Here is a 57,671-nt window from a genome sequence, read left to right as displayed (position 1 = left end):
GACGGAGTTAGATTCTAATGTTAGTATTTTAATAAAAGAAGATGATATATTTAAAGATGCTATTGGAACTGGCGTTGTTGTTGAGGCAAAAGATGTTAGCGTGAAAGGAAATATTGGTTCTAACGCATCCGTGATTGCAGATAACGTTAAGATAGGTGGTCAAACTCATGCAAAAGCAAAAGTAAAAGCTAAAAAGGCGGATATACATGTTCATATTGGATTTGTTGAAGCCGATGAGGTTTATATTGATAGGCTTGAAGGCGGAACTGTTGTAGCTAAAAAAGCTATTATAAGAAGCGTAATAGGCGGAAATATAACAGCCGATGAGGTGATAATTGAAACATTAGTGTCAAATTGTACGATAACTGGCCTTAGTTTAATAGATATTAAATATTTACGAGGAAATAATAATAAGCTTATTATAGATGCAACTAAAATAAAAGATAGGAGTTATGATATAGAGGGTCAAGTTGAAAAAATTAATGACTTAAAAAAAGATATTAAAAAAATACCAAAAATATTAGAATCAAAAAAAATAATTATAGATACAAATAAATCTTCTATACATACAATAAAATCTAAAGTTGAAGAATTACAGAAATCTAAGGTTGTTCCACCTGTTACTTTTATAAAAAAACTTAAAGAGTATCAGCAGTTAGTTGGTGAGTATAATATGCTTTTAAAAGAATATAATACAAAAAAAGATAATTTAAAAGAGTTAAAAAATGAGCTTGATTTTATGCAAAATGAGATTTTTGCTTCTAAAATTGTAAATAGAAGTAATTGGCTTGAATTAAATGAGATTAAGTTTATAATAGTTAATCCTGCTACGGAAGTTGTTTATCATACAAGGCAAAATGAGATATCGAGAGTTGTTATGGTAACAAAAATAGAAGAAGGTGATGATATTAAATTTGAGATTAAAAAATCAAATGATCTTGAATTACTGCCAAAATTAAAGGAAAAACAGTGATAAAAGCTATTGAAGGCGTTATAACAAAAAAAGATCCTGCATTTGTTATATTAAAAACAGTTAGCGGTGTTAGCTATGGTATTTTTATATCTCTTTTTTGTTCTGCAAAGCTTGAAAGCGGATCAAAAATAGAGCTTAATATAACTCAAATAATAAGAGAAGATGCAAATTTGTTTTATGGTTTTTTAGATTTGAGTGAGCAAAAAATGTTTGAAATGCTTGTAAAATTAAATGGAATAGGTGCAAGTACAGCTATGGCAATATGTTCATCACTAAATCCAAATTCTTTTACAAATGCCATACTGAATGGAGATTTAGATACTTTAAAAAAAGTTCCAGGAATTGGGTTAAAAACAGCAAGAAGAATAATCGCTGAATTAAGTGATGCTAATCTTATAAGTGGAGAAAACATCTCTGCACATAAAAATGAAGCAATTATGGCTCTTGAGGCACTTGGATTTAAAAAAGATAAAATTTATAAAGTTCTTGCTGGTATTGATGCCGAGTCTATGGAAACTGGTGAAATCATAAAACAAGCTTTAAAAAAATTAGGATAGGAAAGAATATAATGAAATTAGGTATTGTATTTGGTGCTAAAAGTTTTGAGCATGAGATAAGCGTAGTAAGCGCTATTGTTTTAAAAAATGTTTTAAACCAAGAGTGTGTTTTTGTGTTTTGTGATAGGCTGAGAGAATTTTATCTCATAGAATCAAAAAACATGAAAGCTAATTTTTTTAGCAAAGGTCTTTATAAAAAGTCAAAAAAACTAACTTTAAAGCAAGGTGGCTTTTATACTAATTCTATATTTGGTGAGAGCAAAATCAATGCTGATGTTTTTATAAATTTAATACACGGCATGGATGGAGAAGATGGCAAGTTAGCCTCATTGTTTGATTTTTTTGGTGTGGATTATATAGGCCCTAGACTTGAAGCTAGTGTGTTAAGTTTTAACAAAGAATTAACTAAACTTTTTGCTAAAAAAGTTGGTGTAAAGACACTTGATTATGAGGTTATAAGACGTGAAGATAATCCAAAAACTTCGTATCCATTTATACTAAAACCACTAAGACTTGGTAGCTCCATAGGCGTTAGCGTAGTAAAAACTCAAGATGAGTTTGATTATGCTAAAGATATAGCTTTTGAGTTTGATTGCGATGTTTTAGTTGAGCCATTTATCGAAAATGTAAAAGAGTATAATTTAGCCGGTTGTATTATAGATGATGAGTTTAAATTTTCTATAATAGAAGAGCCAAAAAAGAGTGATTTTTTAGATTTTGAACAAAAATATCTATCTTTTTCAAACGAACAAAAAGTAAAAAGCGCAGATATATCAAAAGAACTTGAAGATGGATTAAAAAATGCATTTATGAAAATTTATAAAAACACATTTGAAGGTGCCTTGATTAGATGTGATTTTTTTGTAATAGATAATGAAATTTATCTTAATGAAATAAATCCAAATCCAGGAAGCCTTGCTCATTATTTGTTTGATGATTTTAAAAGTATTATAAGGTCTCTTTCAAATTCGCTACCTGATAAGCAAAATATAAATATTGATTATAAATTTTTAAGCTCCATAATTAGCTCAAAAGGGAATAAAATATAATTTATAAAATATTTAATTTCCTTGTAATATTAAATATGCTAGATTATATGTAAAATTATATGTAAAAAGAGTTTTTATGTTAGCATTTAAGAAAGATGAAATTTATACTGCAACTGAAGTCGTTAGAAATTTTAGTTCAGTTTTAAATAAAATAAGTAGTGGAGATACAAAAAGAGCAGTTGTGGTAAAAAACAATAAATTTGAAGCAGTTATTTTAAATATGGATGAGTATGAGCGTCTTGAAAAGGCAGTAGAAATACTTGAAAGTATATATAATTCTAGTAAAAAAGATAAATAATGGCTAGTAAAACTATAAAATATTCATCAAAAAAATATTTGATTTCTTATGAAATGCTAAATCCAGAAAATGAAAAAATTATACTTTTTTTGCATGGCTGGGGTGCCAGTAAAGAGATTATGAAAAAGGCTTTTAAAGATACTTTTTGTGATTATAAACATATATATGTTGATATGCCAGGTTTTGGAAATAGTAATATTTTTAGTCCTTTAAAAACATCTGATTATTCAAACATTATCAGAGAGTTTGTAAACTCATTACCACAAAAACCAGATATTATCCTTGGACATAGTTTTGGTGGCAAGGTTGCTACTTTATTGAATCCAAAAAATTTAGTTTTGCTTAGTTCAGCAGGAATTATTAGCAAAAAACCTTTTCTTGTAAGAGCTAAAATTAGAATTTTTAAAATTTTAAAATTTTTCGGATTTGGTAGATTTTATAGACTGTTTGCTACAAAAGATATAAGTGGAATGAGTGTTGTGATGTATGAAACTTTAAAAAATGTAGTTGATGAAGATTTTTCACGAAAGTTTAAAAAATTCTCAAATAAAGCTGTTATATTTTGGGGTGAAAATGATAGAGCCACACCATTAAAGAATGGCGAGTTTATACATTCAATAATAAAAGATAGTAGTTTTTATCCTTTAAGTGGGGATCATTTTTTCTTTTTGTTGCATTCTAAATTTATACAAGATAGAGTTATATCTGATATAAACAGTTCTTCAAATATCGAAGATGAAAGTTGTATAGAGGTTGTTAATAAACAATGATTGAAATTAAAGATATTTTTTTTGGTATTTCAAATATATTTTTTGCTTTATTGGTTTCTTATTATTTAATGACATGTTTTCAATGGTTTTCATATAAGACAAAAAGAGTAATATTTCATTTTACAAGACCACTTTGGCATGTATTTTTCTTTATAGCTCCTATTATGCTTTATTATACTACTGGTAATTTGTTTTTTATATATTTTTATTTTGCTTTTATTCCTAGTTTATTTTTATGGAATAAAAAACTAGATAAAAAATTAGTATTTACAAATAGAGTAAAACGCTTTTTTGTTATTCTTTGCTTGGCTTTGATTATTCAAAATTTATTTTATATACTAAATAATGGAAATTTTTCAAAAGATATTATTTTTCCTATCTTTATAGGTTTTGTTTTTAGCCATTTTTTTGAAAAAGCGAATGCTATTTATTATAAGAAAAAAGCGTTAGATAAAATACAAAGCAATAAAAATTTAAAAATAATTTTAATAACAGCAAGTTATGGCAAAACAAGTATTAAAAACTTTCTTTTTGAAATTTTAAAAAATGATTTTAATTGCCACAAAACACCAAGAAGCGTAAATACATTAGTGGGAATTATTAAGGATATAAACGAAAATATTACTAATCAAACTCAGATATACATAGCTGAAGCTGGCGCTAGGCTAAAGGGTGATATATATGAAATTTCTACGTATTTAAACCCTGAAGTTGTTGTTGTAGGAGAGATAGGAAAGCAGCATATAGAGTATTTTAAAAGCATTGAAAATATAAGAAATACAAAACTTGAAGCTTTACAAAGCAATAAGTTAAAAAAAGCTTTTTTACATAGTTCTACCTTGAAAAATGATGAAAAAAATATTGAAATTTACAATAAAAATATAAAAGATATTAAATCAGATTTAGATGGAATAAACTTTGTTTTAGATGATAATTCTTTCTCTTCTTCATTGATAGGTAAGTTTAATGTAGAAAATTTATGTGCTTGTATAAAGGTTGCTAAATTTTTTGGTCTAGATAGTGATAAAATACAAAATAAAATTAAAAATTTAAAAAATATTGAACATAGGCTTGAAAAAATTAATGCTAATGGCAAGGTTATCATCGATGATAGCTTTAATGGAAATTTTATAGGCATGAGTTCTAGTTATGAACTAGTAAGGACTTATAGTGGAAGAAAAATTCTTATAACTCCTGGAATAATGGAAAGTAACAAGGATGAAAATGAAAAACTTTCGCGTATTATAAATGATATTTTTGATGTTGTAATTATTTCTAGTCCTTTGAACGCACAAGCCTTGTTAAAATTTCTTAGCAAGCCACAAATAGTTATCTTAAAAGATAAAAATAAAATGCAAGAAACACTGACAGAACATACAAAAATAGGTGATTTAATCTTGTTTTCTAATGATGCTCCGAGTTTTATGTGATGAAAAAAATTATTTTAATTTTAATGGTGATTTATAGCTCTTTTGGTTTTGATATAGATGATTTTGATAAGGGTGTTTTATATCTAAATAATGGAAATTTTAAAGATGCTTACGACATATTTTATGAAGGCTGTGAGCTTAATGATGAGATGTCTTGTAACGAACTTGGTTTTATGTATATAAACAAACAAGTTACAAAAGAAATAGATAATACAGTAAATGATAAAGATAATATTAAAATAGGTATATCTTATATCTTTAAAAGTTGTGAACTTGGAAATATAAATGCTTGTTCTGATATTATTGATTTAAAAAACAGATTTAAGATAGATAATGAAGTCTATAATAAATCAAATAAAAAATATGAAGAGCTAGAACAACAATATCTGATCCAAGATGATCTAAATGCGACTAATTATTAAACTTGGTTCTATTCAAAACTTATAGCAAAAGGTTCTGGTTTATTTAGTTTTTTGATCTCTTCTTTTGCCATCATTAGATTTTTTGAACCAAAAATTCTAAGTGTTTGATTTTCAAATTTAAAGCATAATTTTTTAGATGAACAATTTATATCTAGTGTTTTTGCTAATGCTAATATAAAGCTTAACCATCTTATATGTGATTGCTTTGGAAGCAGAGGCTTAAATTTTTCATATTCATATACATTTTTTTTGCCATTTGTGCTTATTATTGCAGATATAAGTGCTTTTTCTTCGTGCTTAAAACCAAAATTTAAAGCATTTTGTATAATGTATGCTGAGCTGATATGATCATTATAAAACCCTATGTCTTGACCAGCATTGTATAATTTGGAAGCTATAGTTAGTTCATATAAGTATTTTTCATTTAGGTTGTGAAGAGGTGATAACTCTTTAAAGATCTCTTTTGAATAAAATGCTATATTTTTATTGTTTGTTAAGATAAATCTATCTTGTAGACTTTTTAAACTTGGGTTTAAATTGCTTGGAAATTTTAAAGATGGTCTTAAAAAATTAGATAAAAATATACCCTCTCTTATACCAACACAGCTTGTATATACACTTTTTATATTTAAATGTTTGATTATATTTAAAAAAATTAAAGCACCTTCTCTTATTGTGTCAAACCTATCTTTTTTAATATTAAATTGTTCTAGCTCTTCTTTTTTTGATGTTGAAATATTGCTTATAAATTTATGGTATTTTTCAATCTCGTAACAAAACCCATGTATGCTTGGCAATGGATAGTTTATCTTTTTCATTATAGCTGTTGATAACGCTCTTAAAGAACCACCTATTACAACAATATTTTCTGATTTAAACTCACTAGGTATTTTCTCAGTAATTTTTTTGATAAAAATATCAAGTTCTTCTTTGTTATCTGTGTTATTAAAAAGCTCTTTTAATCTTACAGTTCCTATATCTAGTGATATGGTTTTTACAATTTTTAAATCTTTTATTAAAGCAAGTTCGCTAGAACCGCCTCCTATATCCAATGTAACACAATGATTTGGAATGCATAATAAATTTATAGCTGCTAATGCGCCAAATTTAGCCTCATCGTCTCCATTTATGATTTTTAGGTTTATTTTTAGCTTATTTTTTATCAAATTTATAAATGTTTTTGAATTTGGAGCATCTCTTAATGCTGATGTTCCAACGGCTAAAATTTTATTACATTTATAGCTAGTTGCTATATTTTTAAACTCGCTAAAGGCTTCAAAAGCCGTATCCATTGATTCTTGTGAGATATTTCCATTATTTGCATATCCACCTTCGCCTAAACGAACTTTCATCTTATATTCGCCAAGAGTAAAAAATGCCCATCTTGAAGTTCTTTCAAAAATAACCATTCTGGTTGAATTTGAGCCAAGATCTATTACAGCTGTTCGTTTTGCCATTATTTGCCTTTTTTGTTTTTTACAATCGGCAAAGTGAAAGTTGCTATAACTCCATTTTGCTCTTGTCTATTTTTTATAGTTATTGTGCCTCCTAGTGCTTGTGCTGCACCTTTGGCTAAAAATAAGCCAAGTCCAACACCGCTTTTGTTGCCAAATCTTTTAAATGGTGCAAATAGATCTTTATTTTCATCTATCCCTATCCCCTCATCTGTGACTTCTATGATAAATTTTTTGTCTACTATTTGTGTTTTGAGTGTTATTTTGGAGTTTTCAGGCGAGAATTTAATGGCATTTTGAACAAAATTTTGAACTATGTGTATTAATAAATTTTGTTGTATTTTTAGATTTAAAATTTTTGGATTTAGATCTAAAATCAGCTCTTTTTTTTCTTGACGAGCTAATATTGCTAGATTGTTTCCCATTTTGTTTAAAAATCCTATAACATCTACCATTACCGGTTCTTCAAATTGTGCGCCTTCTTGACGACCTATTTCAAGGATTGAACCTATCATTGAATTCATTGAGTTTATTATTTCGTTGTTTGATTTTAATGTTTCTATATATTTTTCATTTTCTCTAGGCTTTAGCAGAGTAACTTCATTTTTTGTTTTTATTACAGCTATTGGCGTTTTTAGTTCGTGTGCTAGTCCTATAAATAACTCTTTTTGATATTCTACAAAAGTTTGTATTCTATTTATAAGGCTATTTATTACATTTCCAAGCGGTTCAAATTCAATCGGCAATGAGTTTGTATTTATCTCTTTTAGAAATCTTTCGTTTAGTTTACCTAGCTTTGATGCAAGAGTCTTGATTGGAACTAATAGCATTCTTGATAAAAATAGAGCATAAAAAATAACAAGGCATATAGATGTAGCATTGACAATTATTATATCTATTAAAATTTGTTTTATTATATTACTTTGTGTTGTAGTTTCTTTTGTAAGTTTCATATATGAGTTGTCATTATAATTGTATATAAGTTGCATAAATGTTTGCAATTCATCTTCATAGTGTGAAAAATAGGGTTTTTTTATCTTGTCTTTGTATTCTAAAATTTCAACATTTGTTACTGTTTTATTTGGAAGTTGTATTTTAAATTTATACTCATTTTTTGGATTCAATTCCAAAGGTTTTTCTATTATTAACTTTGCTTCATAAGTTAGCTCTGCTACTACAGTTTCTAGTATGGTAACTCTTATATAGTAGTATAACATAATAGAAACTATAGCAATCAGCACCATAGATGCTGATGCTAATTGTAAAATAAATCTAGTTCTTAAGCTTTTTTCGGAAAACAAAATCTATATCCGCGTCTTCTAACGGTTTCAATTGTTGAAATATTTAAAGGTTTGTCCATTTTTTGACGAATTTGATTTATTGCTACTTCTATTACGTTCGGAGTAACAAGCTCAGGCTCTTCCCATATAGCGTCTAGTAGTTGCTCTTTACTTACTATCTGATCTGAATGGCGAGCCAAATGAGTTAAAACTTCAAAAGGCTTACCTTTTAGCTCTATGTCTTTGCCAAGATATGTTATTTTTTCTTCATCAGGATTGATTATTAAATCATCTATTTTGATGATATTTGTTCCGCCAAATCTAAGTCTAGCCTCTAGTCTAGCAACCAAAACATCAAAATCAAATGGCTTTCTTATATAATCATCAGCACCAGCTTTAAGAGCTTTTATCTCACTTTCTTTATCATCTTTTGCTGACAAAACAACTACTGAAGTTCTTGGTGATTTCTGCTTTATGACATGTATTAAATCAATACCATCTCCATCAGGAAGCATCCAATCGGTCAAAACTAAATCATAGTTTCTTATACCAATATAATACTCTGCATCTTTGAAGTTTTCAGAGCTATCTGTTTGGTATCCAAACTCTCCAAGACCTTCTACAATAGTTCTATTAAGTGTTATTTCATCTTCTACTACCAATATTCTCATTATTGATTCCTTGTATATTATAATTTTGGAGGAAATTGTATCATAAATTAAGCAAATTTTCAAGATAGTTTAAAAAAAAATTAATAAACAACCTCTATCTTTGCTCCAACTATTGCATTTTTTATGATTTCTAGTTTGAAAATTTCTATTTTAATTGATGTTAAATTTTCAAAATTTTCTTTTAATTTTTCTGAAATTATTTTAAGAGAGTCTTCAAGTTTTTCAAATTTATAGTCATCATAGGTATATTTTATAAAATTAATAACTTCTACATAATCAATAAAATCATTTGATTGATACTCTACGTTTATTTTTATTTTTTGTGGTGTTACTCTTTCAAAATCGCACATTCCTATTATAGTTTTAAACTCAAAATCTTTTATATAAGTTGTTAGCGTTTGTTTCATATTACCTTTGCTTCTTCTTTTAAAATTATTCTTTTTATGTTTGGGATATGCTTATAAATTATTATGTAAGCAATAATTAATATTGGCACATGTGTATTTATAGGCTCGATAATTGGATGAATTATAAAACTAGAAGTGATAAAAGCTATTAGTGCTAGTATTGAAGCAAGTGAGCTTATTTTTAGAACCTTCCCTACTATAAACCAAACAAATAATGCTATCAAAAGTTCAAACGGAAGAAAAAATGATAATACTCCAGCACCGGTAGCAACGCCTTTTCCTCCTTCAAATTTTAAAAATGGAGAAAAACAATGTCCAATAACAGCAAGCACAGCCATAGCCCAAAGAGTATTATCATTTATTCCATATAATTTTGCTACAAAGATTGGCAATAGCCCTTTAAGAGCATCAAAGCATATTGTTAAAATGGCTAATTTTTTTGCTAATTTCGGGTTTGTTGTTTTAATAACTCTTAGGACATTTGTTGCGCCTATACTACAACTTCCTTGCTTTGTTATGTCAGTATTTGCAAAAATTTTGCAAAATAAAAGCCCAAAAGGTATAGCACCAAGCAAATAAGCAACTATGTATGATATGATGTTTTCCATTCTTTATCCTATAGTATAATTTTATCTTGTGATGATAGTTTATTTTTGCTGATATTAAGATAAAAATTGTAATTAATAATACCCTAGACATAGTGTGTCTGTAAGTTTTATTTTTTTTTCAAAAGGCGTTGGAGAAAAAAATTTGCATTTTTCTATATATAGATTTAAATTATAATCAAGACTTAAATCATCATAAAATTTCTTTAAATTTACAAATTTAATTCCAGAAATTTCTTTTATTTCAACTAAATCATAAAATTTTGATTTATTTGATTTTACTAGATGTGAATTTGATATCCCTGTAAAAGAGCAAAATGCATTGCTTAAAACAAGTCCATTTAGCTCTGTGCATTGTTTTAATGCTTGGTTAAATTTGCTTGGTATGGTTTTTTTATTTATAAATACAGTTCTTGAGTTTTGAAATTTTGCGGATATTGTATTTTTCCAAAAAAGATATGCATTGGATGATATATTTGCATTTTTTGATAGCTCAGTTCCCAAAACATAGTCATCTAAAAAATTATTTGGAGCCAATATGATTTTCATTGAAATTTACACCAAGATATTATTTGTAAAAAGCACAGCGATAAGCCGAGTTCTGTCGTGAGTGGTCATTTATCTAAATTTGCATTTACATACAAATTTTAGCGAATGGTTTAATTATAAGACTAAAACCGCCCATTCTTACTACGAGTTGGGTTTATCTAGCCACTCTAGTTTCCAAGAGTGCTGGTGGGCTCTTACCCCACCGTTTCACCTTTACCTTTGAAATAAGGTAGTTTGCTTTCTGTTACACTTTCCCTTAGGTCACCCTAGCCATCCGTTAGATGGAACTCTGTCTTATTGTAGCTCGGACTTTCCTCTTTTTCAAGCGACCACTTACTGTGCTTTTTGTAATTGTAACTAAAAAAACTTAAAAAAATACTTTTTAACCCTCTATATAGTTTTTGAGTTTTCTTCCAACTTTAGGATGTTTTAGTTTTTTTATAGCTGAGCTTTCTATTTGGCGAACTCTCTCTCTTGTTACATTTAAGGCTTTTCCTATCTCTTCAAGTGTTCTATCGCTTTCATCATCTAAAAGTCCAAATCTCATACAAATAACAGCTTTTTCTCTATCGTTAAGTTGAGATAAAACATCATCTATTTGTTCTCTAAGGTCATTTTTAAGGATATGTTCCATTGGGCTTAATGAGTTTTTATCTTCAACAAAATCTCCAAATTTGCCATCATCTTCATTTGCAATAGGCGCCTCAAGACTGATAGGCTCTTTTGTTATTTTTATAACTTGTTTCACTTTATCTACACTAAGTCCTACCTCTTTTGCGATAACGCTTACATCAGGTTCTTTGCCTTCTTCTTGTAGGTATTTTCTGTTAATTTTATTTATACGATTTATAGTTTCTATCATGTGGATAGGTATTCTTATTGTTCTTGCTTGATCGGCTATTGCTCTACTTATAGCCTGTCTTATCCACCAAGTTGCGTATGTTGAAAACTTATAACCTTTTCTATATTCAAACTTATCAACAGCTTTCATAAGACCTATATTTCCCTCTTGGATTAAATCCAAAAATGGCAATCCACGATTTGTATATCTTTTTGCAATACTTACAACAAGTCTTAAGTTTGATTTGGCCATTCTCGTTTTTGCTTCATCAGATATCTTTTTACCACGCTTTATTTGCTCTAAGACTGATTTTAATTTTGCTGGCTCTAGGTTAAACCCTTGTTTGCTGGCTTCTTTTGTTTGGAAAAGTTTTTTGATTTCAACATAAGCAGAAACCATAGTAGCTTCAGGAACTCTTGCTATTATGTCATCTTTGCTTAGTTTTAGGATATCTTTTAAAATTCCTTTGTGATTTTTCTTAAGCTCATCGCTAAACATAGGAAGACGATATTCTAAACGTTTAAGCTCTCTATCAAATTCGTCATCGCTTTTTAGAGCAGTTTCCATTGATTTTACTATTTCGCTTATAAGTTTGCTTGTTGGACCTAAGTCCATAAGTTTATCTTTTAAAATTTTCTTTTTAAAAGCTATATTTATATTTGCAAATATATCATCTTTGTCTATTTCACCTTGTTTATTTGCAGTTTTTAACCACTCTTTTTTTGCTTTTTCTAATGCCTTAAAGCTTTCTATTACTTTTAATGCTCTTTTGTCGTTTTTTGCAACTTTTTTAGATGCCGGAGTTTCGCTATTGTTATCATATAAATCACTCGAATCATCATCGCTATCTTCATCGTTGTCATTATCACTATCACTATCTTCTTCAAAGCTTTTAAATAACTCTTTTACGCGACGTTCTCTATTTATAAGTGGCTCTTTATAATCAAGTATAAAATCAATCAAAAACGGGACAGAACAAAAAGCATCTATAATAATATCTTCTCCAAGTTCTATCTTTTTGCTTATTTCTATCTCTTCATCTTTGGTTAAAAGAGATATTTGACCCATCTCTCTAAGATACATTCTTACAGGGCTATCAGATCTTGACCATTCAAGATAGTCTGACTCATTAGCTAGATCAAAATCATCATCTATATTTTCTTCTTGGGCTTCTTCAGCCTCTTTTTTTCTCTTTTTAGCATCTGCTAAATTTTTCATTTTAGCAACTTCAGCTGCAGTTAAAAGTTGAGTTTTATTTTTGTTCATTAAAGCTTCTATTTTCTTAACTATAGTAGCTGTTGGTGCTTTGTCAAATAATTTTACAAGTTTTTCATAAGTTATAAAACCTTTTGCGTTTTCGGCAAAAAGCTCTTCTATTTGTGAAAATGCCTCTTTTGCAGAACTCATTAAATTCCTTTCTAGTATTTCACTGGTTGAATATCATTAATTTAATATGATAAAAAGTTATGGATTATACCGAAATTTTATTAAAAATATATAAATTTAAATGTGGAACGCTATTTGCTTTAGCTAATTTTTAAATATTATTTTGGATTTAGGACAAATATGCAAAATGGTTATTATCAAGCAACCGGAGCGATGGTTGCACAATTTAATAGATTAAATGTAATATCAAATAATCTAGCAAATGTAAATACAATAGGCTTTAAAAGAGATGATGTTGTTATAGGTGATTTTGAAAGAATTTTTAAACAAACTCAAGATGAATTACCACTAAAAAATCATACAAGAGATGGTGCAAAATATCTAAACCGCACTATTGATAGAGTTCCTCAGGTGAGTGAACAATATACTGATTTTAGCGCTGGTGGATTAAAACATAGCCTAAATACATTAGATTTTGCTTTAAAAAGAGAGGATTTGTTTTTTTTAGTTCAAACTCCAAATGGTGCTAAATTGACAAAAAATGGAGCCTTTACACTAGATAGCGAGGGTTTTATAGTAAATAAAGATGGTTTTCGTGTTTTACCTAGTAACTATCAAGAACAAAATGAAAGAGGTATTCAAACACCTCAGGGGACACACATAACATCTGATAAAAATGGAAATTTATACTCAAACAATAAGGCTTTTGCTAAGTTTTTTATCGCACAACCAAAAGAGATTAGAAACTTAGAAAAAATTGGGGCTAATTTGTTTGAACTGAAAAATTTAGATGAGTTAAGAGACGCAGATGATACCGGTAGTCTCTTGCAAGGATATACTCAGATGTCGAATGTAAATCCAGTCACAGAGATGGTAGGGCTTATAGAAACTCAAAGAATGGTTGATATGTATCAAAAGGTTATGAATACCCATATGAACGATCTGAATCAAGATGCTGTCACAAAACTTGGTGCAGTAAAAGCTTAAATAACAAAAGGATAAAACTATGATGAGATCTCTTTATACTGCAGCTACAGGAATGATAGCTCAGCAAACTCAAATAGATGTTACTTCGCATAACATCGCAAATGTTAATACTTACGGATACAAGAAAAACAGAGCCGAATTTGCTGATTTGATGTATCAAACTATGGAATATGCTGGAACAGCTACAAGCCAGACAACAACAAGTCCTACTGGCATAGAGGTTGGTCTTGGTGTTAGACCTACTGCTATAAATAAAATTTTCTCTCAGGGTTATTTTAAAGAGACAGGGAATAATCTTGACATGGTTATTGCTGGTGATGGATTTTTTCAAGTTCAGCTACCTGATGGAACTACTGCTTATACTAGAAATGGCGCTTTTAAACTTGATGCTAATGGAACTGTTGTAAACTCAGATGGATATCAACTAATACCACAAATCACAATACCAGCTAATGCTACTCAAATTTCAATAGGCACCGATGGAACGATATCTGTTTTACAAGCTGGGGAACAAGAAACAAATCAGATAGGACAAATAGAACTCGCAAATTTTATAAATCCGGCAGGGCTTCATTCAATGGGAGACAATAACTATCTTCAAACTAGTGCTAGTGGTAATGTTGTTGTAGGTATTGCTGGACTTGACGGGCTTGGAACAATAAGACAAGGTTTTGTTGAGATGAGCAACGTTCAGCTTGTTGAGGAGATGACTGACCTTATAACAGGACAGCGTGCTTATGAGGCAAACTCCAAGGCAATTACAACAAGTGACTCTATGCTTGAAATCGTAAATGGACTTAAAAGGTAGATAAAATGATATATTTTTTTGTTATTATTAGTTTTATAGTTGTCCTTTGGATAGTTGATATATTTTATTTTTATGAAAATAATTCAGATAATAAAGTTGATACGAGAAATATAAGAAATGAAAATCTTAAAAGGCTAAAAGATAGTTATGGGTTTAAATGATTTAATTTTTTATTGAAATACCAAATACTAAATAAGCATTTGGTATTTGATTTGATAATGTTAAATTATCAATTTTTAGATGTTTTTGTTTGCTTCATCCGTCTAATTTTCATTTTTTTATAATTATATATTATATCTGCAATTATTTTATAATTTAAACTTTCTTATATTTCTTTTGCAAAATCACCATCTATTTTTTTATTAATATCAAAGTATTTTAAATTTAACAACCAATTAGTAGCTCTTTCTTTGTTTCTTAAAAAAGAAATTTTTTACAATCAACTATTTTACTAATTCCATAATACGCTGAATTATCAGCATAAAGTTCTAGCGTAAATTCAAAACGATGTTCTTTGTTCTCAAGTTATTTTTTTATAGATAGTTGATAATTGTTAATATATACGTTTATTTGTTAATTCTTGTATTTTTATTTGTATGCGTTTTCAAACTCTTCTTTTTTGAAGTTATTTTACGATTGTATTTATAAAATCATTAATAATTTTATGTTTTGCATCGATAAAATTTCATTTATTTCTTTAACTAGTTTATAACTTTTTCTTATTGTCTATAATTATTTATTTCTTTTTTGGATTTATCAACTCGTTTAAGGCATTCTTGTAATGCTTTATAAAGACATATAAGTCAGTTATGTTTTTAATATCATTAAGCCAATTTGTTATTTCTTTATTATAAATTATATGTTTGTAGATATTTATTGTCTTGAACTAATCTATAATCATCTTTGCTATAATCAGATAGTTTTCCGTGTCCTTTAAGTGTTAGATATATAACATAGACATTATTTCAATTTTCTAACCCATAATCTTTTTTATGCTTTCAATATATCACTGTATTTGTATTTTTTGTCTTGTATGTAAATTTTATTTTCTATTGTTATATGTTTATAATTATCAGTGACAAAAATATTTATAATATTATATTCTTTATAGACTTTTATGCTTTTACAATCAATCCTAAAATCTTGCATGCATAAGGCTTTTATAAATTTAGATAAAAACAACTCATCTTGATAATATTCTGATTGCGGGTTTATTGATAAATATATAAAATTAAAATACAATCTTACCTAATCGTGTCCTTTTAGAAATATTGTAGAGATGTTATAATAGTGCAAGCCGCACTTTTATCTTTTGCTTTCTTCTTTGTATTTTTAAAAGGCTTGTTTAAATTTATTAAAATACATACATACATACATACAATAACATAAAAGAATAAAAAATACATTTAAATTTATTAAATAAAAAAAATAAAACAGAATAAGAAATAAAGATATACAATAAATAAAGATATATGAATAAAGAGAAACTAATTGGATTTATAAAAAGAAAGAATAAACAAAGCTCGCAGCGACTTACTTTCCCGACATCCCAGTAAGAGAGAGTATCATCAGCCAGGACGAGCTTAGCTTCTTGGTTCGAGATGGAGCAAGGCGTTTCCTCGTCTGTATAGCCACGAGCAGTGTTAAATAAAAGATTTAAATATAATCTCTTATTTAACACTGTTTGTGTTAAATTATATCGTTAAGAGTAAAGCTTGTTTTATCAAACAATCTTTTCTTGTATAAGGTTTTACCCTTAACAAGGAAGTGATGCTTAAAAAGATAAGCAAACGAGCTATTAGTACTGGTCAGCTAAATGACTTTCATCAATTACACACCCAGCCTATCAAACTAGTAGTCTACTAGAGCTCTTAAAAGAAGATTCATCTTGGAGTTGGCTTCGAGCTTAGATGCTTTCAGCTCTTATCACATCCGAACGTAGCTACCGAGCGATGCCCTTGGCAGGACAACTCGTACACCAGTGGTTCGTTCAACCCGGTCCTCTCGTACTAGGGTCAACTCTCCTCAATCTTCTTACGCCCACGGCAGATAGGGACCGAACTGTCTCACGACGTTCTGAACCCAGCTCGCGTACCGCTTTAAATGGCGAACAGCCATACCCTTGGGACCTGCTCCAGCCCCAGGATGCGATGAGCCGACATCGAGGTGCCAAACCTCCCCGTCGATGTGAGCTCTTGGGGGAGATCAGCCTGTTATCCCCGGGGTACCTTTTATCCTTTGAGCGATGGCCCTTCCACACAGAACCACCGGATCACTAAGACCGACTTTCGTCCCTGCTTGACATGTACGTCTTGCAGTTAAGCTGGCTTATACCTTTATACTCTACGAACGATTTCCAACCGTTCTGAGCCAACCTTTGTAAGCCTCCGTTACATTTTGGGAGGCGACCGCCCCAGTCAAACTACCCACCAGACATTGTCCTGCATGAGGATAACTCATGCCAGTTAGCTATCAGAATAAAGAAGAGTGGTATCTCAACAATGGCTCATATACAACTGGCGTCATATACTCAAAGCCTCCCACCTATCCTGCACATCTTTATCCCAATAGCAGTGTCAAGCTGTAGTAAAGGTCCACGGGGTCTTTCCGTCTTGCCGCGGGTAGGAGGAATTTTCACCTCCACTACAATTTCACTGGATCCCTCTTCGAGACAGCTCCCATCTCGTTACGCCATTCATGCAGGTCGGTATTTAACCGACAAGGAATTTCGCTACCTTAGGACCGTTATAGTTACGGCCGCCGTTTACTCGGGCTTCGATCAAATGCTTCGCAGAGCTAACATCATCAATTAACCTTCGAGCACCGGGCAGGCGTCACACCCTATACATCCTCTTACGAGTTAGCAGAGTGCTGTGTTTTTGGTAAACAGTCGGGAGGGACTCTTTGTTGTAACCTTCAATGCTTACGGAGTAAATCCTTAACAAAGTTAGGCACACCTTATACCGAAGATACGGTGCTATTTTGCAGAGTTCCTTGAAGAGAGTTCTTCCACGCGCCTTAGAATACTCATCCCACCCACCTGTGTCGGTTTACGGTACGGGCAACATTATCTAAACTTAGAAACTTTTCTTGGCTCGACAGTATCAAGGATTCAGACTCGATTCCGAAGAATGTTGTCTGCCTGTGGGGTCTCGGCTTAAAAAGAACCGGATTTGCCTGATTCTTAACCTACACCTTTCGACCAGCACTTCCATCCGCTGGCTCCTTTAACTCTAAGCGTCCTTCCATCGCACAATAATGTTGGCATTGGAATATTAACCAATTTTCCATCGCATACCCCTTTCGGACTTTGCTTAGGACCCGGCTAACCCTACGATGACGAGCATCGCGTAGGAAACCTTGGGTTTACGGCGTTGGGGATTCTCACCCCAATTATCGCTACTCATGCCTGCATGCTCACTTCTATCCGCTCCAGCGCTCCTTACCGGTACACCTTCAACGCTGAATAGAACGCTCTCCTACCACTTAGTAAAACTAAGTCTAAAGCTTCGGTACTCATTTTAGCCCCGTTATATTTTCCGCGCAAAATCACTAGACCAGTGAGCTATTACGCTTTCTTTAAAGGATGGCTGCTTCTAAGCCAACCTCCTGGTTGTTACAGTAACTTCACATCGTTTTCCACTTAAATGAGATTTAGGGACCTTAGCTGTTAGTCTGGGTTGTTCCCCTCTCGACGACGGATTTTATCACTCGCCGCCTGACTGCTGTGATTACACACTAGGTATTCGGAGTTTGATAGGGTTTGGTACATTGGTGTATGCCCTAGCCCATTCAGTGCTCTACCCCCTAGTGTTACGACACAACGCTATACCTAAATATATTTCGGAGAGAACCAGCTATCACGATGTTTGATTGGCCTTTCACCCCTATCCACAAGTCATCCCATAGCTTTTCAACGCTAGCGGGTTCGGTCCTCCACTGGCTCTTACACCAGTTTCAACCTGCTCATGGATAGATCACATCGTTTCGGGTCTGCAACATCTGACTAATCGCCCTATTAAGACTTGCTTTCGCTACGGCTCCGGGTTTCCTTAACCTCGCCAGACATCACAACTCGCAGGCTCATTATGCAAAAGGCAGTCCATCACCCTGATAAATCATAGGGCTCTGAATGATTGTAAGTAAATGGTTTCAGGTTCTATTTCACTCTGATCACCTCAGTTCTTTTCACCTTTCCCTCACGGTACTTGTTCGCTATCGGTCTAGTAGTAGTATTTAGGGTTGGATAGTGGTCTACCCAGCTTCAGACAGAATATCACGTGTTCCGCCCTACTCAGGATACTGCTAAGTAAAACATCGCTTTCATATACGGGAGTATCACCCTCTACGCTTAACCTTTCCAGGTTATTCTATTAGCTTTGTTTAGTCTATGTTGCAGTCCTACAACCCCACTAGTAAACTAGTGGTTTGCCCTCTTACGCGTTCGCTCGCCGCTACTAGCGTAATCTCTTTTGATTTCTCTTCCTGTTGGTACTAAGATGTTTCAATTCCCAACGTTTGCTCCATTATATGGTAACTGACATCGCTATCAGTTGGGTTGCCCCATTCGGAAATACCCGGATCAAAGCCCCTTGACGGCTCCCCGAGTCTTATCGCAGCCTGGCACGTCCTTCATCGCCTCTACTAGCCAAGGCATCCACCATTTACTCTTAGTAGCTTACCTTTTTTACCTATTAATACATAATAAGTTGTTAGTATATTTTTTGTTATATTCTAATTCGCATCACTTCCTTGTTAAAGGTAACTGTTATACATAATAAATAAAATATAATAATTATACTTTTACTATGTAGTTACTAAATCTAAACACATAATCCCCAAGACGGAAAGCATTAACAGATAATATAGATAAGTTTTAATCCTATAATATCTTGTGATGTTAAACTTCTGTATTTATATACAAGAGATTAGATATTTAAATCTTTAACAAGTCCTGTAAAATTGTTTTTATTAAAACTTGCTTGTGACTCTTAACAATTGTAATTAAAAGAACAACGATTTGTTTAAAAATAAAATATTGACTTAATATTTTAAAGGAGATAAACTCCGTTTCTCAAATCGTGAGCTGGAATTATATAAGAGTAATGCTTAATATGTGCTTAATGTTATAAAAAAAATAAAAATATTTTAGTTTGTTGGAATTTAGAGAAAGCTAATAGTAATTTCCATGTATAATAGCGGTTTAAAATGTATAATGATAGAATAAATTTTAAAGTAGTATAAAATTTAAGGACACAAGTGATAGAAATTGATAATATCATAGAAGAGCTAAAAAGTAATTTTCAAAAACGAGAGCTACAAAATATAAAAACTAATGGATTGCATATAATAAAAAATAAAAACAAACTATTAAATTTAACAAGCAACGACTATCTTGGTATAGCATCTACACAGATATTTGATGATGAGTTTATGAAAAGTATATTAAATAAGCCTTTAAAATTTAGTGCGTCTAGTTCTAGAAGTCTTAGTGGTAATCATAATGAGTTTGAAAAATTAGAACAATATTTACAAAACTCATATCAAAACAACAAACAAGCCTTATTATTTAATAGCGGATACCATCTAAATGTAGGAGTGATATCAGCACTTAGTGGGATAAAAAATATTCTTTTTTTAATAGACAGACAAGCACATGCAAGTATGTATGATGGCTTAAAGCAAGGTTGGGCTAGCTTTAAAAGATATAGACATAATGATTTAAAGCACTTAGAAGAGTTGATACAAAAAAACCAAAATGAGTTTAAATATATTATAGTTTTAACAGAGGCTATTTTTAGTATGGACGGGGATTTTGCAGATATAGCAAGTCTGGTAAATCTAAAACAAAAATATGAAAATATATTACTATATATAGATGAAGCTCATAGTGTTGGAGCTTGTGGAGAAAATGGACTTGGGCTAGTAAAGGCTAGTGGATTTGCCAAAGAAGTTGATTTTGTGGTGTATACATTTGGAAAAGCGCTAGCAAGTGTAGGCGCAGCCTTGCTTTGTGAGCAAAGCTTTAAAGAATTTTTTGTAAACAAAGCAAGAAGTCTTATATACTCAACAGCATTGCCACAGATAAATGTAGCCTACACAAATTTCATATTTAAAAAAATAGAAGGTATGGACACTCAAAGAAAAGAGTTAACAAAACTAAGCTTTGATTTTAAATCAGCCCTAGCCAGCAATAAAATAAATGCAATAGGTGATGCACATATAATCAGTATAATTACAAAAAGTAGTGAGATGGCAACAAAGCTAGCAAAAAATCTAGAACAAAACGGATATTATGCACCAGCTATAAGACCGCCGACTGTCGCTCCAAATAGTTCTCGTATTAGAATTTCACTAAACTCACTTATAAAGTTACAAGATTTAAATAAGCTTATAGAGGTGGTTTGTGATGAAATTTAAGTATTTAGCACAAAATAATTCAGAGAATTTACTATTATTTTTCACAGGATTTGCAAGCGAACCAAGCCATTTTTTACATTTAAAAATTAGCGATAAGTTTGATATTGCCATTATATACGAATATGAAAGTCTAAATTTTTCAAAAGATTTACTATCAAAATACACAAATATACAAATAATTGCCTTTAGTATGGGAGTTGGAGTAGCTTCAAGAATTGATTTTAATTTATTGCTAAACAATAAACAAAAATTGAGTTTTAATCTAGCAATAGGCGGCACACCTTACGGAATTGATAGAGTTTATGGGATACATGGTGCGATTTTTAAACGAAGCATAGAAAGTTTTGAGCCAAATGAATTTATAAAAAATATGGGCGCTAAGGATTTGGCTATCGATACAAAAAGAGATTATAAAAAAGAGTTAAAATACTTATTTGACTTATGCCAAAACGAGCCCATAAATACAAATTGGCAAAAGGCCCTAGCTGGAGCAAGTGATAAAATATTTCCACCTACAGCAATGCAAAAATTTTTCAAAGAAAAACTAAGCACCATAGAAGCTGGGCATTTTGTATTTAATAAATTTAAAAGCTGGGATGAGTTTTGGATAGAGTAGCAAATAATTTTTTAAAGGCGAAAGACACCTATGAAAAAGAAGCTAAAATTCAAAAGATTATGAGAGAAAGGCTACTTAAAGAGTTATTAGCACGAAAAAAATCACATTATAGTAAAATCTGGGAATTTGGCTCTGGACAAGACGAGCTTGGTAAAATAATCCGTAAACATATAAGCTACGAGAAGTATTTAAGTAGCGATATAAACGACTATAAAATAGATTATAAAGAAAAAAATGTAAATTTCAAAGCTATAGATATGAATAAAATATCAGATTTTGGTGATATTGGAAAATTTGATTTAATAATTTCAAATGCCTGTTTGCAATGGCTAGATGCTAGCAAAATAATCCCCTTGCTTAGCAAGCACTTAAAAGAAAATGGAGTTTTAGCTATAAGTACATTTGGAAAAGAAAATTTAAAACAAATATATACTCTTACAGGTCTTGGTCTTAGCTATCTTGATATAAATGAATTAAAAAACTTATGCAAAAGCTATAAAGATGTAAAAATAAAAAGTGAATTGTACGAACTTAAATTTAATAATCCCTTAGAGCTTTTTAGACACCTAAAAAATAGTGGTGTAAATAGCCTAGGAAATATTTATCTTAGTAAAAGCATATTAGCAAAATGTGAAAATGAGTTTAAAAATACACTTACATACGAACCTATTTATATAATCGCAAAAAAGTAATTTTATATACAAGAATTTTTATTTATTAATAATTTATCTATATAATTAGTAAAAAACTATGTAAGGAATAAAAATGCAAATAACTGATGAAAGATTTTTTAATAAGCGTAGGGAGTTTTTAAAACTTGGCGCTATGGCAAGTCTTGCCGCTATAAATGCAAAGGCCAATGAACTAGGTCTTATACAAGATGAAAAAGAGATATTTCAAAATATTCTTAACCTGGAAGCAAATAATGAAACCGGAAGAAAATTAACTTCTTATGAAAATGCAAGTAGCTATGTAAATTTTTATGAATTTAGTACGAACAAAACAGCGGCTGCCAAACAAGCAAAGGATTTAAATACAGATGGCTGGATGGTAAGTGTAGGTGGAGAGTGTGAAAGACCTATGAATTTAAGCATAAATGATATGCTTAAATTTAAACTACAAAAAAGAGTTTATCGTTTTAGATGTGTTGAGGCTTGGGGTATGGTAGTGCCTTGGGTTGGATTTGAGTTAAGAGAGCTGATAAAATTAGCACAGCCAACAAATGAAGCAAAATTTATAAAATTCACAACTCTTCTTGATCCAAATAAATTTCCAGATCAAAAATCAACATTTCCAAATATACCATATCCTTATGTAGAAGGTCTTAGAATGGATGAAGCTATGCACCCGCTTACAATAATAGCACTTGGAATGTATGATAAGCCGCTTGGCGGAGCAAATGGAGCACCGTTAAGACTTGTTGTGCCTTGGAAATATGGTTTTAAAAGCATAAAATCCATAGCAAAAATAGAATTTGTAAAAGAACAACCAAAAACAACATGGGAACAATTAGCACCTAATGAATATGGCTTTTATGCAAATGTAAATCCGAACGTAGATCATCCAAGATGGTCTCAGGCAAATGAGCGAGTACTTGGAAGCTTTAAGAGAGAAAAGACTCTAATGTTTAATGGTTACGATGAAGTAGCAAGTTTATATAATGGCATGGATTTGGAGAAGTTTTTTTAATGAAGCTAAAATTTATAACAATATTTATATCATCTCTTATTATAAGTGCGGTGGTCTTAGTTAGCACAATAAATATGGCTTTAAACACTGCCGATCCGCTAGATAAATTGTATTCATATACTGGCTACGCAAGTTTGGGAATAATATCTTTTTGTATATTGCTTAGCAAATTTAAACTTCATAAATATGCAAGGGCTTTGGGGCTTAGCTCTATTATGTTTGTTATAGCTCATTTGTATTCTTATGTAGTTCTAGATAAAGAGTTAATGTTTTTAGAAATTATTAAAGAGCTTGGAAGAAATAAATTTATTTGGCTAGGTTTAATCTCGGCATTAATTTTAATTAGTGCAAGTGTGCTTAGTATAAATAAATTTCAAAAATATCGTAAAAGCAGAAGAGTATTAGTTTATCTTGCAATACTTTTTGCGAGTATGCATATTTTTAGTTCAGCAAAATCACCAGGATTTGTGGAATATTTTTTAGTAACTTATTCTATTGCTTTAATAGCATTAAGCTATAAAAAATTAATATTTAAACAAAAAATCAAAACAGCACAAAGCATATAACCACAGCACAAATAAAATAGGCATAGGTTTTACGTTACTTAGATAAAAGCAGAGGGTTAGAAACTCAATCTTTTCTAACCCTTAAAAAAGTAGCAAAGCGTGGTATACCATTTTTTGTTAATTTTTGATATTTGAAAGTAATAATACTCCCAATCTTTGGTGGATTTTTACGATTATCATCACTAAAACCAGATCCTATTTTAAATCTAATTCTATTTGCTAACTCACAAGTTATTGATCCCATCATATCTTTATACTTACCTTTGCCTTTATTTATAGACACTACCTTACACTCTTCATCAATAAATCGTTTATACTTTAAATTTAAATTACTTCTTGATTTTATGTATTTAGAGTTTGGCGCGCGAATTACAACACCTTCTCCGCCACTACTTATAATCTCATCTAACAAGCTATCTAATTCTTTCTTGCTTGTTATAAGTTTTTGGGGTATAAGCTTTATATGATTTTTTATATTATTGTTGTTGGAATTTTTATCTATATAATCTTGAACTACTTTCAAACGCTCAATCAATCCACCATTTGTATTAGGCACATCAAATATATAATAAGTTATATTTTTCCATTCTTTTTCATTTGGTGTTTGATCCATAACTATACTTTGTATTTTTTCAAATTCATCTGTTTTAGTATACAGTTCTCCATCTAATGCAAAGTCTGGAAGTGCTTTTAAAAAATAAGAAGGTGCATTTATAATCTTACCTTGTCTGCTTTTTAAATTTTTACCATCCCAATAAGCTCTTATGCCATCAAGCTTCTCACTAGCATACCATCCACTTATATTCTGATCTTTATATGTGCCAAGCTTCATTAATTCAATAGCATAAATACTTTGAATACATATAAAGACAATAACAATTAACTTTAAAATTTTATCCACCAATATCCTTTATGATTTTTAATATTTTTTATTAAATTGACATTACACAATCATATCTAAAAAACAACAAACAACCAAATAAGATAAAAAAATAAAAAACATTAAATTAAAATATATAAGAATTTAAATAAAATAATCTAAGCAAAGAACTATTATAAAAATCAAACAATAAGAAATAAAAAAAATAAAGAATTTAAAAACTAATCTAATATAGTTTTATATTTATAAATTAAGAAATAAAATAAAAAAAATATATAAAAGTTAAAAAAGAAAAAGTAATAAAAACAAAAAAAGAAAAAAGTAAATTAATAGTTATAATATATTAGATATAAATAAAATAAACAATGATAAAAAAATATGGAATAGTTAAAAAGAGTATATTGTTAAACTATATTAATGGTGGGCCTAACAAGACTTGAACTTGTGACCTCACCCTTATCAGGGGTGCACTCTAACCAGCTGAGCTATAGGCCCTTAAATGGTGGAGAATAGCGGGATCGAACCGCTGACCTCCTGCGTGCAAAGCAGGCGCTCTCCCAGCTGAGCTAATTCCCCAATATTAATTTCTAAATACTAATAGAAATAAAATATATTTAATTATTAGCTGTCAATCTTTCAAAACTAAACAAGGATCAATTGATATATTTTCCTTTGATGTATATCTTGTGAGAGAATATACATTGTACTCTAGAAAGGAGGTGATCCAACCGCAGGTTCTCCTACGGTTACCTTGTTACGACTTCACCCCAGTCGCTGATTCCACTGTGGGCGGTAGCTAGTTTAGCATTCCGACTTCGAGTGAAATCAACTCCCATGGTGTGACGGGCGGTGAGTACAAGACCCGGGAACGTATTCACCGTAGCATGGCTGATCTACGATTACTAGCGATTCCGGCTTCATGGAGTCGAGTTGCAGACTCCAATCCGAACTGGGACATATTTTATAGATTTGCTCCATCTCGCGATATTGCTTCTCATTGTATATGCCATTGTAGCACGTGTGTCGCCCCGGACATAAGGGCCATGATGACTTGACGTCGTCCACACCTTCCTCCTCCTTACGAAGGCAGTCTCATTAGAGTGCTCGCCCTAAGCGTTAGCAACTAATGACGTGGGTTGCGCTCGTTGCGGGACTTAACCCAACATCTCACGACACGAGCTGACGACAGCCGTGCAGCACCTGTCTTAACATTTCTGCAAGCAGACACTCTTCCATCTCTGGATGATTTGTTAGATATCAAGTCCGGGTAAGGTTCTTCGCGTATCTTCGAATTAAACCACATGCTCCACCGCTTGTGCGGGTCCCCGTCTATTCCTTTGAGTTTTAATCTTGCGACCGTACTCCCCAGGCGGTATACTTAATCCGTTAGGTGCATTACTGCCTTGACTAGCAAAGCAACAACTAGTATACATCGTTTAGGGCGTGGACTACCAGGGTATCTAATCCTGTTTGCTCCCCACGCTTTCACGCCTTAGCGTCAGTTGAGTTCCAGCAGATCGCCTTCGCAATGGGTATTCCTGGTGATCTCTACGGATTTTACCCCTACACCACCAATTCCATCTGCCTCTCCCTCACTCTAGATTATCAGTTTCCCAAGCAGTTCTATGGTTAAGCCATAGGATTTCACAAAAGACTTGATAATCCGCCTACGCGTCCTTTACGCCCAGTGATTCCGAGTAACGCTTGCACCCCCCGTATTACCGCGGCTGCTGGCACGGAGTTAGCCGGTGCTTATTCGTTAGGTACCGTCATGGTTCTTCCCTAACAAAAGGAGTTTACGCTCCGAAAAGTGTCATCCTCCACGCGGCGTTGCTGCTTCAGGGTTTCCCCCATTGAGCAATATTCCCTACTGCTGCCTCCCGTAGGAGTCTGGACCGTGTCTCAGTTCCAGTGTGACTGATCATCCTCTCAGACCAGTTATGCGTCATAGCCTTGGTAAGCCATTACCTTACCAACTAGCTGATACAATATAGCCTCATCCCTTACCGAAAAACTTTCCCGACCAAACTTATGTTTGGAAGGAGTATAGAGTATTAGCAGTCATTTCTAACTGTTGTCCTCTTGTAAGGGGCAGATTAGCTATACATTACTCACCCGTGCGCCACTAAGATTAAAAAAGCAAGCTTAATTAATCTCCGTTCGACTTGCATGTATTAGGCACGCCGCCAGCGTTCACTCTGAGCCAGGATCAAACTCTCCATATAATTTATATGAAGTTTTTAATCTAAAAAACTTTAATTTTTTTGTTAATCAGTTTTAAGTCTATAAACAATATAGACTGGCTCAATCGATCACTTGTTTAGATTTCAAAGATTGACTAATAGTTTAACATTTATAATTTAACAGAACAACGATATTTAAAAAGAAAAGCTTTATTAACTAAAAGTTAAAGGTGGTTTCTCAAATCGTGAGCTGGAATTATATAAGAGTAATGCTTAAATGCTACTTAAATATAAAATAATATTTTAAATAATTTGAATTTGGGTGAGTTTGGGTTGGTTTTATGTAAAAGTATGGAAAATAATAGAAATTATGATTATGTTTCTATGGGTATATATAGGTTGATGATTGTTGTGTGGGGGGGGGTGAGAGTTCTAGGTTTATTATGTTTGTATTTTAATATATAAATGGATATAAAATAATGATAATTAAGTATATTAATATTGTATTCTGTAATTAGATATCTATAGTATAGACACCATAATTTATACAAAAAATATATAACCACTAAAAACCTTAATTGGTTTAACAAAAAAATACTTAAACTTCAAACAACAAATTATTAAATTTATTTTTTATACACTACCTATTTTGCTGTGTAAAAAAATACTAATCACAAGTTAATATATATCCTGTTTCTGATACATTTTTTAGCTTTATGCCAAGCTCTCTTTTTAATCTTAATATAGTGTTTTGAATAGCACCTTTACTTACATACTCATTACCATACACAAACTCTTCTATCATCTCATAGCTAACTAGTTTATTTAGATTATAAGCAAAGAGCCAAAAGAATTTATTTTGAAGATAGGATAGGTAAATTTCTTCTCCATTTTTAAATATCTTTTCTTTTTCTAAATTTATACTTATCTGATCGTTTATTTTTGTGAGTTTTTGATCTTTTTCATAAGTTAGGGCTATTATCATAGATCTTAGTTCTTTTATATCTATTGGTTTTTTTAAAAAAAGAGCGGCACCTTGTTGTATACTCTTTATTAAATTCATATCAGTATCAAAAGATGTAAATACTATAAATTTTTGATAAGGTTTTATTTTAGAAATTTCTTTCATCATTTCTAGACCATTCATTATTGGCATATGAATGTCAGTTATAACGATATTTGCTTTATATTTTTTAAAATTTTCTATACCCTCAAGCCCATCTTTTGCTCCATAAACATTGTTACAATAAGGTTTCAAACCACTTACTAAAAGCTCTCTTGACATATCATCATCTTCTACGATTAGCACTGATATGTCTTTTAAAAATTTTAGAGATTCATTTATCATAGGTTTTCCTTTTTGCTTTTTAAATTTATATCAAAACTTAGTTCAAATTCTGTAGGTTCTGCATTTTTTATAAGTTTGATATCTCCATTAATTTTTTCATTTGCTAGTTTTTTGCCAAAGTAAAGTCCTATACCATTTCCATATTTTTTAGTTGTTTTTGGCTGTGAAAAAATTTTACCTATCATTATTTCATTTATACCACTACCAAATTCACTAACTTTTATATAACACTTTAAGTTGCTAAATTTTACCGATATAGTTATCTTTCTCTTTTGTATGTCGTTTTTAAACTTGTCCGCTAAAGCATCTTTTGCATTGTGAATAAGTATAAGCAGTATTTGCTGGATTATATTTTCTATTTGGTTTACTTGTTTATCATCTTTTATATCCAAAACAATATGAACATTTGCTCTTGCTAGTTCCGTATGCATTAATGTCAGCAGATTTTGAATGCTTTGCTTTATACTAAACTCGCTGATATTTTCTGTGGTTTTATAAAAATTTCTAAAAATTTCAATAGTATTATTTAAAAGAACGATTGATTTTTGTCCTTTGCTCAGCATACTTTCCAAAACCCCATCTTCCAAATTACCCTCTTTTTTTAACATCAATAGGGTTGAAATCATTAAATTTAATGAATTTACAGGCTGGATAAATTGGTGATTTATCCCAGTTAGTAGCTCTCCTGCTTCACTCATTTTGGCTTTATGCGAAAGCAAAAGCTCATATTCGTCCTTGCTTTTTTTAATTTTTTCATACATTAAATTATGTAAAAAATTTGCCAAAGCCGCTAGTAATATAAAAGCAAAAAGAACAAGTATGGCATTTTTGGTTATTGTTGATAAAAGTTTATTTATCTCTTCTTTATTGTTTGTCCCAGCTCCTATATACCAGTTTAGTGAAGGAATTTCTGAAATAGATATAAAATTTGAATCTACTTGTAAGCTTGTTATATCTTCATCTATCAAAAATATACTTTTAAATTTATTTTGAATCTTATTTTTTAAATTTAAATCATTTATTTTGGTTAAAATTTCACCACTATGTGTTACTATAAAAGAGTAAGAATTTGGTTGAAGTTTGAAATTATTTATATTTTTAAAAAGACTTTCTAGTCTTACAATCCCGCAAATAGCGGCTTCAAATTTATTGTTTTTATAGTTTGGAACACATATATTTAGTGTTTTTTCTTTTAAAATTGTATGAGTTGGCATAAAATTCACAGTTGGTTTTAGATTTTCTTTGGTATCTAAATACCATATTAAATTTAGTCTTGTTTTTCTTTCATACTCATTTATAATTTTTTCGCCATTTATATAAAGTTCTCCATCTTTATTTAAAATTTGTATAAGATCAAAACCACTTGCAGAACCTTTTAAAAATATTTTGGTAAATTTTTTGATTTTTTCTTCATCTTGAAGAACATTAGATGCTTCTATGAATTTAGAAGCCGAAGAAAGTAAATTTATCCTTTCATTTAGCCAAAAATGAAATACTTCAACTATGTTTTGACTTGTTGTTTGCGAATTTTTGTTTAAAAGTGTTGTTATCTGGTATTTTGCATTGTTGTACATATTTACCCCAAGAAATACAACCAACATGCTTAAAATAATTATTATGGTATAAAATTTTAAATTTTTCTCATTTAAAAAATGCACTCATATTCCTTTTTGAAATATAAAAACAACTATACCAAAAAAGGTCTAATAATAGACCTTTTTATTATTTTGGATTTTTAACTGTTGTTATGATTTTACTAGTAAATAACACTAATAATACAATAAAACAAACAACAAAGCCAAGTAAAGTACTATCTGCCATAGACATAAAGTGTTTTGAAGGTATCAAATACCAGCCATCTTGATATAGGTTTATGAAGTATTCTTGAATGCTATTTAAAGTAACTCCATCTGGTATTACAGAGTTTTCAAATCCACAATCCCCAGTAGGTAAAAACCAATCAGGGGCCCATATGTGAAGTGGTAAGTTAAATGGATATGTTGGATCTGTTGAACAACCTTGAACACCAAAAGGATCATCACTATGTGCTGCTGCATGTATTCTAGCAAGCTTTACACTATACATAATTCCTTGTATCGCACCCCAAAAAGCAAAAGCATACCCAGGTAGTGTAAAATAATTTTTCTTAGGGTCTATTGTTGCTAATATCCCACCAAGAGTCATACATAAAAATGCAAATCTTATATATACACATTGCTCGCAAGGAGGCATATAAAGATAGTGCTGAAAGAAAGAGTGGGCTAGGATTACTAGCCCCGCACTTACAATTATCAACAATATCCAAGGGTATCTAGTATATTGCCAAGATGATATTTTTTGTATTATATTCATTTTTAAAGCCTATTTTTTTAATAGTTCTTCTATAAGTTGTGCAAAACCATCTATTGATTTGATACTACTTGTATAGATTAGATATTTACCATTTACAACAAATGCTGGAACACCTTGAATTTTAGCTACATCATAGGCAGCATCCCATTTTTTAAGTAAGTCTTGAACTTCTGGAGTTTGTAACTCTTTGTTATATTCATCCATACTCATACCAACAGCATCAAGACCTGTTTTTAAGAAAGCTGCTTCATTCTTACCAGCATCCCATCTCTCTTTTTTGTCATGATAGGCTTTATAGTATGCAAATTTAGCTTTTTTAAATAGTGATTTTTCATCTAAAAGACTAGTGCCACTTTTCATATCTTTAACAGCTAAAATAGCCAATATTTTACTTCCAGCCTCACCATAATCACCCTTTGTTTTTAGATGAAATGGAACATATTTTAAACCAGCAACTTTTTCAACAACTTTTGGTGTTACACTTTTATCATATTTATAACAAAATGGGCAAGCATAACTAAATACTTTTGTTAGTGTATTGTTTTCTACAGGCAAAGGATTTTCTAATTTCATATAGTCTTTTCCTTCTGTAAAAGCATTTGCACTTAAAGCACCAAAGATAGCAACAGCTGACAAAAGTTTAGTTGTCTTAGTAAATAAAGATTTCATAATAAAACTCCTTGTGATAAAATTTGATAATGTAATTTTATACAAACCAACTTCCAAAAAAATAACGCTAGTATAAATTTAAGATTAAATATATTGTTTATTTAAAAATTACTCAGTAACATATAAATTTAAACCAGATATATAATTTAGTGCATTTGTATATTGAATTAATACTGTTTTAATATTTGCGTGATTTTTTTGTTATTTTATTTTTATAGAATTACTTAAATATATAAATTTATTAAATATAAAAAATAATTTTTGTATTTAATATTTGAAAATATTAAATCAATAAGGAGTAGATCAATGAAATCAAAAAGTATTATTTCATCAGCCTTAGTTGCTGCAATGCTAGTCGGCGGACTTAGCACAACTGCATTTGCCATAGGTGGACCAAGCGGACCAAAAAACGACTATCAAGTACAAGGTAAAATAGGTGCTATTAAGTTAAATCCTTATGGATATGCCCCGCTAACAGCTATAATTATGAATGGTGGCTACATCCTTTCAGATGTAAAAGTAACCATTCTTCCGAAAAAAGATGGACAAACTATTAGTTACAAGGTAGATAATCAAACTCTAAAAACTTATGGTGGCATACCTGTATTTGGTCTTTATCCGTCATATACAAATACTGTTGAAGTTACTTATACAAAAGCAGCCATTGGCTTTAAAAACGAAACAATTACTGAGCAGTATTCAATAACAACAGGCGGTATAGGTTTAACTCCATCAGGGCTTACTATGCAAAAAGGACCTTTGTTTGGCACTGTAAAAGTTGTAACTCCTGCCGCAAAAGAATTTGCAGACAGACTTTATCTTATAAATAATGTTTCAGGAAAAGCTCCTGGAAGAAGCTCTCAAGCTACTTGGAATAATCCAGCTGGTGGTGCTTTAGAGTGGAATGATTCATCAAATTCATTCGTTGTTGATACAAAAGGCGAGGTAAGATGGTTTTTTGATTCAGACAAATTATTAGATTATGGTAATATATACAAAACCGGTATTCAAATGGGCTTTAGACAAAATGCGGATGGTGCTTTAACTTGGGGTTTTGGTCAAAGATATGTTAAGTATGATTTGTTGGGAAGACAAATTTTTGATCGTCAATTACCACTTGGATATAACGACTTTTCACACTCTTTAAAAAATGCTTCAAATGGTGATTATTTTCTAAGAGTTGGTACATCTAACGTAAAAAGACCAGATGGTAAAAATGTAAGAACAGTTAGAGATACAATTGTTGAAGTTGATCAAAATGGAAATGTTGTTGATGATTGGAGATTGTTTGAGATACTTGATCCTTATAGAGCCGATGCTATTTTGGTTCTAGACCAAGGTGCAGTTTGTTTGAATGTTGATGCTTCTCAAGCAGGTCATACCACAAGTTCTCAAGAACTTGCAAAACTTGATAAACAAGACAAGTTTGGTGATATAGCAGGAACTGGCATAGGTAGAAACTGGGCTCATGTAAATAGTGTTGATTATGACAAAAATGATGATTCTATTATTATCTCAAGTCGCCATCAAAGTGCTATGATTAAGATAGGTAGAGATAAAAAAGTAAAATGGATAGCTGGTGCTCATAAAGGTTGGGGAAAACAATTCCAAGATAAACTACTTCAACCAGTTGATGCAAAAGGTAAAAAAATAGTTTGTGATGATGAGTATAGTAAATGCCCAGGATATCTAAATGAAAATGGTGGATTTGACTGGACTTGGACACAACATACTGCATTTTTGATTGACTCTAAGTCAAATAAAGATGTGGTTTATCTTACGGTATTTGATAATGGCGACAGTCGTGGTATGGAGCAACCAGCTCTTCCTAGTATGAAATACTCTCGTGCTGTTGTTTATAAAATAGATCAAAAGAAAATGACTATACAGCAAGTTTGGGAATACGGTAAACAAAGAGGAAGCGATTGGTTTAGTGCTGTTACAAGTTTAACAGAATATCAAAAAGACAAGGATTCAATTGTAGTTTATTCAGCAACTGCTGGTATGCAGTTTGATTTATCAAAAGGTGTGCCTGTTGGTGATCCTGCTCCCGAACTTTTGGAATTTAAATGGGGCTCAACGACTCCATCATTTCAGCTTAAATTTACAGGCACTGGTATAGGCTATCAAGCGATGCCTTTAAGTCTTGAAAAAGCTTTTGACAAGAACAATAAGAAATAATTTTTAAAAGTGGTTGTGGTATTTGCTATAACCACTTTTGTATTTTTAAACAAAACTCTTCTATTTAATCTACTTTAATATTTTTAAATGAATTTTAATTTTTATGTGATTTTTATATGATTAAAATATTTTAAAATTAAAAAATATAAAATTACATTTAAAACCTATTAAAAGGAGAACAAATGAAAACAAGGTCTATAATCTCATCAGCTTTAGTTGCTGTAATGCTTGTAGGTGGTCTTAGCACAACTGCATTTGCAGTTGGTGGTCCTAGTGGCCCAAAGGTTAAATATCAAGTTCAAGGTCATATAGGTGAAGTTAGGTTAAATCCTTATGGTCTTACTCCATTAACAGCTGTTGTTGGCAATGGTGGTTATATTTTAAAGGATATAAAAGTAACAATTGTTCCAAAACAAGGCGGCCAAACCATTAGTTATACAGTTGATGATCAGATAGCTAAAACTTATGGAGGTGTGCCTATTTTTGGTTTATACCCATCTTATGAAAATAAAGTAGAAGTTAGTTATACTAGAGGTGGTTTACATATTAAAGATGAAAAATTTAACGATAAATATACAATTGTAACAAATGGAGTTGGATTTATACCATCTGGTATATTATCTCAGCCAGCTATACCTTTTAGTAAAGTTACTGTAAAAAAAGTTGATAAGAAGTTTGCAGATAGACTTTATCTTTTAAATAATCTTGCAGAAAATTCTCATGGCAAAGAGGCTCAAGCTGTATGGAACAATCCAGTTGGTGGTGCTTTAGAGTGGAACAATGACTCTTTTACATATATAGTAGATACTCAAGGCGAGGTTAGATGGTATTTTGATAAAGACAAACTTTTAAATCCAGGCGATATTTATAATACCGGTATTCAAATGGGCTTTAGACAAAATTCTGATGGCGCTTTAACTTGGGGTTATGGTCAAAGATATGTAAAATATGATCTAATGGGTAGAGAGATATTTAACCGACGTTTACCACTTGCTTATAATGACTTTTCACATTCTTTGGATAACATGCAAAATGGACATTATTTACTTAGAGTTGCTTCGGCCAATACAAAAAGACCTGATGGTAAAAATGTAAGAACTGTTAGAGATGTTGTAGCGGAAGTTGATGAAAATGGATATGTTGTAGATGATTGGAATCTTTTTGAAATACTTGATCCATATAGAAAAGATGTTATTATGGCCTTAGATCAAGGTGCAGTTTGTTTGAATGTTGATGCTTCTCAAGCAGGTCATACATTAAGTGAAGCCGATATAGCAAAATTAGATAGTAGTAATAACTTTGGCGATATTGCAAGTACCGGTACTGGTAGAAACTGGGCTCATGTAAATAGTGTTGATTATGATCCAAATGATGATTCTATTATTATATCAAGCCGCCATCAAAGTGCTATGATTAAGATAGGTAGAGATAAAAAAGTAAAATGGATAGCTGGTGCTCATAAAGGTTGGGGAAAACAATTCCAAGATAAACTACTTCAACCAGTTGATGCAAAAGGTAAAAAAATAGTTTGTGATGATGAGTATAGTAAATGCCCAGGATATCTAAATGAAAATGGTGGATTTGACTGGACTTGGACACAACATACTGCATTTTTGATTGACTCTAAGTCAAATAAAGATGTGGTTTATCTTACAGTATTTGACAATGGTGATGCAAGAGGTATGGAACAGCCAGCTATTGCTAGTATGAAATACTCTCGTGCTGTTGTTTATAAAATAGATCAAAAGAAAATGACTATACAGCAAGTTTGGGAATATGGAAAAGATAGAGGAAGTGATTGGTTTAGTCCTATTACTAGTATAGTAGAATATCAAAAAGACAAAGATTCTGTTATTGTGTATTCTGCTACAGCAGAACTTGGAAATAAAGGCAAACCTGCTCCTGAGCTTTTAGAGTTTAACTGGGGTGCAAAAGAGCCTTCTTTGCAAATCAAATTTGAAGGTGCTGGTCTAGGTTATCAAGCAATGCCTATAAGTCTTGAAAAAGCATTTAATAAAAAAAAGAAATAACCTCAATACGGCTATAATTTTATAGTCGTATATACTATCAATCAATAGCAATCTAAAACAATATATCAAAAAACAAATTTTTATAACCTATCTAAAAACGCAAATTTTAACTATGTTTTCAAAAAATATCATTAAGCAGTTATGTATAAAAAATAAAAATATTTATATTATTGGTATATTTAAATAAGAAATAAAATAAAAAAATAAAGCCATAAATTCACAATCTATGGCTTAAGAAACACTATCTTAGATAGCTTCCTTGTTTTTTTTCTGTAGACACTGGCTTATTTTCATATTTAATATCACTTGAATACGCATCTTTGCCTTTTATATAATATATTATAGCACCAAGGTCGCTATTTGAAATTTTTCTGGCCACATCTCGCATAAGTATTTTATTGCTACCACCAAATTCGTTATCGGTTCTATAGGATATAACACTACCTTCTATATCCTCAGCGCTCATATTTTTAAGAGGAGTTGCTCCACTTGGACGCTTTTGCATATCTTCACCGTGACAAGACATACAGTTCTTTTCATAAAGTTCTTTACCCAAAGAAGCAGAATAATGTCCTCTTTTATTTACACCTAATTTTAAAACTCTAGTATCTTTGTAATGTCTAGGGTCTTCATCCACAAAGATATCTACATTAGCATTATTATCTTTGGCATATTGTTTTGCGACTTCTGAAAGGTTTTTTCCAAACTCACCTGTGGCTTTTATATAATAAACCTCGCTTGCGCCAAATGCAAAATAGCCTAAACAGCACGCCAAAGATAAAATTTTTATTATTTTCATTTTCTGCCTTTTATAAAATTAAAATTATTAAAGTTATCATTATATCATAAAAAAATCAATTATATAAAAGCATTGAGTAAAATAAAGATGATAAATAAAGTGTGTAAAATTTAAAAATCCCAAGTAGGATAAACCTAACTTGGGATAATATCAAGATAATAACAATAAGTTATTAAAATGAGTATTTAGCTTGGAATCTATAAGTACTACCATCTTCTTTTTTATCTTTTTCGCCATCTACGTTTTTAGTAGTAGTTGCTGCATACCAAGTTGTAAATTTAAGTTTTTTGCTATAGTTGTAAGACAATCTACCCACAACCTCTTCATGTTTTTCTTTTGCACTATCTTTAGCAACAAATTTGTTTTGACCATTTTTATAATCAACACCAACAAAGAACTTATCAAAGTTATATCCAGCTGTAGCAAAGAAGAATCCACCTTTACCAGTCATCCAAGTATAATCATAGTGATTTTCTTCACCAGCTTCTATCAAAGAAGCTTGATCTTCTAATGAAAATGAAGTTACACTATCTTTTGCAACTGCTTGACCGTTTTTTTCATTATGAGTTTTTACCTTCCAACCAACATAACCAGCACTTAGATCAACGCCATAAAGTGCTGTAGTAGCTTCAAATGCATAAAAATCACCATCGTTATATTCTTTAACTTGTTTTTTCATTTCACCATCTGCATCTGTAGTTACATACTGACCTTTTAAGCCAAAGCTAAGATCATCACTTATAGCAAAATCACCAGCTAACTCAACAGCAAACAAATCAGCTACATTTTCTAATGTAGCATACCATAGTTGAAATGATACCGGATCATAGTTGCCCATAGCAGCTAGACCATAAAGATTTCCTATATCATAAGCATCTACTTGTACTGGTTGTTGTTTTGGTTTATTATTTCTTTTTACTTTATTTAATTGGCGAACTTGCGACCAAAGCTCACCATCTGATTCTATTTTATGGTTTTCTATAGCACCAAATCCAACTGCAGCAAGAGTTAAGCCCTCTATATCAGAGTTAATAACTCTAATACCAGTACCAACAGCATCATCTGTAAAGAATGTACCTAGTTCTTGTTTACCAGCTGTTACAGTAGTGTTATCAGCTTTATAGCCTAAGTAAAACTGGCGAATTTCAAAGTGATTTCTTGTATTAGAAATATCATAAGAATCTTTTTCAATTGTGTGTCCTAGTTTATCTAAAGCTGTGTATTTTAGAGACAAAACACCAAAGAAATCATCAGCTAAAGCTGCATTGAAGTTAAGCGCTGCATTAAGCTTAGCTTGTCCTTTAGAATCTTTTTCTTCTTTAGCCTTATCATTCTCTTTAGATGTTTCTTTCTCTGTAACATTATCATAACGATACAATAAGCTACCGCTTACATCTATACCTTTTATAGCTTCTTCTAGTGGAGTAGCTGATGCTACAGAAAAAGTTCCTAATGCAACCAAAGCTGCTAAACTAATTTTTGTTAGTTTCATAATTATTCTCCTTTAAAAAATTGTAATCTCGTAATATTAAGCAATTAACGCTTAAATAATAATAAAATTTCATAATTTTATTACCGATTGTTTACTAAAAATTACCAAAAGTTAGCACTTGGCAAATTACACTCATTTTAGATACAAAAAATAAAAATAATATTTAATTTTAAGCTATATAAAAGAGAAGATAAAAAATATTTTTATAAAAAATAGCTATCATACTCAAGATTAATATCAAAAAAACAATAGCCATTAAAAACTTTTTGATTAATATATATTTGATTTAGTCTAAGTTAACCGTTTTAAAAAGTGAGTTTTTTTATTAGGATTAAGGATTGAGTATTTTATCTTTAACTTCTTGTAATAATATTATGATAGTTATTTTTACATATTCGAGATATCATTAAATTAAAATAAACTTTTATACCTCTTTATTATTTGGTAGTTTTTCTTGCTTAGGTTTTATATTATCGTTGTTTGTTAAAAAAGATAAATCCAAAGTATCTTTTGATACATCAACTCCACAAAAATAAGCTTTTTTATGTGTTAATCCTTTTTTTTAAAAATGCAATTTTATTATTTTCTTTATATAAAGTAAAGCATAGAAATTTACTAAGATTTTTAAACAAGAATAAAAATGAAATAACCACTAAATCTTCCTTGCAGTGTTTAAGCACTTGGATTAATAGAGCAAATTACATTATTTTACATTGTTAAAATAATATATAAAGCATGATTTAAGAATAAATAACCTTTATAAATGTTATGGGTTTATAAAGCAAATTTTATTTTAAACAACTTTTGATTAGAAAGAATGCTATTTTATAGTTTATAAATCATATGCTAAGTTTATAAAATTTGATTATCTAGTCATTATAATGATAAAAAATAAATAGTAGCAGACTTATGTTTTAACAACAATGAAGATACGATGTTATTTTAGTTGATAAATAAGTTATATTATGTGGCGTAAAATTATAATATTATATTTATATATTTAGCAAAAAAGATTCGAAGAAATAAATCTTCGAATAAATTATTTTCTAAGTTCTTTAATCTTAGCAGCTTTACCACGTAAACCACGTAGATAAAATAACTTAGCTCTTCTAACGCGACCTTTTCTAAGGACAGCTATATCCTCTATACTTTCACTATATATAGGGAAAATTCTCTCAACGCCGACACTGTTAGCACCGATCTTTCTTATAATGAAAGTCTCACCTGTTCCACTTCCGCGTCTAGCTATACAAACACCTTCAAAATTTTGTATCCTAGTTTTATCACCCTCTTTTATGCGGATAGCCACACGAAGTGTATCCCCTGCACGAAATTCAGGCACATTCTTAGTTGCAATCTGAGCATTTTCAAATGCATCAATGTATTTATTTCTCATGTTTTTCCTTAATATGTGGCTTAATTTTTCGGTATAAATCAGGTCGAAAAAACCTTGTTTTACAACTGGCCATTTGGTTTTTCAAAGCTTGGATTTTATCATGATTTCCCTTTAAAAACTCTGAAACAACACCTAAATTTAAAAAAATATTTGGTTTTGTAAAAGATGGGGCTTCTAATAAATTTTCTTCAAAACTTTCAACACATAGGCTATCAGGGTTTCCAAGCACTCCATCTACATTTCTAGATATAGCATCACATAAACACAAAGCACCAAGTTCGCCGCCTGTTAATACAAAATCTCCTATGCTAAAAACTTCATCAGCCCAAAGCTCAATTACACGCTCATCAATACCCTCATATCTTCCACAAACAAAGCAAATGTGAGGTTTTTTGGATAATCTTTTTGCATCATTTTGGTTAAATTTTTTACCTACAGGGGTTAAAAAAATAAAGTGTGTTTGAGCATTTTTTTGTTTTATAGAGAGCAAAGTATCGTTTAATGGCTGACAAGACATCAATAATCCTGCACCACCACCAACCATATATTCATCTACTTTCTTGTGTATATCTTTTGTATAATCTCTTGGATTTACAAAATCTAAATCAATGAAATTTGATTTTACTGCACGATGTAAAATAGAATCATTAAAATATGGCTTAACGATGCTTTCAAAAAGAGTTACAAATGTAAATTTCATGAATTTTCAAGTATTGCTCTTGAGTTTTTAACATAAATAGTTTTTTGTGACAAATCAACATTTAAGATAAAATTATCAATATATGGGATAAAAAATGTCTTAGGAAGTCCAGCATCGACTAAAATTTTATCCGTTCTAACTTCAAGAAGTCTATCCTTGGAAATATCTTGTATATCCACAACAACACCTAGTTCTTCATCATCTTCAACTACAGCAAGTGATAATATATCAAAATAAAAAAACTCATCTTTTTTAAGCTTACATGTCTTTCTTGTGAGTTCTTTTGTTGTATATAGAATTTTATTTGTAAGTTCTTTTGCTAGTTCTATATCTTCAAAACCAAAAAAAAGCGCACTAGAATTTATTTTATTAAAATCTTTTAAAATAAATTCTTTGCCATCTTTATCAAAAAATTTTGCATTTTTTTTAAACTGTTCAGGAAAGTCGCTCTTGTTATAAAGCTTTACATAGCCTTTTAGCCCGACACTTCTTCCAAGTGTAGCGACTTCTAAAAAATCATTCTCCAAGTGGTTTTACCGTTATTCTATAACTTGTTGGATCTTTTGCCTTACAACCTATTATAACGGTTTTTATAGCATTTATCATCCTACCATCTTTGCCAATAAGTTTACCGGTATCAACTTTATCTGCATGAACTATAATCTCGCAAAAATCATTATCGAGATTTTTTTTCTCAACGGTTATCTTGTCAGGATAATCCGCTATAAGTTTAGCATATTCGTATAAAAAATTTTCAACCATATTTGATCTGATTATTTTTTAGTTATTTGTGCAACTCTATCGCTAAGTTTAGCACCTACGCTTTTCCAATAAGCAAGTCTTTCTTCGTTTATATTTATAACTTCAGGCTCAACCATAGGGTTATAATAACCTATGCTCTCTATCCAGCCACTATCACGTCTTTTTCTGCTATCTGTCACAACTACACGGTAAAATGGTCTTTTCTTTCTTCCCATTCTAGTTAGTCTTACAACTGTTGCCATACTTTATCTCCTTTTAAAATTTTTATAAATAAGGTTTAAATTTATATATCTAAAAGATATATAAATTTAAACCTTAAACAGGTCTTTTTAGATTAGCTTGGGCTAGCATATTTGCAAGTCCTTTTGCACCACCCTTGCCTGAAAATTTCTTAGCTAGTTTAGATGCATTTTCAAACTGTTTTAAAAAGCGATTTACTTCCACCTGAGAAAGCCCAGAACCAGCAGCTAAACGCCTTTTTCTACTGTTATTTAACAAATCAGGATTTTCTCTCTCTTTTTTTGTCATTGAGTTTATCATAGCTCTTATGTGTAGTATCTCTTTTGAGTTTTCAAGGTCTATATCTTTTATCTGATTTGCCATATTTGACATTCCAGGTATCATACCTAAAAGTGATTTCATAGAGCCTAGTTTTTTTACACTTTCCATCTGATCTAAAAAATCATTGAAGTTAAACCGACCTTTTTTAATCTTCTGGCTTAATCTTTTTGCCTCTTTTTCATCTATAATCGTGCTAGTTTTCTCAACAAGTGTAGCTAAGTCGCCCTCACCCATGATCCTACTTACGATTCTATCTGGGATAAAGCTTTCTAGGTCGGATACTTTTTCACCAACACCAACAAATCTTAGTGGGATTTGAAGCTGTTTTGCAACACTTATAGCAACACCACCCTTAGAATCAGAGTCAAATTTAGACAGTATAACACCACTAATATTTAAAACTTCGTTAAATTTAGATGCTGATTTTACACCATCTTGACCACTCATAGCATCAGCAACATAAAAAATTTCATGTGGATTTACTATGTTTTTTATATCTTGAATTTCTTGCATTAGCTTTTCATCTATAGCCAAACGACCAGCAGTATCAACCAATAAAACATCATAAAGACCGCTTTTAGCCTTAGATAGTGCCTCTTTGGCTACTTTTTTAGGGTCTGTTTCATTTTCTATATAAAAAAGGTCTATCTCATTTGCTTCACAAAGCTGGCGAAGCTGCTCAACGGCTGCTAGTCTTTGTAAGTCACAAGCAGCTATCAAAACTCTTTTTTTTCTAAGCTTTAAATAACTTGCTAACTTAACAGTGGTGGTTGTCTTACCTGAACCTTGAAGACCAGCCATCAAAACTGTAGTAGGAGCAACACTAGCATAAACAAAGCCTTGATTACCCGGCGCTGTTAAAACTGTTGTTAGATTGGATTTTATAGCATCTAAAAATTGTTTTTGCCCTATAGTGCCTTGTTTCATATCGTTTTCTATAGATACTAATAAATCTTTTGTAACTTTATGATGAACATCTGCTTTTAATAGTGCTTTTTTTAGAACATCCATAGCATTTTTTAATGCTTTTTCGTCATCAACAAAACGAACTTTACTTAGGGCTAATCTAAAAGATTCACTTATTTGTTCAAACACTAGTTACATTCCTTAAAAAATTAAATTTAATATACAAAGGGCATATTTTACAAAATCTTTTCTTTATCACTCTTTAAATTTCATATTTTTTTGAAATTTCAAAACCAAGAGTATTAAACTCGCTAGGCAAGAATGATTTAAATTTGTATTTTAGTATCTCGATACTATAAGCATGTAAAAACATTCTATTCGCCCTATTTTTACCGTATTTTTCATCTCCTACAATAGGAGCATTTAAGCTAGCCAAATGCACTCTTATCTGATGTGTTCTACCAGTATCTATCTCAACTTTTAAAAGAGTTTTTTTACCAACAACCATAAGAGGAGAAACTCTACTAATGGCTTCTTTGCCATCTTTTGATATCTTTGATATAGCACCGCCTTTACCTTTTATGGTAAGTATTGGCTCGTTCACCAAAACTTCTTCGCTAAATATACCTTTTACAGCCGCTACATATGTCTTTTTAACTCGCATATTTTTAAACTCATTAATGGCTATTTTAGCAAATTCTTCATTTTTGACTAGAAGCAAAACACCGCTTGTCTCCCTATCAAGTCTATGTAAAAGTGGTGTTTTATACATTTCGCTTATCTTTTCACTTGTAATAAATGCTGGTTTGTCTATGGCTATTAGGTTTTCATCTTCAAATATTTTTTTGGGTTCTTGTAGTTTTTGAACCGTAAATTTTGTATTGATATTTAACATAGCTCTTGCTATGGCAAGTTTTTGACCTTTTGCAAAAACAAGTCCACTATCTATAAGCTCTTTTGCTTCATTATTTGAAATTCCCTCTTGTAAAGCTAGTAGCTTATAAGCTTTTTCTTGATTCATATTGTATCCTTGATATCTTGTATTATTTCTTTTATATCCGCTTTGTTTGTGATAGAACATTGTTTTAGATTTTTATTTAAAAGTTCATTTATCTGCGAATAATCAGCAAAATAAACATCATCTAACATTGAAAATAGAGCTTTTTGATTAAAAATATAATTACCACTTATAAGAACATTGTTAAATTGGGCTACTTCTATTGGGTTGTGACCGCCTATATCAGGCAAAAAACTTCCACAAAGAATAACTATATCACTTATAGCATATAAATTTACAAGCTCTCCAAGAGTGTCTATCACAACAACTTGGGCATTTATATCATTATTTTCACTAAATTTTTTAAACTCATAGCCGTTATTATCACACCATTTACTAGTAAACAATATAACCTCATTAAATCTTTCAGGATGTCTTGGTGCGATAAGAAGCTTATCTGATTTTGATAATTTAAAATCTTTTAGCAATAATTCCTCTTCACCTTTATGTGTGCTAGCAAAAATTATCGTTCGCTCTTTTGGTTTTTGATAAATTTTGTTTGGCTTTAAGACATTTGCTGATTTTATGTTTCCGCAAATTTTTATATTTTTTGCTCCAAGTTGTTCCAGTCTTTTTTTATCTATATCACTTTGAGTATAAACTACATCAATATAGCTAAAAATCTTTTTATAAAAAAAACTAAATTTCAAATATCTTTGATAACTTCTATCTGAAATTCTTGCATTTATAAGCATGATTTTTGTTTTATGAATCTTAGCAACAAAGACAAGCATAAGCCAAAGCTCTGCTTCAAATATAACTAAAACTTTGCTTGGCTTTAACCAAAAAGGTAAAAAAATCTCAAATGGTAAGAAACGTGTATTTTTACAAATTTTACTAGCCTCATCAAATCCTGTTTTTGTTATTGTGGTTATAGCTTTGCTATCAAAAAGATTTAAAATTGACTTTAAAGCAATTATCTCACCAAAAGAACAAGCATGAAAATGAACATTAGATGATTTTAGCCTTGGATTTTTAAAAAGAAAAAATCTAGCCGGCAGTGAATGTCTATATTTTTTTTTGATTGTTAAAAAAAGTAAAGGTATAGCTCCGATAAACCAAGCTATCAGAGCCAAAAAATAATAAATCGCTATCAAATGCTATTTAGTTTCTTTATATAAAATTCTTCCACAATGAGGACAAGTGATTATATCTTCTGCCTTAATTACAGATGAAAAAGTTTTATCATTTATCTGCATAAAACATCCATAACAAGCCTGTTTTCTAACAGGAACAACAGCTGTGTTTCCAGCCCATTTTCTAATTTTTTCATAAAATGTAATGATTTTTTGATTCATTTGAGATATTAGTTTATTTTTCTGAGCATATATCTCTTCACGCTCTTTTTCTATACTTTCAAGCTCTGAACTAATCTCTTTTTCTATCTCATTAAGCTTTGTTTGAAGCTCAGCTTTTTTGTCTTCACACTCTTCTTTTTCTTCTAATTTAGCTGCTGAAATTTTTTCAAGTCTTGCTATCTCTTCATTAGCTGCTTCTAATTGTTCTTTTGCTATCTCTTCTTCAAGACCAAGAGCTTTTACCTCTTTTTCAGTTTTAGCAGATGAACTCTTTTTTGAAACATCTTTTATCTTATTTGAAAATTCAGCTATATGGGCATTTGTTTTTGATTTTTGAGTTTTTAACTCAGCTAAATCATTATCTATCTTTTCTATCTTTTCGTTTAACTCTTCAAATTCTTGCCTTGTAGCTCTTAAAACCTTTTCAACATCTTCAACTCTAAGACCAAAACTATCTATGTCTTTATCAAATTTTGAAAGCTTAACCAACTGCTCTAAATATTTATTCATATAATTCCTTTATTAACAATACACAAATGGGTTTTTTGAATTAGTGATTATAACTTTTATTTTAATATTTTGCAAATATTTCATCAAAGAAGCACCAAAATATCGCTCACTTTCATAGTGATTTATGTCTATTAAATTTATGCCATTTTCCTTAGCTTCAAGTGCTTGATGGTATTTTATATCTCCTGTTAAAAAAACATCTGCTTTAACCATAGATAACAAATCCATTCCACTTCCGGTGCAAATTGCTACATTTTTTATATCTTGCTTGACAAAAGTTGTTTTGATTTGCTTAATATCAAGCTTTTGCTTTACAAAATCCACAAGCTCGCTAAATTTAAAATCAACATCACAATATATCAAAAAATCATCTTTTTTTACTATATCAAAACCCAAGATATCTTTTGTAAAGTATTCATTCAAAACAAATTTGTCATAATTTGTATGCATACTAATCAGAGTAATATTTTTTGTTATCATTTTTGCAATAATACTACTTGGATATGCATCCAAGCTAATATTTTTTAGCCCCCTAAAAATCAAAGGATGATGAGTAATAATCAAAGAATTTGGCAAAACTTCATCTATAAGCTCGCTATCTAAATCCAAGCTTAAATAAATTCTTTCAAACTCGCTTTGCATATTTCCTATCAATACGCCACTATTATCCCATTTTTCTTGGGATTCAAAAGGTGCAATTTGATTTAAAATATCATAAATTTCTTTTATTTTCATTTTTGTTCTTGAGATTTTAAATATGTCAAAGCGCAACTTTTTGCAAGTTCACGAATTTTTAAAATATAATCTTGCCTTTGTGTTACACTTATAGCGCCTCTTGCATCAAGAACATTAAAAGTATGTGCTGCAAGCATACAATAATCATAAGCAGGAAGAGCTATCTCTGCATCCAAAGCTCGTTTGCATTCATTGAAAGCATTATCAAATTGAGCAAAAAGCATATTTACATCAGCAACTTCAAAATTATATTTACTCCATTCATACTCGCCTTGCTTATGAACATCTCCATAAGTTACTAGATTGTTTTTATCATCCCAAACTATATCATATACATTATCTTTGTTTTGCAAATACATAGCCAAACGCTCAAGACCATATGTTATCTCTCCGCTAACAAGCTCGCAAGCTATGCCGCCAACTTGTTGAAAATATGTAAATTGAGTAACTTCCATACCATCAAGCCATACTTCCCAACCAAGACCCCAAGCACCAAGTGTAGGACTCTCCCAGTTATCTTCTACAAAACGAATATCATGTTTTTTAAGATCAAGTCCTAGTCTCTCTAAGCTTTTTAAATATAACTCTTGTATGTTTTCAGGGCTTGGCTTTATTAAAACCTGAAATTGATAATAAGCCCCCAAACGATTTGGATTTTCGCCATATCTTCCATCTGTTGGACGGCGAGATGGAGCTACATAGGCAGCTGCCCATGGTTTTTTACCAAGGCTTCTTAAAAAAGTAGCCTGATGATAAGTTCCGGCACCAGCGGGCATATCATAAGGCTGAAGTATCACGCAACCATTTTCCTGCCAATAGCTTTGCAAGTTTAAAATAATCTCTGAAAAAGTTATCATTTGTTACCTTTATTTTATAAATATATTAATTAGAAATTCAAATATTTAAATTCTAAACAAATTTTTATAGTAAAATCATAGTCTATAACTTGATTTTATTCAATATGCAAATTAGAAAAGTCTATGTTGTTTTAGGTTTCCTTAAAATTATCAACAGCTTTATTCCACATCAATTTATATTTTCTTTTTAAAAATTCAACCTCATCTTGAGAAATTTTAAGTTGAGTGGTTAATGTCTGTATACTTTTTCTATCTTCATCATAAAGTTCTTGCATAGAAAAAAGAGCTTCTTTTAAAAATTTATTTTCATTTTTTAATGTTTCTAAGGTTTCATCTTTTGCATCCAAAACTTTTTCATGTAGATTTAATATAGTTCCTATTGTCTTTTCAACAAAGCTCTCTCCTGGTAAAGCTTGCATATTTTGAGTCAAATTTGCATTTGAAGATGGAACAATACTCATAGTCCCTTGACTAGCCTCTATGTATATCTCATCTCCATCTTTGCGAGTATTTAGAACACCTCTTTGTATCATCTCATCTATAACTTCACGGTTTAGATGAACTAATTTGCAAAATTCATCTATTTTTAAAAATGTCTGCATTTTGCCTCCTTAAAGCATAACCTCGACTTTAGCAGAATCTTGTTTTAAAGCCTCTTTTTTTGCCTCTCTATCATCTTTTAGTTTTTTTGCTAGATCATCATCATTTAAAGCTAAAATTTGCATAGCCAAATATACTGAGTTTATAATACCTGCTTTGCCTATAGCAAGTGTTGCTACTGGCATACCACTTGGCATTTGAACAGTAGAATAAAGAGCATCAACACCATTTAAAGCACTAGCATCCATAGGAACACCTATAACTGGTTTTGTAGTATTTGCAGCAACAGCACCAGCAAGATGAGCAGCCATTCCAGCAGCAGCTATAAATACTTGAACTCCTTTTTCCTCAGCTTGTTTTATGTACTCTTGAGTTCTTTCAGGGCTTCTATGTGCTGAAGTAATTATAAGTTCATATTTAATCCCAAACTTATCAAACATTCTAGTCGCTTCACTAACTATATCATAATCACTCTTGCTACCCATCATTATAGATACAAATTTCATTAAAATTCCTTTCTTAAAAAGACAAAATTTGGCAGTTGTGATGGTAATTTTATCTCGTTTTCATTACCACTATGAATCTCGGTCATAAACTTACCCTTTTTAGTCATAAGTTGCTTAAAATTAATCCAATATTTTCCATCTTTTTTGTAAATTTTGCCAATCTCATTATCACACTCTAAAATATCAGCACCAAGTGGAGCAACTATCTCATAATCTTCATTTAAAATCATCTTAAATTTGCATTTTAGGTATTGACCGTCAACGCTGATAGCATGAACTTGATGTGTGCCTTCTTCAAGACTACTAAAATGATTTTGCGTATCCGTTCTCTCATAAGGTCTATGAACCAAATAGCCATCTGTAAAACCACGATTTTTAAGAGTATTTAATTCATGAGAGTATTTTTGAGAATCAAAATTTGAACTCAAAGAGTCATCAACCGCCATCCTGTAAGCTCTTGTTGTACAGGCCACATAATACTCACTCTTTGTTCTTCCTTCGATTTTTAAACTATCAATAACACCTGATTTTATAATATCGTCAATGTGGACTGAAAGATTTAAATCTTTGGAGTTCATAATATGAGTTCCACCCTCATTATCCTCCTCTAATCTAAATAAAGTTCCACTATCTGGATTTTTAGCATATAATTCATATTTAAATCTGCAATCATTAGCACAACTTCCACGGTTTGACATCCTACCGCTTTGAACAGAACTAACCAAACATCTACCAGAATATGCAAAACACATAGAACCATGAATAAAAATTTCTATCTCTAAACTAGGAATTTGTTCTTTAATTTTTATAACATCTTTTAGGTTCATTTCTCTGGCAACAACTATCCTACTAGCACCCATTTGATGATAAATTTTTGCATCAAGATAGTTCATCACATTTGCTTGAGTGCTTAAATGAACCTCTATATCAGGAGCTATCTCTTTTGCTAAAGACATAACACCTGGTGTTGCTATTATAAAAGCATCGGGTTTAAACTCAGATATGGTTTGTATATGTCTTTTTAAAGGTTCTATCTGGCCATTAAATGGAAAAGCATTTACGGTAGCATAAAATTTTTTTCCTCTTGCATGTGTGTAGTCTATTGCTTCTTTAAAACTTTGAAGATCAAACTCACGTGCAGAACGAGTTCTTAGTGAAAAACTAGCAACACTAGCATAAACCGCATCAGCCCCATATTCAAGTGCTATTTTTAACTTTGTCGTATTTCCAGCAGGACTTAAAAGCTCAGGTCTTTTCACTATTTACTGCCCAAACTTTCTATTAATGCCTCTATATCATCATTGCTAACTAAATTGTCTGTAGTTGTGTCTCCTGAAATATGAACAGCAGAACCAACCCTTTTTTCATCTTCTATCTTACCTTCAAATAAACTATTCATATATTTACTTAATGCTCGCATTACATTTATAACACGTTCTATTTTTTGACGATGAATATCTTGATATTGCATCATATCCATAGTCATCATAATTTCATCTTGTCCCATTTGAAGATTGCTTATAATGTCATCTAAATTTGATTTTAAAGAGTTGTTTTTTTCAAGGGCTTCTTTAAATGTTGATACATTTGGAAATTTTTCACTTAAAGTACTAAGAAGCTGTATATTTTCATCTATGCCTGATTTTAGTGAAACACAACCGCTTTCTGCATCCATACAAAAATTATTGATAGTTTCAAGTTTATCAAACATCTCAGTAGCTTTTGCTTCACTATCTCTTGTAACATCATCAAGCTGATGAACCATCTTGTGATCTTCTGTTGGTGGTGGTGGTGGCCAAGCAGATTCGGCACTAACTCTATACCCATCATATTCATCTAGTTTTTCTAATTTTTCCTTGGAAGATGAATCTGGTTTTGATTCAACTACTTCACTTTTATCATCTTTTGTTGATTCTTCGGATGGCTCCACACTAATCTGTTCCGTATCATCAAGACCTCCTGCCATCAATGCATCAAGTTCTTCTTGGGTCATAAAAACTCCTAATTTAGTCTAAAGTAATGTGATTATACTATCACTTGTTTTAAAGCTAACTTTAAATAAAATAAATATTTAAATTTTGATATAATATCATAATTCATGTCAAAAAATTAATTATTCTAAATATACAAAAATCTTTTGATTTTAAAACTTATACATATATTAAAATTATAGATATATTTTATTGCTTTTTAAAGTAGGTGCATTTTTATATAAGTTTTATCTTAGATGGTAAAATTTATGGTAAAATAAAAAAATAAACGTAAGTTAATACAGGAGAGATGAATGGGAAAATTTGTAAAAGACGTAGATCATTTTTTTGATTTTTGTAAAGAAAATGAAGTTAAATTTGTTGATTTTAGATTTACTGATATAAATGGAACTTGGCATCATATGTCGTACAATGCAAAATCCGTTACAAAAGATATGTTTTTAAAAGGTGTTCCATTTGACGCTAGTTCTTTTTCTGGTTGGCAACCGATACATCAATCAGACATGATGTTAATGCCTGAAGCAACCAGTGCATTTTTAGATCCATTTACTGCTGATATAACTATAGTTGTTTTTTGCGACATATATGATATATACAAAGGGCAAATGTATGAAAAATGCCCTCGCTCGATAGCAAAAAAAGCAATGGCACATTTAAAAGAAAGTGGAATTGGCGATATTGCTTGTTTTGGTCCTGAAAATGAATTTTTTGTATTTGATAATGTAAAGATAATTGATAAAACAAATTGTGCTATGTATGAAGTTGACACAGAAGAAGGCGAATGGAATGACGATAAAGATTTTACAGATAGTTACAACACGGGACATCGCCCAAGAAAAAAAGGCGGATACTTTCCTTGCCAACCAGTAGATAGTATGGTTGATCTAAGGGCTGAAATGGTTCAGGTTTTAGAACAAGTTGGACTTGAAACTTTTGCAGTTCACCACGAAGTAGCACAAGGACAGGGCGAAATAGGTGTAAAGTTTGGAACATTGGTAGAGGCTGCTGATAATGTTCAAATTTATAAATATGTAGTAAAAATGGTAGCTCACTTAAACGGTAAAACAGCAACATTTATGCCAAAACCACTTTATGGAGATAATGGTAGCGGAATGCACGTTCATCAATCAATTTGGAAAGATGGAAAAAATCTATTTTATAAAGAAGGCGAGTATGCAAATTTAAGCGATTTTGCACGCCACTATATAGGTGGTGTTTTAAAACATGCTAGAAGTGTTGCTGCCTTTACAAACCCTAGCACAAACTCTTATAAAAGACTAATTCCTGGCTTTGAAGCACCTTCAATTTTAACTTATTCTAGTCAAAATCGTTCAGCATCTGTAAGAATTCCTTATGGTTCTGGAGAAAACTCAGCAAGAGCTGAAATGCGTTTTCCAGATAGCACAGCTTGCCCTTATCTAGCATTTACAGCTATGCTTATGGCTGGGATTGATGGCGTTAAAAACAAAATAGAACCTGTTGGCCCTATGGATGAAAACTTATTTATACTAACTCTAGATGAAATCCGTCAAAAAGGAATAGAACAACTTCCACATACATTAAGGGGTAGCTTGGAAGCTTTAATTCGTTGCAATGATTATTTAAAACCAGTAATGACAGATGGTTTTATAGATGCGTTCCAGCACTTAAAATTTGAAACTCAAGTTTGGCCTTATGAAGCAAGACCAACTGCTTATGAGTTTAAAACTTGCTATTCTTGCTAAAATAAATAAGAAGTGTAGATAAAATAAGCCTACACTTCTTCATAATACTTATTTAATTTTTACTACTTGCTGCCTAATAAAAAAGGCAACATCATGAACGCGCAAAACAATATTTTAAATATACAACAAGACAATAGTCTTATAAAAACTCAAAAGAAAATTTTAATTATATTTTAAACAATGTCAAGCCAAAAATTCATCCTGATAGCGATAAAAATTTTACAAAAATGAGTCTTGATGATTTTCGAAAATCATTAGTAAAATATGACGCATTTAGTTTTATGATAAAAATGCAAATGGACTGGATATCCAAAAATAGAAGAAAAAAGAGCGGAGTTGGAGTTAAATTTAGAGCTACACGATAATTCAAAAACAGATAAATAAAAATCAGAAATTACACAAACAATAGAAGATATATTAAAAGATTATAAGCAAGAGTTAATAAAGAAAATAAAACAAAAAATAGAGCAAGAGAAAATACAATCAGAAAGCCAAATTCAAAAAAATAGTTTAGCTGCCTTACTAAAAAAGTTACAAAATATATAAATTTAAAAACTATAAGCAAAGAAATACTTGACTTATCGTTAAATTTAAATCTATTTTAACCCTGCCCAATCTTTTGCATAATTTAAAGATGTTTTTAATGGAACATTTAGCTTTGTTATATTTTGCATTATATTTTGTGCCTTTTTACCAAATTCTTGAGCATACTCATCTTTTACTTCAAATATAAGTTCATCGTGAATTTGCAATAAAAGTTTTGCGTTTTCATCTGTAATTTTTGCAATCTCAACCATTGACATTTTAATAATATCGGCCGCTGAGCCTTGGAATTTTGTATTTACGGCTTCCCTTTCATACATAGCTAGTTGCATAGGTGTAGCATTTATAAAATCAAAATACCTCTTTCTTCCAAGCAAAGTAGTAGTAAAACCATCCTCTCTTGCTTTTATTTTAATACCTTCTAAAAAATCTTTTATTGTAGGAAATGCTTTGAAATAAAGGCTTATATACTCTTTTGCCTGAGCTCTTGAAATGCTTATTTGATTGCTTAATTTACTAGCACCCATTCCATATATAAGACCAAAATTTATACTTTTTGCAACTGATCTTTTTTGATCATCAAACTCTCCAAAAATACTAATAGCAGTTCTTGTATGTATATCTTCATCATCTAAAAAAGCTTTTACAAGAGCTTCGTCCTGGCTAAAATGAGCCAAAAGCCTTAACTCTATCTGAGAATAATCAAGCCCAACAAAACTAAACCCATCTTTTGCAACAAAAGCAGATCTAACATCTTTTGCAAGATGCCCTCTTGCTGGGATATTTTGCAAATTTGGATTTTTAGAAGATAGCCTGCCGGTACTTGTACCGGTTTGTAAAAAACTTGTATAAATTCTTGAGTTTTTATCCTTTAAGGCTAGATTTAAAAGTGGTTCGCAGTATGTATTTTGAAGCTTATAAAGCTCTCTATATGATAGTATTTTTGGTATCACTTCGTGAGAATCAATCAAGTCATTAAGTACACTTTCATCTGTACTATAACCTGTTTTTGTCTTTTTTTTAGCCGGCAAGTTTAATTTATCAAATAGTATCGTTCCAAGTTGTTGAACTGAGTTGATATTAAAATTTTCACCAGAAAGTGTGTAAATTTCACTCGTAAGCTCTTTGAGCTTAGTGTCATTTGACATTATAAGCTCTCTTAGTTTTTCAATATCTAGCTTTATACCTTCGCTTTCCATATCAAGCAATACTTTTATAAAAGAAAACTCTAGCTTATCTGCGAGTTCTAGCAAATTTGGCTCAAGCAAATTTAAAAAGCTTTTATAAAATTTAAGAGTTATCCATGCATCTTCGGAAGCATATTTGCAAGCAATTTGCAAGTCAACATCGGCAAAAGTTTCATTTTTCTTGACAATACTTTCAAATTTCAAGGTCTCATAATTATTATAAAGTCGTTTTGCTAATGCATCCATTCCAACAGCCATTGCTGGTTCGCTAAGCCAAGCAAGTATCATTGTATCTTTATAATTTTTTGGTGGGTTTATATCTAAATTATTTTTTACAACAGCAAAATCATATTTTAGATTATGACCTATCACGCAACCTGAATAAATTTGTGAAACAGCCCAAGCACAAAACCCCAAATCTATCTGCTTCCCAACACCAAGATATGAGTGGGCTACCGGAACATAATAACTCTCATCTTCATTAAAACAAAACGAAAATCCAACTAATTTTGCAACACTAACATCAACACTAGTAGTTTCTGTATCAAAAGCAACTATTGTTTCACTTGTGATAGTGCTTAGAATTTCTTGTAATTTTTCTTCATCAGTTATCAAAATAGGATTAAATTTCAAATCCAAAACATCTTTTGTATCTTGTGCTTTAAGGTTTTTTATAATTTTATTCAAATCATACTCATAAAGAGTGTCTACAATACTTAAAAGAGGATTTTCGGTTGGAAAAGTTGCTTTATCAAGTGGCAAATCAACAAAAGCATCATCAAAAAGAGTGGCTAGCTTTTTACTTAAAAAAGCACTATCTTTTCCTTCTATAAGCATATTTTTTGTTCGTTCGTTTAACACCAAACTTAGATTGTTATAAATATCTTCTATATCTTTAAACTCATCTAAAAGTTTTTTAGCCCCCTTTGCACCAATACCTTTTACACCGGGGATATTATCAGAAGTATCTCCAATAAGTGCTAGAAAATCAAGTATTTTTTCAGGTCTTACACCATATTTTTCTAAGCACGAATTCGAATCATGTTCTATCTTGGTTATTGGGCTATAAATACTTACTTTGCCATCATCTATAAGCTGATAAAGGTCTTTATCATGAGTAACAACTCTAACAAATATATCTTTTGATTTTGCTATTTTTACAGCACTTGCAATTATATCATCTGCCTCATAGCCATCTTTATTTATAGCACAAAGCCCCATATCTTCTATCATTTTTATACAAATTGGAAGTTGCTCTTTTAGCTCTTTTGGTGGTTCGCTTCTATTTGCTTTATATTCATTATCTATATCATGGCGCAATGTTTTACCCTTGCTATCAAGAGCAAAAATTATATAATCACTTTCAAACTCATCTTTTAAATTATTTATAAAACTTGCAAAACCACTTATCATCCCACTTGGATTTCCTTGTTTATTTTTTAAGTGAGGCATAGCATAGTAGAGTCTGAAAAAAAATCCAAATGTATCTATTATCGTAAGTATTTTTTTACTCATAAATTTGCCTTTAAAATCATTAAAATTTCATATTTTTTTTATATTAGATATAGCATTTAGCATTAAATCTGTATCAAAACCGCACTCTTGTGCTAAATTCTGAGCATTTGTAATACTCTTACTACTAAAAGACTCTTTGCAATTTATTAAGTTCCTTATAATTATAAGAGCATAAGAACCTTGCTTAATCCATTCTGGTGAATTTTTAGGATCTTGAGAATATCTTATTATATCTACTATATTTTGAGCAAACTCCCAATGTTCAAAAATATCTGCAGTAAGTAAAATACTCGTAGTTTCAAAATAATTCATTTCCACATCAGATACATTATCAGAAGAAATAATATCATCTTTAAAAACAATTTTTTTATCCATTCTTATAATTTGATCTGCAAGAATTATTTTTCCAGTATTTTGTAGAAGTGCACATAAAAATATATCATCGACTAAATTTGGATTTAATCTCTTAAACCATTCTCTAGCTATCGCACCTTGAGTATTTGATATATCGACAAAATCTTGAAGACTGATATTATAAGGACTTAAATCCATTTTTAAAATATTTTTTATAGTCAAACTCGTAACCAGAGCTTTTGTCATGTGCTTTCCAAAAAGACTTACAGCTTGAAGCACGGTTTTTATCTGTCTGCTAAAACCATAAAGTGGAGAATTTGCTATTTTTAATATATCAGCAACAAGCATAGGATCATTTTCTATTGCTTTAGCAACTTCATCTATGCCACCATCTCCGTTACAAGCTGATTCTATTTTTTTAAAACTTTCCGGTAAAGACGGAAGGCTTTTTACTCTTTTTTTTAATTCATCTATCATTTATTAGCACTCCTAAACATATTGATTGATTTTAACAAAAAATTACTTTGAGATTTATTTTATAAATTTTAAGATTATTTTTTTAAAGTATATAATTAAAAAGGCGGGGACAACCCGCCAATTTAAAAAGGAGTTAAGTTTTGATTGCTTGTTGAAATTATATATCAACTTGGTTAACCAACGGCTAATCAAAGCTTATCTTTTCTTCTCGCGGAACACTTATTATATTTTTTCTATTTTTAAAAGTTCTTTTTATCTTTTTTTCTTCTATTTTTGGGCGTATTAACAACATTTCTTTTATATTGTCTCCATAAAATGTAGCATATACCAAATCACCCTTATTATGATAAAACTTAGCAGAACAAAAGCTAGCATTGCTAAGCTTTAAATTTGATGTATCTGTGGCAACTATTTGATAACAATATTTTCCACCATCATAACTAAGCTCTGTAATATAACCTTTGATAGTTGACATCTTTTTTACTTTCTTAACAACAATTTTCTTTTGTAATGGTTGAGCTTTAGTATTTAAAAAAGCACATCCAGAAAAAAGAATACATAGGACTAAGCTTAAAAAATATTTTAACACTTACTTAAACCAACTTTTTATTTTTTCAAATACACTATCGTGATTTTTTGTGCTTTCTCCACTTTTTATATCAAAGCTCTCTTGAAGTTCTTGCAACAACTCTTTTTGTTTATCTGATAATTTTTTTGGTGTTTGAATAGAGATTTGAACTATAAAATTACCTTTATAGTTTGAACTTACATTTTTTACACCTTCATTTTCAAAAACAAATTGTTGCTTATCTTTTGCACCAATAGGAAGCTCGAGCATTTTTGTACCGCGAAGTGTTGGTATATTTATACTATCCCCTAATATAGCTTGAGTAAAAAACACAGGTATTTCAACATATATATCATCATTATGTCTTACAAAATACTCATCTTCTTTTACATTAACTACTATATAAAGATCCCCAACCGCTCCAGATGAACTTTTATTTCCTTTTCCAACAGCTCTTATACGCATACCGCTATTAATACCTTCGGGGATATTTATCTTAAGACTAGATCTTATTTCTTCATATGTTTTTCCTTTGCATTCAGGACATTTTTCTTTGATTATCTTTCCTGTTCCACCACAATGAGGACAGTCTTGAACAAAGCTCATAAAACCTCTAGTTTGAGATATTCTACCCCTACCTCCACAATGAGGACAAGTTGTTGTTTTACCATCTTTGCTTCCTGTCGCATTACAAGCCTTACAAGGGTGTTTTGTGGTATATTCTATCTCTTTTTCACAGCCAAAAATCGCCTCATTAAACTCAATAGTAATAGATATTTCAAGATCTGTGTGATATTTATCTGTATTTCTTCTTCTTTCTCTTTGCGAAAATCCATCTCCAAAAAATGAACTAAAAATATCGCCTATATCAAAATCAAATCCGCTGCTGCCAAATCCTCCAGCACCATTTAAACCATCTTTTCCATATCTATCATAAATAGCTCTTTTGTTATCATCACTTAAAACCTGATATGCTTCATTGACTAATTTAAATTTATCTTCTGATTCTTTATCTCCTGCATTTCTATCTGGATGATATTTTAATGCCAATTTTCTATATGCTTTTTTTATAGCTTCAGGGGTGGCATCTCTTTGTATTTCAAGTATTTCATAATAATCAAGTTCCACAATACATTCCTAATTTTAATTTGTTAATTTATTAAAGCGATGATTTTATCTAAAAAATCTGAATTTAAAGAATACTACACTCTTTTGAACCCATTTTAAACTCAAATAGTAATTTTGCTTTTTCAAAATAAAAAAGATGTTCTATCTTGATTCCTAAATCAAATAATTTCAAAACAACTTTATCATTACAAGAATTTTTTATAGCTATATCTTTTAATTCTTTTATATATTCTTTTAGCTTTTTATCTTTAAATTTAGAAACCGGCTTACTCATAGTGTCATTAACCCTATACTTATACAATATACTATCTCCAACATTTAATAAAGCTGTTAAAGTAAGATTGTCGTTACATCTAAACGGCAAAGCGGTTTTATAAATTTCATAATGTCTTTTTGCAAAACCATAGTTATCATTTCCAAATAAAAACAGACAAAAAAATAATATAAAAAATCTCAAAAACACTATTTGTTAAACCAAAACCCTTTGTATAAAAGGTGATAATTTTACCAAAATATCATATTCTATTGTATTAAAATACTTAGCAAAAACAGCAGCATCATCAAATACACAAACACTATCTCCG

At 30.8% G+C, this 57,671-nt stretch carries 54 protein-coding genes, 2 tRNA genes, 3 rRNA genes and 1 other RNA gene (2 of these 60 cut by a window edge); 18 read left to right on the top strand and 42 right to left on the bottom strand.

The genetic code is table 11. The features are described 5' to 3' along the window. The 7 genes from CPIN17260_RS02990 to CPIN17260_RS02960 form a co-directional block, all read left to right on the top strand. Positions 1–973, top strand: the 3' portion of a protein-coding gene (locus tag CPIN17260_RS02990) for a flagellar assembly protein A (RefSeq protein WP_069632853.1). It extends 932 nt beyond the left edge of the window; 973 of the gene's 1,905 nt are visible here — the last part of the coding sequence; the start codon falls outside the window, past its left edge; it ends in the stop codon at positions 971–973. Beyond that, entirely contained in the window at positions 970–1,530 is a 561-nt protein-coding gene (gene ruvA / locus CPIN17260_RS02985; RefSeq protein ID WP_069632854.1) for a Holliday junction branch migration protein RuvA, read from the top strand. Before CPIN17260_RS02990 ends, ruvA begins: the two co-directional genes overlap by 4 nt. 11 nt (positions 1,531–1,541) lie before the next feature. Then, the gene (locus CPIN17260_RS02980; RefSeq protein ID WP_069632855.1) at positions 1,542–2,579 is read left to right on the top strand and encodes a D-alanine--D-alanine ligase; all 1,038 of its coding nucleotides are present in this window, start codon (positions 1,542–1,544) and stop codon (positions 2,577–2,579) included. 76 nt (positions 2,580–2,655) lie between these two features. Continuing rightward, the gene (locus CPIN17260_RS02975; protein ID WP_069632856.1) at positions 2,656–2,877 is read left to right on the top strand and encodes a type II toxin-antitoxin system Phd/YefM family antitoxin; all 222 of its coding nucleotides are present in this window, start codon (positions 2,656–2,658) and stop codon (positions 2,875–2,877) included. After that, positions 2,877–3,647, top strand: coding sequence for an EstV family lipase (locus CPIN17260_RS02970; RefSeq protein WP_069636908.1), 771 nt, complete (start codon positions 2,877–2,879; stop codon positions 3,645–3,647). Before CPIN17260_RS02975 ends, CPIN17260_RS02970 begins: the two co-directional genes overlap by 1 nt. Next, positions 3,644–5,077 carry a Mur ligase family protein gene (locus tag CPIN17260_RS02965; protein WP_069636907.1) on the top strand — a complete coding sequence of 478 codons (1,434 nt, stop codon included), beginning with the start codon at positions 3,644–3,646 and terminating at the stop codon, positions 5,075–5,077. Before CPIN17260_RS02970 ends, CPIN17260_RS02965 begins: the two co-directional genes overlap by 4 nt. Beyond that, positions 5,077–5,499 carry a hypothetical protein gene (locus CPIN17260_RS02960; protein WP_069636906.1) on the top strand — a complete coding sequence of 141 codons (423 nt, stop codon included), beginning with the start codon at positions 5,077–5,079 and terminating at the stop codon, positions 5,497–5,499. Before CPIN17260_RS02965 ends, CPIN17260_RS02960 begins: the two co-directional genes overlap by 1 nt. A gap of 8 nt (positions 5,500–5,507) precedes the next feature. Here CPIN17260_RS02960 and CPIN17260_RS02955 read toward each other — a convergent pair whose 3' ends face one another. The 8 genes from CPIN17260_RS02955 to rpoD all read right to left on the bottom strand — a co-directional run bounded on the left by CPIN17260_RS02955 (position 5,508) and on the right by rpoD (position 12,713). Further along, positions 5,508–6,956 carry a Ppx/GppA phosphatase family protein gene (locus CPIN17260_RS02955; RefSeq protein ID WP_069636905.1) on the bottom strand — a complete coding sequence of 483 codons (1,449 nt, stop codon included), beginning with the start codon at positions 6,954–6,956 and terminating at the stop codon, positions 5,508–5,510. Further along, the gene (locus CPIN17260_RS02950) at positions 6,956–8,197 is read right to left on the bottom strand and encodes a sensor histidine kinase (protein ID WP_226997033.1); all 1,242 of its coding nucleotides are present in this window, start codon (positions 8,195–8,197) and stop codon (positions 6,956–6,958) included. The genes CPIN17260_RS02955 and CPIN17260_RS02950 overlap by 1 nt, the downstream gene beginning before the upstream one ends. A gap of 35 nt (positions 8,198–8,232) precedes the next feature. After that, a complete protein-coding gene (hsrA, locus tag CPIN17260_RS02945) occupies positions 8,233–8,904 on the bottom strand; it encodes a homeostatic response regulator transcription factor HsrA (RefSeq protein ID WP_069632861.1) in 672 nt (223 codons plus the stop codon). Between the two features lie 80 nt (positions 8,905–8,984). Further along, a complete protein-coding gene (locus CPIN17260_RS02940) occupies positions 8,985–9,311 on the bottom strand; it encodes a dihydroneopterin aldolase (protein WP_069632862.1) in 327 nt (108 codons plus the stop codon). After that, a complete protein-coding gene (gene plsY / locus CPIN17260_RS02935; RefSeq protein ID WP_069632863.1) occupies positions 9,308–9,919 on the bottom strand; it encodes a glycerol-3-phosphate 1-O-acyltransferase PlsY in 612 nt (203 codons plus the stop codon). The genes CPIN17260_RS02940 and plsY overlap by 4 nt, the downstream gene beginning before the upstream one ends. Positions 9,920–9,991: 72 nt before the next feature. Continuing rightward, positions 9,992–10,465: a cheVAW transcriptional regulator CheQ gene (gene cheQ / locus CPIN17260_RS02930; RefSeq protein WP_069636904.1), complete on the bottom strand. Its 474-nt coding sequence runs from the start codon at positions 10,463–10,465 to the stop codon at positions 9,992–9,994. A 25-nt stretch (positions 10,466–10,490) separates the two neighbouring features. Continuing rightward, positions 10,491–10,810: RNase P RNA component class A (rnpB, locus tag CPIN17260_RS02925), an RNA gene on the bottom strand. Positions 10,811–10,847: 37 nt separating this feature from the next. Continuing rightward, on the bottom strand, positions 10,848–12,713 hold the full coding sequence (gene rpoD, locus CPIN17260_RS02920; protein ID WP_069636903.1) for an RNA polymerase sigma factor RpoD: 1,866 nt from the start codon (positions 12,711–12,713) through the stop codon (positions 10,848–10,850). Positions 12,714–12,872: 159 nt separating this feature from the next. Here rpoD and CPIN17260_RS02915 point away from each other — a divergent pair, with 159 nt between their 5' ends. From CPIN17260_RS02915 to CPIN17260_RS09110, 3 genes are read left to right on the top strand one after another with little or no spacing between them, the layout of a single operon-like run. Continuing rightward, positions 12,873–13,679 carry a flagellar hook-basal body protein gene (locus tag CPIN17260_RS02915; RefSeq protein ID WP_069636902.1) on the top strand — a complete coding sequence of 269 codons (807 nt, stop codon included), beginning with the start codon at positions 12,873–12,875 and terminating at the stop codon, positions 13,677–13,679. Positions 13,680–13,698: 19 nt separating this feature from the next. After that, a complete protein-coding gene (flgG, locus tag CPIN17260_RS02910) occupies positions 13,699–14,487 on the top strand; it encodes a flagellar basal-body rod protein FlgG (protein ID WP_069632867.1) in 789 nt (262 codons plus the stop codon). Positions 14,488–14,492: 5 nt separating this feature from the next. Next, positions 14,493–14,648 carry a hypothetical protein gene (locus CPIN17260_RS09110; RefSeq protein WP_157887326.1) on the top strand — a complete coding sequence of 52 codons (156 nt, stop codon included), beginning with the start codon at positions 14,493–14,495 and terminating at the stop codon, positions 14,646–14,648. A gap of 829 nt (positions 14,649–15,477) precedes the next feature. On the opposite strand, the gene CPIN17260_RS09655 is transcribed toward CPIN17260_RS09110, so the two are convergent. The 3 genes from CPIN17260_RS09655 to CPIN17260_RS02895 all read right to left on the bottom strand — a co-directional run bounded on the left by CPIN17260_RS09655 (position 15,478) and on the right by CPIN17260_RS02895 (position 19,171). Further along, complete coding sequence (locus CPIN17260_RS09655) at positions 15,478–15,729, bottom strand: PD-(D/E)XK nuclease family protein (protein ID WP_069637192.1); 252 nt, start codon at positions 15,727–15,729, stop codon at positions 15,478–15,480. A 278-nt stretch (positions 15,730–16,007) separates the two neighbouring features. Then, positions 16,008–16,126: ribosomal RNA gene (rrf, locus tag CPIN17260_RS02900) — 5S ribosomal RNA — on the bottom strand. A gap of 139 nt (positions 16,127–16,265) precedes the next feature. Continuing rightward, positions 16,266–19,171: ribosomal RNA gene (locus CPIN17260_RS02895) — 23S ribosomal RNA — on the bottom strand. A gap of 575 nt (positions 19,172–19,746) precedes the next feature. On the opposite strand from CPIN17260_RS02895, the gene CPIN17260_RS02890 reads away from it, so the two are divergent. The 5 genes from CPIN17260_RS02890 (at position 19,747) to CPIN17260_RS02870 (ending at position 23,778) form a co-directional block, all read left to right on the top strand. Continuing rightward, positions 19,747–20,907 carry an aminotransferase class I/II-fold pyridoxal phosphate-dependent enzyme gene (locus CPIN17260_RS02890; protein WP_226996992.1) on the top strand — a complete coding sequence of 387 codons (1,161 nt, stop codon included), beginning with the start codon at positions 19,747–19,749 and terminating at the stop codon, positions 20,905–20,907. Continuing rightward, complete coding sequence (locus tag CPIN17260_RS02885; protein ID WP_069633439.1) at positions 20,897–21,523, top strand: pimeloyl-ACP methyl esterase BioG family protein; 627 nt, start codon at positions 20,897–20,899, stop codon at positions 21,521–21,523. Before CPIN17260_RS02890 ends, CPIN17260_RS02885 begins: the two co-directional genes overlap by 11 nt. Then, positions 21,511–22,215 (top strand): methyltransferase domain-containing protein, encoded by a 705-nt coding sequence (locus tag CPIN17260_RS02880; RefSeq protein ID WP_226996991.1) that lies wholly within the window; start codon positions 21,511–21,513, stop codon positions 22,213–22,215. Before CPIN17260_RS02885 ends, CPIN17260_RS02880 begins: the two co-directional genes overlap by 13 nt. A 73-nt stretch (positions 22,216–22,288) precedes the next feature. Further along, complete coding sequence (msrP, locus tag CPIN17260_RS02875; RefSeq protein WP_078387502.1) at positions 22,289–23,212, top strand: protein-methionine-sulfoxide reductase catalytic subunit MsrP; 924 nt, start codon at positions 22,289–22,291, stop codon at positions 23,210–23,212. After that, positions 23,212–23,778: a cytochrome b family protein gene (locus tag CPIN17260_RS02870; RefSeq protein WP_078387501.1), complete on the top strand. Its 567-nt coding sequence runs from the start codon at positions 23,212–23,214 to the stop codon at positions 23,776–23,778. The genes msrP and CPIN17260_RS02870 overlap by 1 nt, the downstream gene beginning before the upstream one ends. Positions 23,779–23,842: 64 nt before the next feature. Here CPIN17260_RS02870 and CPIN17260_RS02865 read toward each other — a convergent pair whose 3' ends face one another. The 8 genes from CPIN17260_RS02865 to CPIN17260_RS02830 all read right to left on the bottom strand — a co-directional run bounded on the left by CPIN17260_RS02865 (position 23,843) and on the right by CPIN17260_RS02830 (position 31,210). Further along, positions 23,843–24,679 carry a DNA ligase gene (locus CPIN17260_RS02865; protein WP_226996962.1) on the bottom strand — a complete coding sequence of 279 codons (837 nt, stop codon included), beginning with the start codon at positions 24,677–24,679 and terminating at the stop codon, positions 23,843–23,845. Between the two features lie 397 nt (positions 24,680–25,076). Continuing rightward, positions 25,077–25,153, bottom strand: a tRNA-Ile gene (locus CPIN17260_RS02860). Between the two features lie 5 nt (positions 25,154–25,158). Beyond that, a tRNA-Ala gene (locus CPIN17260_RS02855) sits at positions 25,159–25,234 on the bottom strand. Positions 25,235–25,370: 136 nt separating this feature from the next. Further along, a 16S ribosomal RNA gene (locus CPIN17260_RS02850) occupies positions 25,371–26,883 on the bottom strand. A 625-nt stretch (positions 26,884–27,508) separates the two neighbouring features. Further along, entirely contained in the window at positions 27,509–28,186 is a 678-nt protein-coding gene (locus tag CPIN17260_RS02845) for a response regulator transcription factor (RefSeq protein WP_069633443.1), read from the bottom strand. After that, positions 28,186–29,847 (bottom strand): sensor histidine kinase, encoded by a 1,662-nt coding sequence (locus tag CPIN17260_RS02840; RefSeq protein ID WP_099046652.1) that lies wholly within the window; start codon positions 29,845–29,847, stop codon positions 28,186–28,188. Before CPIN17260_RS02840 ends, CPIN17260_RS02845 begins: the two co-directional genes overlap by 1 nt. Positions 29,848–29,911: 64 nt before the next feature. Beyond that, positions 29,912–30,541, bottom strand: coding sequence for a protein-disulfide oxidoreductase DsbI (dsbI, locus tag CPIN17260_RS02835; protein WP_069638323.1), 630 nt, complete (start codon positions 30,539–30,541; stop codon positions 29,912–29,914). 9 nt (positions 30,542–30,550) lie between these two features. Continuing rightward, a complete protein-coding gene (locus CPIN17260_RS02830; protein WP_069637188.1) occupies positions 30,551–31,210 on the bottom strand; it encodes a thiol:disulfide interchange protein DsbA/DsbL in 660 nt (219 codons plus the stop codon). A 306-nt stretch (positions 31,211–31,516) separates the two neighbouring features. On the opposite strand from CPIN17260_RS02830, the gene CPIN17260_RS02825 reads away from it, so the two are divergent. Continuing rightward, entirely contained in the window at positions 31,517–33,391 is a 1,875-nt protein-coding gene (locus CPIN17260_RS02825; RefSeq protein ID WP_078440536.1) for an aryl-sulfate sulfotransferase, read from the top strand. A gap of 182 nt (positions 33,392–33,573) precedes the next feature. Beyond that, positions 33,574–35,421, top strand: coding sequence for an aryl-sulfate sulfotransferase (locus CPIN17260_RS02820; RefSeq protein WP_078440535.1), 1,848 nt, complete (start codon positions 33,574–33,576; stop codon positions 35,419–35,421). A gap of 241 nt (positions 35,422–35,662) precedes the next feature. Here CPIN17260_RS02820 and CPIN17260_RS02815 read toward each other — a convergent pair whose 3' ends face one another. The 17 genes from CPIN17260_RS02815 to CPIN17260_RS02735 form a co-directional block, all read right to left on the bottom strand. Next, on the bottom strand, positions 35,663–36,220 hold the full coding sequence (locus tag CPIN17260_RS02815; protein WP_078440534.1) for a c-type cytochrome: 558 nt from the start codon (positions 36,218–36,220) through the stop codon (positions 35,663–35,665). 172 nt (positions 36,221–36,392) lie between these two features. Then, positions 36,393–37,712 carry a major outer membrane protein gene (locus CPIN17260_RS02810; RefSeq protein ID WP_078440533.1) on the bottom strand — a complete coding sequence of 440 codons (1,320 nt, stop codon included), beginning with the start codon at positions 37,710–37,712 and terminating at the stop codon, positions 36,393–36,395. A gap of 1,039 nt (positions 37,713–38,751) precedes the next feature. Then, complete coding sequence (gene rplS, locus CPIN17260_RS02805; RefSeq protein WP_069632940.1) at positions 38,752–39,108, bottom strand: 50S ribosomal protein L19; 357 nt, start codon at positions 39,106–39,108, stop codon at positions 38,752–38,754. Then, positions 39,098–39,808: a tRNA (guanosine(37)-N1)-methyltransferase TrmD gene (trmD, locus tag CPIN17260_RS02800; RefSeq protein WP_078440532.1), complete on the bottom strand. Its 711-nt coding sequence runs from the start codon at positions 39,806–39,808 to the stop codon at positions 39,098–39,100. Before trmD ends, rplS begins: the two co-directional genes overlap by 11 nt. Next, positions 39,805–40,335: a ribosome maturation factor RimM gene (gene rimM, locus CPIN17260_RS02795; protein ID WP_069632938.1), complete on the bottom strand. Its 531-nt coding sequence runs from the start codon at positions 40,333–40,335 to the stop codon at positions 39,805–39,807. The genes trmD and rimM overlap by 4 nt, the downstream gene beginning before the upstream one ends. Continuing rightward, positions 40,325–40,570, bottom strand: coding sequence for a KH domain-containing protein (locus CPIN17260_RS02790; RefSeq protein ID WP_069632937.1), 246 nt, complete (start codon positions 40,568–40,570; stop codon positions 40,325–40,327). The genes rimM and CPIN17260_RS02790 overlap by 11 nt, the downstream gene beginning before the upstream one ends. A gap of 11 nt (positions 40,571–40,581) precedes the next feature. Beyond that, a complete protein-coding gene (gene rpsP, locus CPIN17260_RS02785) occupies positions 40,582–40,812 on the bottom strand; it encodes a 30S ribosomal protein S16 (protein ID WP_069632936.1) in 231 nt (76 codons plus the stop codon). A gap of 73 nt (positions 40,813–40,885) precedes the next feature. Beyond that, a complete protein-coding gene (ffh, locus tag CPIN17260_RS02780) occupies positions 40,886–42,226 on the bottom strand; it encodes a signal recognition particle protein (protein ID WP_078440531.1) in 1,341 nt (446 codons plus the stop codon). 73 nt (positions 42,227–42,299) lie between these two features. Beyond that, positions 42,300–43,058: an RluA family pseudouridine synthase gene (locus CPIN17260_RS02775; protein WP_069632934.1), complete on the bottom strand. Its 759-nt coding sequence runs from the start codon at positions 43,056–43,058 to the stop codon at positions 42,300–42,302. After that, positions 43,055–44,191, bottom strand: a complete 1,137-nt coding sequence (gene waaA / locus CPIN17260_RS02770; RefSeq protein WP_078440530.1) for a lipid IV(A) 3-deoxy-D-manno-octulosonic acid transferase — start codon at positions 44,189–44,191, stop codon at positions 43,055–43,057. The genes CPIN17260_RS02775 and waaA overlap by 4 nt, the downstream gene beginning before the upstream one ends. A 3-nt stretch (positions 44,192–44,194) precedes the next feature. Further along, the gene (locus CPIN17260_RS02765) at positions 44,195–44,902 is read right to left on the bottom strand and encodes a zinc ribbon domain-containing protein (RefSeq protein ID WP_078440529.1); all 708 of its coding nucleotides are present in this window, start codon (positions 44,900–44,902) and stop codon (positions 44,195–44,197) included. Between the two features lie 12 nt (positions 44,903–44,914). Continuing rightward, complete coding sequence (locus CPIN17260_RS02760) at positions 44,915–45,637, bottom strand: Nif3-like dinuclear metal center hexameric protein (RefSeq protein WP_069632931.1); 723 nt, start codon at positions 45,635–45,637, stop codon at positions 44,915–44,917. Then, the gene (glyQ, locus tag CPIN17260_RS02755) at positions 45,634–46,491 is read right to left on the bottom strand and encodes a glycine--tRNA ligase subunit alpha (RefSeq protein ID WP_069632951.1); all 858 of its coding nucleotides are present in this window, start codon (positions 46,489–46,491) and stop codon (positions 45,634–45,636) included. The genes CPIN17260_RS02760 and glyQ overlap by 4 nt, the downstream gene beginning before the upstream one ends. Positions 46,492–46,625: 134 nt before the next feature. Continuing rightward, positions 46,626–47,096, bottom strand: a complete 471-nt coding sequence (locus CPIN17260_RS02750; protein ID WP_069632930.1) for a DUF3972 domain-containing protein — start codon at positions 47,094–47,096, stop codon at positions 46,626–46,628. 9 nt (positions 47,097–47,105) lie between these two features. Then, positions 47,106–47,600 (bottom strand): 5-(carboxyamino)imidazole ribonucleotide mutase, encoded by a 495-nt coding sequence (purE, locus tag CPIN17260_RS02745; RefSeq protein WP_078387493.1) that lies wholly within the window; start codon positions 47,598–47,600, stop codon positions 47,106–47,108. Further along, positions 47,600–48,859, bottom strand: a complete 1,260-nt coding sequence (locus CPIN17260_RS02740) for a peptidase U32 family protein (protein WP_078440528.1) — start codon at positions 48,857–48,859, stop codon at positions 47,600–47,602. Before CPIN17260_RS02740 ends, purE begins: the two co-directional genes overlap by 1 nt. Next, entirely contained in the window at positions 48,859–49,593 is a 735-nt protein-coding gene (locus CPIN17260_RS02735) for a chemotaxis protein (protein ID WP_069632927.1), read from the bottom strand. Before CPIN17260_RS02735 ends, CPIN17260_RS02740 begins: the two co-directional genes overlap by 1 nt. Before the next feature lie 291 nt (positions 49,594–49,884). Between CPIN17260_RS02735 and glnA the strand changes: the two genes are divergently transcribed. Next, positions 49,885–51,315: a type I glutamate--ammonia ligase gene (glnA, locus tag CPIN17260_RS02730; RefSeq protein ID WP_078387492.1), complete on the top strand. Its 1,431-nt coding sequence runs from the start codon at positions 49,885–49,887 to the stop codon at positions 51,313–51,315. A gap of 596 nt (positions 51,316–51,911) precedes the next feature. Here glnA and polA read toward each other — a convergent pair. From polA to CPIN17260_RS02700, 6 genes are all read right to left on the bottom strand, one after another. Beyond that, positions 51,912–54,560 carry a DNA polymerase I gene (polA, locus tag CPIN17260_RS02725; RefSeq protein WP_078440527.1) on the bottom strand — a complete coding sequence of 883 codons (2,649 nt, stop codon included), beginning with the start codon at positions 54,558–54,560 and terminating at the stop codon, positions 51,912–51,914. 27 nt (positions 54,561–54,587) lie between these two features. Continuing rightward, the gene (locus CPIN17260_RS02720) at positions 54,588–55,391 is read right to left on the bottom strand and encodes an HDOD domain-containing protein (protein ID WP_069637941.1); all 804 of its coding nucleotides are present in this window, start codon (positions 55,389–55,391) and stop codon (positions 54,588–54,590) included. Between the two features lie 184 nt (positions 55,392–55,575). Then, positions 55,576–55,866, bottom strand: a complete 291-nt coding sequence (locus tag CPIN17260_RS02715; protein WP_141080347.1) for a hypothetical protein — start codon at positions 55,864–55,866, stop codon at positions 55,576–55,578. A 114-nt stretch (positions 55,867–55,980) separates the two neighbouring features. Next, positions 55,981–57,087 (bottom strand): molecular chaperone DnaJ, encoded by a 1,107-nt coding sequence (gene dnaJ, locus CPIN17260_RS02710; protein WP_078440526.1) that lies wholly within the window; start codon positions 57,085–57,087, stop codon positions 55,981–55,983. A gap of 64 nt (positions 57,088–57,151) precedes the next feature. Beyond that, complete coding sequence (locus CPIN17260_RS02705) at positions 57,152–57,544, bottom strand: hypothetical protein (protein ID WP_078387489.1); 393 nt, start codon at positions 57,542–57,544, stop codon at positions 57,152–57,154. Positions 57,545–57,556: 12 nt separating this feature from the next. Beyond that, positions 57,557–57,671: the final stretch of an alanine racemase gene (locus CPIN17260_RS02700; RefSeq protein WP_078387488.1), read on the bottom strand. It continues 899 nt past the right edge of the window; the window shows 115 of its 1,014 coding nt (coding positions 900–1,014); its start codon lies off the right edge, out of view — the gene reads right to left on this strand; the stop codon is at positions 57,557–57,559.

This window comes from Campylobacter pinnipediorum subsp. pinnipediorum (assembly GCF_002021925.1).
Lineage (GTDB): Bacteria > Campylobacterota > Campylobacteria > Campylobacterales > Campylobacteraceae > Campylobacter_A > Campylobacter_A pinnipediorum.
The sequence above is the reverse complement of the archived record's forward strand: the minus strand, read 5'-3'. Positions and strand labels throughout refer to the sequence as shown.

Bases quoted from the DNA above. Each gene is read 5' to 3' on its own strand.
- CPIN17260_RS02980 (WP_069632855.1), top strand. From the start codon at position 1,542: ATGAAATTAGGTATTGTATTTGGTGCTAAAAGTTTTGAGCATGAGATA.
- CPIN17260_RS02975 (WP_069632856.1), top strand. From the start codon at position 2,656: ATGTTAGCATTTAAGAAAGATGAAATTTATACTGCAACTGAAGTCGTT.
- CPIN17260_RS02970 (WP_069636908.1), top strand. From the start codon at position 2,877: ATGGCTAGTAAAACTATAAAATATTCATCAAAAAAATATTTGATTTCT.
- CPIN17260_RS02965 (WP_069636907.1), top strand. From the start codon at position 3,644: ATGATTGAAATTAAAGATATTTTTTTTGGTATTTCAAATATATTTTTT.
- CPIN17260_RS02960 (WP_069636906.1), top strand. From the start codon at position 5,077: ATGAAAAAAATTATTTTAATTTTAATGGTGATTTATAGCTCTTTTGGT.
- CPIN17260_RS02955 (WP_069636905.1), bottom strand. From the start codon at position 6,956: ATGGCAAAACGAACAGCTGTAATAGATCTTGGCTCAAATTCAACCAGA.
- CPIN17260_RS02950 (WP_226997033.1), bottom strand. From the start codon at position 8,197: ATGGTGCTGATTGCTATAGTTTCTATTATGTTATACTACTATATAAGA.
- hsrA (WP_069632861.1), bottom strand. From the start codon at position 8,904: ATGAGAATATTGGTAGTAGAAGATGAAATAACACTTAATAGAACTATT.
- CPIN17260_RS02940 (WP_069632862.1), bottom strand. From the start codon at position 9,311: ATGAAACAAACGCTAACAACTTATATAAAAGATTTTGAGTTTAAAACT.
- plsY (WP_069632863.1), bottom strand. From the start codon at position 9,919: ATGGAAAACATCATATCATACATAGTTGCTTATTTGCTTGGTGCTATA.
- cheQ (WP_069636904.1), bottom strand. From the start codon at position 10,465: ATGAAAATCATATTGGCTCCAAATAATTTTTTAGATGACTATGTTTTG.
- rpoD (WP_069636903.1), bottom strand. From the start codon at position 12,713: ATGAGTTCTGCAAAAGAGGCATTTTCACAAATAGAAGAGCTTTTTGCC.
- CPIN17260_RS02915 (WP_069636902.1), top strand. From the start codon at position 12,873: ATGCAAAATGGTTATTATCAAGCAACCGGAGCGATGGTTGCACAATTT.
- flgG (WP_069632867.1), top strand. From the start codon at position 13,699: ATGATGAGATCTCTTTATACTGCAGCTACAGGAATGATAGCTCAGCAA.
- CPIN17260_RS09110 (WP_157887326.1), top strand. From the start codon at position 14,493: ATGATATATTTTTTTGTTATTATTAGTTTTATAGTTGTCCTTTGGATA.
- CPIN17260_RS02885 (WP_069633439.1), top strand. From the start codon at position 20,897: ATGAAATTTAAGTATTTAGCACAAAATAATTCAGAGAATTTACTATTA.
- msrP (WP_078387502.1), top strand. From the start codon at position 22,289: ATGCAAATAACTGATGAAAGATTTTTTAATAAGCGTAGGGAGTTTTTA.
- CPIN17260_RS02870 (WP_078387501.1), top strand. From the start codon at position 23,212: ATGAAGCTAAAATTTATAACAATATTTATATCATCTCTTATTATAAGT.
- dsbI (WP_069638323.1), bottom strand. From the start codon at position 30,541: ATGAATATAATACAAAAAATATCATCTTGGCAATATACTAGATACCCT.
- CPIN17260_RS02830 (WP_069637188.1), bottom strand. From the start codon at position 31,210: ATGAAATCTTTATTTACTAAGACAACTAAACTTTTGTCAGCTGTTGCT.
- CPIN17260_RS02825 (WP_078440536.1), top strand. From the start codon at position 31,517: ATGAAATCAAAAAGTATTATTTCATCAGCCTTAGTTGCTGCAATGCTA.
- CPIN17260_RS02820 (WP_078440535.1), top strand. From the start codon at position 33,574: ATGAAAACAAGGTCTATAATCTCATCAGCTTTAGTTGCTGTAATGCTT.
- CPIN17260_RS02815 (WP_078440534.1), bottom strand. From the start codon at position 36,220: ATGAAAATAATAAAAATTTTATCTTTGGCGTGCTGTTTAGGCTATTTT.
- CPIN17260_RS02810 (WP_078440533.1), bottom strand. From the start codon at position 37,712: ATGAAACTAACAAAAATTAGTTTAGCAGCTTTGGTTGCATTAGGAACT.
- rplS (WP_069632940.1), bottom strand. From the start codon at position 39,108: ATGAGAAATAAATACATTGATGCATTTGAAAATGCTCAGATTGCAACT.
- trmD (WP_078440532.1), bottom strand. From the start codon at position 39,808: ATGAAATTTACATTTGTAACTCTTTTTGAAAGCATCGTTAAGCCATAT.
- CPIN17260_RS02790 (WP_069632937.1), bottom strand. From the start codon at position 40,570: ATGGTTGAAAATTTTTTATACGAATATGCTAAACTTATAGCGGATTAT.
- rpsP (WP_069632936.1), bottom strand. From the start codon at position 40,812: ATGGCAACAGTTGTAAGACTAACTAGAATGGGAAGAAAGAAAAGACCA.
- CPIN17260_RS02775 (WP_069632934.1), bottom strand. From the start codon at position 43,058: ATGAATCAAGAAAAAGCTTATAAGCTACTAGCTTTACAAGAGGGAATT.
- CPIN17260_RS02765 (WP_078440529.1), bottom strand. From the start codon at position 44,902: ATGAATAAATATTTAGAGCAGTTGGTTAAGCTTTCAAAATTTGATAAA.
- CPIN17260_RS02760 (WP_069632931.1), bottom strand. From the start codon at position 45,637: ATGAAAATAAAAGAAATTTATGATATTTTAAATCAAATTGCACCTTTT.
- CPIN17260_RS02750 (WP_069632930.1), bottom strand. From the start codon at position 47,096: ATGCAGACATTTTTAAAAATAGATGAATTTTGCAAATTAGTTCATCTA.
- purE (WP_078387493.1), bottom strand. From the start codon at position 47,600: ATGAAATTTGTATCTATAATGATGGGTAGCAAGAGTGATTATGATATA.
- CPIN17260_RS02735 (WP_069632927.1), bottom strand. From the start codon at position 49,593: ATGACCCAAGAAGAACTTGATGCATTGATGGCAGGAGGTCTTGATGAT.
- glnA (WP_078387492.1), top strand. From the start codon at position 49,885: ATGGGAAAATTTGTAAAAGACGTAGATCATTTTTTTGATTTTTGTAAA.
- polA (WP_078440527.1), bottom strand. From the start codon at position 54,560: ATGAGTAAAAAAATACTTACGATAATAGATACATTTGGATTTTTTTTC.
- CPIN17260_RS02720 (WP_069637941.1), bottom strand. From the start codon at position 55,391: ATGATAGATGAATTAAAAAAAAGAGTAAAAAGCCTTCCGTCTTTACCG.
- CPIN17260_RS02715 (WP_141080347.1), bottom strand. From the start codon at position 55,866: ATGTCAACTATCAAAGGTTATATTACAGAGCTTAGTTATGATGGTGGA.